Here is a 57,080-nt window from a genome sequence, read left to right on the forward strand (position 1 = left end):
GTCAGGCGCTCTTCGGGTTGAAGCTGTTGATACTGAGTTCTTTCGTGCATCGCAACACCTTATACGAAACAGGTGTTGCACTTCAGATTTGATAGCGCCGGGGTATCACGCACGTTGCGACTGCTGCAGCACTTCGGGATTCAGCGTATTGGGCGGGCGGTGCGCATCCGCTCCATAGCCGAGCGCCGCGATCAGGTTGTCGACCGCGAGATTCGCGAGCGCGCGTCGCGCGGCTGTCGTCGCGCTGCCGATGTGCGGAGTCATCACGAGATTGGGCGCCTGCAGCAAGGCCGGGGCGATGGCCGGCTCGTTCTCGAAGACATCGAGCCCGCACGCGGCAATGCGTCCTTCGACGAGCGCCGCGGCCAGCGCGACATCATCGACGATGCCGCCGCGCGCCACGTTCACGAGCGTCGCACTGCGCTTCATCAGGCGCAGCTCGCGCTCGCCGATCAGGTGATGCGCGCCCGGCGAATACGGTACGGTCAGCATGACGTGATCGGCACGCGCGAGCAAATCGTCGCGGGATACGTGTTCCGCGCGACATTCCTGCTCGAGCTCCGCGCCGAGCCGCGACCGGTTGTGATAGATCACCTTCATGCGAAAGCCCGCGGCACGGCGTGCGATCGCCTGCCCGATGCGACCCATGCCGACGATGCCGAGCGTGCTGTGATGCAGGTCGACGCCGAGAAAGAGATCGTAGGCGAAGCCGCGCCACGTTCCCGAGCGCACGTGCGCATCGCTCTCGAGCATGCGACGCGCCGCGCAGATCATGAGGCCCCAGGCCAGATCCGCCACGCTTTCGTTCGAAATGTCAGGCGTATTCGTCGCGACGATGCCCGCTCGCGTGATCGCCGGAAGATCGAAATTGTTGTGTCCCGCCGCGCAGTTCGATACCGCGCGCAGCGAAGGCGCGGCTTCGATCAGCGGCGCATCGATGCGCTCGCCGCCCATCAGCATCGCGCCGGCCTTGTCGCTGATGCGGCGGCGCAGTTCGTCGGGCTTGAAGGGAACGTCATCGGGATTGCGCTCGACCTCGAAGTGTTCTTCGAGCCGCGCAATGATGTCGGGAAATGTCGCGCGCGCGACGAGGATCTTCTCTTTCACATCGTCTCCTTGCTGGCTGCTTGCGGAACGAGCACCGTGCGACCGATGACCTCGCCCCGGCGCATCGCGTCGAGCACGAGATTGACTTCGGGTAACGGACGACGCGCAACGGGCAATGCGGGCATTCCCCTTGCACGCACGAGTTCGAGCAGTTCGCGCATCTCCGCGAGCGAGCCGACGTACGATCCTTCGAGCGACAGGGCGCGCAGCACGAGCGCGGGAATCGGCACGTCGAGCTCGCCGCCGAACATGCCGACGACGATCAGCTTGCCGCCCTTGCGCACCATCCCGCAGCCGTTCGAGACCGACGACGACGACCCGACGAAATCGATCACCACGGACGCGCCCTCGGCCAGCGCGCCCGTCTCCGACGGATCGAAGGCCGCGCAGGCGCCCAGTTCCAGCGCCGCCCGGCGCTTGCTCTCGCTCGGCTCGATGACGATCGCAGGCGGCATGTCCATCAGCCGCATCAACGCGAGCGCCATCAGGCCGAGTCCACCGGCGCCGACGATGACGAGCGACGTGTCGTCGTCGAGCGCGGGCTTCGCCTTGCACAGCGCGCTATAGGCAGTGAGCCCGGCGCACGCGAGCGGAGCGATGCGCGCCGCGTCCATCGACGCATCGAGCACGAAGAGCGCGTGCGAGTCCGGCACGACGAGATGCGTCGCGAAGCCGCCGTCGCGAAACACGCCGAGAAAGCGCGGCTCGGCGCACAGATGACCATCGCCGCCGGTACATCGCCGGCAATGTCCGCAACCGATCCACGGATACGCGAGCACGCGGTCGCCGATCGCTACGTCGCGCGCATCCGGTCCCATCGCGACGACTTCGCCAACGGTTTCGTGCCCCTGCGTGTGCGGCATACGGATGCCGCGCTCGGCCATGTTCAGCCGCTTGCCGCGGCCGAGATCGAAGAAACCGTCGAGCAGGTGCAGGTCGGTGTGACAGACGCCCGCCGCCAGCACCCGCAGAACGACTTCGCTGCCGCGCGCACGGGGAATCTCGAACGGCGAGCGTTCGAGCGGCGCGGCGCTCTCCACCGTCTGCATGCGGAAACTCGTCATTGTGGTGACCTCATGTCTTCCATATGGATGGCTAATTATCGTTATCGGAAACGATTCGCCGTTTCCGCTCCGCGCTCAGGCGGCGATGGCCGCGTCTTCGTCCGTGCCGTTCTTGTCAGCCGCGTGGCTGATCGGCTTCGTCACGAAGACCAGATAGATCACGGCCGCGGCCGCGGCGATCGCCGCACTGATCAGCAGCGCCTGCACGAACGAGTGTGTCCTGTCGACGACGATGCCGGTCACGAGCGGCGCCAGCGATCCGCCGAAATAGCCGCCGAAGTTCTGGATGCTGGAGAGCGATGCCACCTGATGCCGCGACGCCACCACGGTCACGAGCGCCCATGCCGAACCGCTCGCCATCTGCACGAAGAACATCGCGGCGCAGATGTAGACGACCGCCAGCGTGACACTGGGCGTGAACGCGGCCGGCACCGTGAACGCCGCGCCGCCGATCAGGCCGACGCACAGCGGCCACTTGCGGCTCGCGAGCGCGCTCATGCCGCGACGCAGCAGCCGGTCCGCGATCACGCCGCTCAACAGCACACCCATGGTGCCGAACACATACGGCAGCGACACGATCCAGCCGGTCTTTGCGATCGACAGATGCCGCTCGTGCTCGAAGTAAGCCGGCAGCCACGCCAGATACAGCCACACCATGTAGATCACGCCGATGTTGCCGAACACCATGCCCCAGGTCGTGCGCTGCGTGAACAGGCCGCGCCATTCGGGCCACGTGAGCCGCTGGCTGACGGCATCGCGCCCGGCGTCCTGACGCAGATAGGCGAGATCGTCGGCGGAGAGACGCCCGTCGTTGCGATTGCGATAGATCACGTACCAGCCGATCGACACCGCGATACCCAGCACGCCCATCAGGATGAACATGCCGCGCCAGCCGAGCGTCAGCATCGCGATGGTCAGAATGGGCGGCGCCAGGCCCGGCCCGATGGTCGTGGCGGCTGCGAAGATGCCGGTCGGCGCGCCGCGATCGCGCACCGCGAACCATTCGCTGACCACCTTCGCCGATGCCGGGAACTGCGGCGACTCGCCGACGCCGAGCAGCACGCGCGCCACCAGAAACTGCTGCAATGTATGCACGAAGCCGCCTGCAAGCTGTGCGACCGACCATACGAACATGCCGAGTCCCATCATCACGCGCGCGCCGAACCGGTCGATGAGAATACCGACCGGCAATTGCGACAGCGCATAAGGAAGCGCGAACGCGGACAACAACAAGCCCATCTGCGAGGCCGACAGACCGAGCTCGACCGAGATCGAATGATTCGCGATCGACAGCGTGCTGCGATCCATGTAATTGACGATTCCGGCGACGGTCAGGAAGCTCATCGCAATCCACTGGATGCGACGAACCCTGGAAGTCTTGCGTTCCATATCGTGTGTCTCCCTGCTTCGTTTTAAGTTTTGTGTTCGGTGCTCAGTTCACCGGGCCGGACATCGTGCGCTTCCTGCGCGCCTGGGCCGGCGTTTCGCACACGTGCTTGTCGGACATGCCGTTGAAGATCGTGCCGAGGAGGCCGCGGTCGAGATCCGACGTCCTGAACAGCCAGTCGGCGAGCGGCAGCGTGAAGTTCATGTTGTGCGTCATCATCAGCGACTGATCGTGATGCGCGATGTGATGCCGCCGCATCGTGTTCACGAGCGGAAAATGCCGCACGAAGGCGTTGTCCGGCATGTGTGCGCACAGATGCATCGCCTCGAACAGCAGATACATGCCGACGGTACTCGCCATCAGCAGCCATCCCGCGTTCGCGGACCACGCGAAACCGAGGATCAGCGCGGGCACGGCCGTCATGACGACGATGCCGGGCAGCGCGAAGGTCGGAAAGAACACGATGTTCAGGTCCCGCGTGCCAGTCAGGCGCGGTTCCTCGTGCGTGAAGAACTGGTGATGCGTGAGCGTATGACGCTGATACAGCGCACGCGTCACCGCGTTCTTCCCCGGCTTGTGCAGGAAATGCACGTGCACGTACCACTCCATCAGATTCCAGCCGACCACCACCACCGGCACGATCAGCCATTCGAGCCACGTGACCGGCGCCTGAATGCGCCAGATGCACAAGGCGAGCACGACCACGCCGATGCCGAGGATCGTCGCGGCATGCTTGAGGCCGCTGTAGTCCGCCGGAATGGTGTTGCGGTAGTCCGCCTGGAACGCCGCCTGTTTCGGCGATGCGTGTGAAGCCATGATTCGTCTCCTGTTTCGCCTGTCTCTGCTTTTTTAGACCGATGCCTGTCCCGGCGGCATCAATACCTTGTCGGGATTGAACAGCATGTGCGGGTCGAGCGCCGCCTTGATTCGCCGCATCACGTCGAGTTCGACAGCTGATTTATACCGCGCCAGCGCCTGTTTCTTGGTGCGGCCGATACCGTGTTCCGCGCTGATCGAACCCTTCATGCCCGCGACGAGATCGAAGACGATTTCGTCGAAGGTGGCGGCGGTCGCCGCGAATGCGCCATCGTCGCCCACGGGCGCCGTCAGGTTGAAATGCACGTTGCCGTCGCCGACGTGACCGAACGCGAGCGGACGCACCTCTGGCGAGATGCGGCGGCATGCGTCGATGGCGGCGGTAACGAAGAGCGGAATCGACGTGACCGGTACCGAGACATCGTACTTGAGCGAGGCGCCCTCGCCCTTCTGCGCCTCGACCACGCCTTCGCGAATCTTCCAGAACGCCTGACGCTGCTGCTCGGTGGTCGCGATGACGCCGTCGCTCACGCTGCCCGCCTCCATGGCGGCGGAGAAGAGTGCTTCCATCACGCTGTCGAGCCCGGTGCCGTGCGCGGAGGTCGACATCTCCAGCAACACGTACCAGGGCGACGGGCTCGCGAGCGGATCGCGCACGCCCTCCACGTGCCGCGCCGCGATCTCCACGCCGAAGCGCGGCATGAATTCGAACGCGGTCAACAGGTCGGCGGTCATCGTGCGTGCGCGCGAGAGCAGGTCGATGACCGCGTCGAGCGTCGGCAGCGCGAAGATCGCCGTGGAATGGCCGACCGGCTTCGGATAGAGCTTCAGCGTCGCGGCCGTGATGATGCCGAGCGTGCCTTCCGCGCCAATGAACAGATGCTTCAGGTCGTAACCCGTGTTGTCCTTGCGCAGCAGGCGCAGGCTGTCGAGCACGCGGCCGTCCGACAGCACCACCTCCACGCCGAGCGTCAGCTCGCGCGCGTTGCCGTAGCGCAGCACCTGCACGCCGCCCGCGTTGGTCGACAGATTGCCGCCGATCTGGCAGCTTCCCTGCGCGCCCAGGCTCAGCGGAAACAGCCGGTCGTGCCGCTCGGCGATCTCCTGGATGTCGGCGAGCACGCAGCCCGCATCGACGGTCAGCGTGAAGTTGTCCGGGTCGATGTTGCGCACGCGCTTCATGCGGCCCATCGACAACACGATGTTGGGCGTCGCTTCGGGCGGCACGCCCGCGCCGCACAGCCCGGTATTGCCGCCTTGCGGAATCACCTTGATGCCGGCGTCCGCGCAGATCGACACGACCTGCGCGACTTCTTCGGTGGACGCGGGACGCACCACGAGCCGCGTGTCGCCGCGATACAGCCCGCGCGATTCGATCAGATACGGCTCGATATCCTGCGCCGCGTCGAGCCATCCCGCCTCGCCGACGACCTCGCGAATCCGCGCGAGCGCCTGCTCGATGGCACCCGCCGCGATGAGCGGTTCGATCGCATTCATGTGGATTCCCTGCCCTGCGCCGCCGGATATTTCTGTGCACCGCCCACCGCGAAATTCTCCGGCGGAATGTCGCGAATGATGATGCGCACGTCCTCGCGACGCACGCCCGCGGCTTCGATCGTCGCGTCCGTCAGCGCCGTGATGATCCTGCGCTTGACTTCGAGCGAGCGTCCCTCGATCAGATTGACTTCGATGATCGGCATGACCGATGTCCCCTTTTCAGTTCGTGAAGCGAATGTACGAGTCTCAATCCGATATGTAAACAATCTCTTTTTTGTTCTAATATAGGAACACGCCAATCCGGCGTGTTCCGAAACCCGACCACCATGAAACGCGCCGCCGAAAACCGCATCGAACCCGCAGTCCTCGTCGCCGACGACACCCACGAAGGCATCGGGCCGCCGCGCGCACCGGTGCGCAGCCTGAACATCCTGCAGCGGCTCGTCAGATCGTCGGACGGGCTCACGCTGTCGCAGTTGGCCACCGCGCTCGAGATTCCGAAGACATCAGTGCTGTCGCTGCTGAAGGCGCTCGTCCAGGCCGGCTATGTGCATACCGACGGCGCACGCTACACGCTCGGGCCCGAATCCCTGCAACTGGGCACGCTGATCGCCGCGCGCGCCACCGCCCCCGATGCGAGCCAACTGCCCGCCATCGCGCAGCCCTTCCTCGAATCGCTCGCGGAACATTCCGGCGAAACGGTGTTCGTGCTGACGCTCACGGAGGATCGCCAGTCGGTGATGTACGTGGCGCGTGCCGAGAGCGCGCACCCGATCCGCTTCATGGCGTCCATCGGCGAGAAGCGGCCGCTGTACTCGTCGTCCGGCGGGCGCACCCTGCTCGCCTTCTTCACCGAGGAAGAGCAGGAAGACTATCTGCGCGGATTGAAGCCGATCGCGTTCAGGAGCCGCACGGTCACGGACAAGAATCGCATCCGCAAGATGCTGCGCGAAATTCACCGGACCGGCATCGCCAGCACGGTCGACGACACGCACGTGGGCGTGTCCGCGTACGGCATGCCGATTCATTCGAGCGGCGGCGGCGTGATCGCGGCGCTCGTGCTGGCGGCGCCGACTGAACGCGCCGGCCCGCAAAGCGCGCGGCTCGTGGCATTGCTGCGCGAATCGGCCATCGCGCTTTCGCGCGCAATGGGCTATCTCACGCCGGAGCCGGATCGAGGCGGGACCGCAGGCGCGCGCTAGCCCGCCTGCACGCGTCGTTCGTAGGTCGGAACGTCGTCGGGCACGTGATGAAAGTCCTGCCGGTCGCACGTGAAGATGACGAGGTCCGGTCCACCGAACACCGCGGGGTCATCGAGCGTGCCGACCTTGACGAGCACGAGCCCTTGCATGCGCGGCGAACGCGTCAGCAGATGCGTGCCGCATTCCGCGCAGAACTCGCGCGTGACGGGCGCGGGCAGGTCGCCGCGCGTGAACTGCTTCGGCGTGCCTTGCTCGTAGATGAACGTGTCGGCATCGAGCGTGACGATCACATTCGGATTGCCGCCCGAGATGAACTGACATTCGCGACAGCAGCATTGAATGCGCGCCTTGATCTCGCTTTGCGCGCGGTAGCGAATCGCGCCGCAATAGCAGCGTCCGGTGAGTGTCATGCGGGTTCCTTGCTTCGTGAAACGTGGCCTGCGGCTGCCATCGCCGCCGCGTGCATGCCGAGCGCCGCGCCGCGCAACAGACTCTGGTCCGAGCCCACGACGAACGCCGTTACGCCCAGCTCCGCGTGATGCGCGACCTCGCGCTCGCTGCCGACGAACATCGCGACCGGCTTGTGCGCGCGCATCGCGGCGTGGCAAATGGCTTCGACGTGGCGCGCGAGCAATGGCTCGTCGAGCGTGGTCATGCCGCACGACAGCGCGAGATCGGCACGACCGATGAACAGTGCGTCGACCTCCGACGCCGCGATTTCATCGATGCACCCGAGCGCCGCTTCGTCCTCGATCATCGCGACGCTGACGCTCTGCGCGTCGCCCGCATCGATCATCGCGGTCATGCTAGACAAGCCGTATCGTCCTGCTCGCGGCGAAGTCGAGAAGCCGCGTGTGCCGCCCCGAAAACGGCACGCGCCCGCGAGTGCGCTCGCGTCGCCGCCATCGCGCACGTGGGGCCCAATCACGCCCGTCGCGCCCAGGTCGAGCGCATTGCCGATGTGCTCGCCGTTGGCGGCGGGCACGCGCACGAGCGCGGGCAAGGAGGCTGCGCGCGCCGCGAGTAGCGCGATATCGAGCGCATCGCGTGAAAAAGGCGCGTGTTCCGCATCGAGCACGATGAAGTCGAGCGCAGCGCCGCCGAGAATCTCGATCGTCTGGTGCGAGGTTGTCTTGACAAAGGTGCCGACGAGCGGCTCTCGCGCGAGCAGGCGCGCGCGAAAGCTGCCGGGTTCAGGCGTCGGCATGATCGTCGGCTTGCGTGGTGTTCTGATAGTCGACGAGATGCAGATAGTCCTCGCGGACCGGTGCGAAGATATCGAGGTTCAGCGCGACTTCATCGCCGAGCGGTTCTGCATAGTGCATCACGTGCGGCGGAATGCGGATGATGCTGCCCGGACCCGCTTCGTACGATTCCTCGCCGACGTGAAAGCGCACGCGTCCGCTCACGATCATCACCACCTGCTCGAACGTGTGCTTGTGCGGCGACACGTCCATGCCGGGCGATAGCCAGTTCATCACGGCCATGAAGTTGTCGCCGCGAAAGGCAGCGCGCTCGACGCCCGGTCGCACGGTCTCGCGCGGCAGGTTTTCGAAGTTATAGAGTTGCGTGATCATGGCGCTCTCCTTCAGGCCTCGCTGACGAACTTGGTGTTGAGGAACGCTTCGAGCCCTTCCTGTCCCGCTTCCGAGCCGTAGCCGCTTTCCTTGATGCCGCCGAACGGCGCTTCGGCGGTGGACACCGTCAGATTGTTGATGCCGACGACGCCCGCTTCCAGCGCGCTCGCGACGTCGATCGACCGGCGGCTCGACTGCGTGAACGCGTAGGCGGCGAGTCCGTATGGCAGGCGATTCGCCTGCGCGACGGCGTCTTCGATAGTGCGGAACGGATTGGCGATGGCGATCGGTCCGAACGGTTCTTCATTCATCACGTGCGCCGTGTCGGGCACCTCGGCAAGCAGCGTCGGCTGCCAGAAGAAGCCGCTGTCCGACGCACGCGCGCCGCCAGCGAGCACCTTGCCGCCCGCGCGGTGAGCGTCGTCGACCAGACGGGCCATGGCGTCGATCCGACGGCCGTTCGCCATGGCGCCCATGTGGTTCTGCGCGTCGAGGCCGTCGCCGACCTTGACGCTTGCGAGCGCCTTGGCGAAGGCATCGGAGAATCGGCCGAAAATGCCTTCCTGCACGTAGAAGCGCGTTGGCGCGATACACACCTGGCCCGCGTTACGGATCTTGCCGGGCAAAAGCACCTGAACCACGTGATCGATATCGACGTCATCGAACACGATGACCGGCGAATGCCCGCCGAGCTCGAAGGTCGCCTTCTTCATGCTGTCGGCGGCCATGCGCGCGAGATGCTTGCCGATCGCGGTCGAGCCGGTGAAGGTCAGCTTCTTGATGATGGGCGAGCGGATGAGATGCGTCGAGATCGTATCCGGCACGCCGAGCACGACGTTCAGCACGCCGTTCGGCAGACCGGCATCCTGCAGCGCCCGGGCGAACGCCAGCGCCGCCGACGGCGTTTCTTCGGCGGGCTTCAGGATGCAGGAGCAGCCTGCCGCGAGCGACGCCGCGATCTTGCGCGCCGAGAGCATCGCCGGGAAGTTCCACGGCGAGAATGCGGCCACCGGGCCGACCGGTTCCTTCATCACCAGCCAGCGATGCCCATATTCACGCGGCGGCACGATGCGCCCGTAAGCGCGACGCCCCTCTTCTGCATACCAGTCGAAGGTGTCGGCGGCGCCGAGCACTTCTCCTTTGGCTTCACCGAGGGTCTTGCCCTTTTCCGTTGTGATCTGCCGTGCGATAGCATCGCTGCGTTCGCGGATCAGGTCAGCGGCACGGCGCAGAATCTTCGAGCGATCGTAGGGCTGCACGCGGCGCCACTGCGCGAAGCCGCGCGCGGCGGCGTCCAGCGCCGCATCGAGCTGCGCCGCGGAGGCGTGCGGCACGCTGCCAATGCGTTGCTCCGTCGCCGGGTTGATCAACGCCTGTTCGCCCGCGCCGGTGGCGATCCATTCGCCGTCGATGAAAAGGTGCGGTTTTGGAATCACGGCTTCCACGGTGGTCTCCTGTCGTGCCAAAGCTAGATCAAAAGGTAATGACGAAAGCTTACACAGCACGTTCTTATAAAGAAACTATTTTAGAAATGTTCCGATATAGGAATTCAAGTAAGTGAGACGGTGTTTAGAGTCGACGGTAGCGCCACTGGAGAGGTCAATGAGAGGAAGGAGCCATCGCATTCGTCATGGTGCATGCAAAAGGCAAAAGACAACCTACTTGGAAGGCGTCGTGGAACGACGCGCGCCAGGGTTGACGAATTAGTTTCTCAACGTGCAAAAGATGTCTGGCGATCATCATCCCGCGGAGTTCGATCCGGTTGCTCCCGCCGCACTACCAGTCGCGCGTCATGCGAATATAGCTTCGTGGTCGCGTTGCAGGAACCTGTCGATCGGCTCTCTCGATTAGATCAACGCGTCGCGAATCCAACCGGCGCTTGCGCATAGTTCCACGTCGCGATCATGGAAACCTGCAAGTTGAATCCCCAGCGGCAAATCATCGACCGCAAGCAACGGCAAAGATAGCGCTGGACCGCCCACGACAGACCAGGGATTCGCGAAGCTGCGCGAGCCAGTGAAGGCGTGGTCCTGAATGGCCGGCCCGCTCGAAGACAACGAGATGAAGCCATCGGCGCGTCCGTTGAAGGCAGCCACCATGCCGCGCAAATGCGCGCGACGCGCGACCGCGTGCTCGTAGTCGGCCACGGTCATGTCCGCGGCACGCCTCATCAACCGATGGATGCGCTCGCCGATCTGTTCATTGCCATGTGCGCGGTATGCGTTGAACGGCCACCGCGTCTCCCACGCGAGGATGTCGTGGCTGTAGTCGTAAAGCTCGGACACTTCGCGATCGAGCGCCGCCACCGCCGAGTCACTTTCGTGGTCAAGGATCGTCACGCCCGCATCGCGCAGACGTGCGATGGCCGTTTCGAAGACCTCTTGCGACGGCACGGGCGTTTCGTCCCAGCCCTGCATGGCAAGTCGCACGAGCGTGGCGGGACGACGTGCCTGCGGTGCCTGCGAGTCGCCGCGCAGACCGACATGTGGCGGCGTGCCACCCGCTCGGCTCGACACCGCAAAAGCGCCCGCCCAGGCGTCCTCGAGGCTGGCGCCAAAGACCGTCAGGTGATCAAGGGTCGGCGCAAGCGGCGTGACGCCGCCAGTATGAAGCGCGCCGTGCGTCGCCTTCAGCGCGTAGACGCCGCAAAAGCTTGCCGGACGGATCGTCGATGCAATGGTTTGCGTACCGAGGCCGAGCGCGCACATGCCCGCGCCCACCGCCGCCGCCGACCCGCTCGATGATCCGCCCGGCGTGCGGCTGCTGTCGTACGGATTGCGCGTCGGTCCGGAATTGGAACAGGCGAATTCGGTGGTGACGGTCTTGCCGAGAATAACGGCGCCGGCCTGACGCAGCGCCGCCACGCCGGCCGCATCGCGCCGCGACGACCAGCCCTTGAAGATCGGATTGTTCATCTCGGTCGGGAAGTCGACCGTCTCGATCATGTCCTTGACTACCACCGGCATGCCGTCCACCGGCGACAGCGGCTGGCCATTTCTCCAGCGCTCGGTCGCGGCGTCGGCGGCCTTGCGCGCACGCTCGGCCGACGAGGTGACGAACGCATGCACGGCAGGCTCGTGAGCCGCCATCGCATCGAGGCAGCGTTCGAGATAAGCGCGTGGCGAATCCGCGCCGCTCGCGAACGACGGCGTCAGCGGCACATAGGGACGCACGAGCGAGGTGTCCGGTGTATAGGTGAGGCGGCGCTCCTCCAGATCGGCGGGCAGCGGCTTGACGGCGAGAAAATTCATGATGTTCCTTGAATAAGGTGGGAAGGCAACGACTCGTTCGTCAGCAAGCGGTATCAGCCCGGCGTGGAGACCACCGCGCTCGCGGGCTCTTCGCCGGTGCGGATGAAGAGCGCGAAGACGGAGCCGAGCGCCAGCACGCCGATCGCCGCGAAAAACGGCAGCGACCAATTGCCCGTTCGGTCGATCAGCATGCCCGCCACAATGGGCGACACGATGCCTGCGATGGTCGCGCCCGCGCTCATCATGCCGGTGCCCGTGCTGGCATAGCGTGGAAGAATGTCGGTCGGCAGCGCCCAGATCGGTCCGACGATCAGTTCGCAAAAGAACAGCGCGCCCGACAGGCACAAGGCGATCACGGTCGTGTCGGTCGCCGTGAGCATCGGCACCATGCACAGCAGTGCGCACAGCAAGGCGCCGGAAATCACGTAGCGCCGCGCAATCGCGAGGCTGCCGGTTCGCTTGTAGAGCGCGTCGCTGAGCGTGCCGCCCGCGAGGTCGCCCGCCACGCCGGCGAAGAACACGCCCGATGAAAATATCGCTGAATGACCGATGTCGAGCCCCTGGCTATGGACGAAGTACTGCGGAATCCAGCCGAGGAAAAGATAGAACACCCAGCCGTAGCAGAAATAGACCAGCGACATCGGTCCGATCCGGCGCACGAGCAAGGACCACGGCACCGGGCCGCTCGGCGCGGCCGCCGCCCGGCGCGCCGCTTCGCGTTCGCCTTCTCCCGGCGCAGGATCGCGATACGCGACGAACCACCCCACTGCCCACAGCGCGCTCACGGCGGCGATCACCCAGAACGACATGCGCCAGGAGCCCGCCACGATCAATGCGCCGATGATGCCCGGCGTCACCGCGTTCGCGAGACGTCCGAAGGCATGCGTCAGGCCCTGAGCGCGGGCGAACATCTCGCGAGGCAAGGACTGGGCGATGGCGCGCGAGGCGACGGGGAACATTGCACCTTCGCCGACGCCGAGCACCAGCCGCGCAAGGACGATGCCGGTGAGCCCGGTGGCGAAGCCGATATAGGCCGTCGCCGCCGCGACGATGAGGCCGCAAATGGCGAGCGTTCGGCGTGCGCCCAGCCGGTCGCCAATCAGACTGCCGAAAATCTGCGAAAACACGTACGACCATCCAAACGCGGAAGCCGCGGTGCCGATCTGGGTTTTGGTCAAACCGAATTCGGGGCCGAACGCGGTCGACGCCATGCCGATATTCACGCGATCGATGAACGCGATGAAATAGGCCGAACACAGCAGGATCATCAACAAGACGACTCGATTGAGACGCATCTCGGAGCCTTTCTGAAAACGTGAGGCAAAGCGCGGCCCTCCGAAGGGTCCGGAAGCGGTTGCTTTGACTCGGTGACGGGAATGGCAAGGCTTGTGGCGCGGAGCAGGCGAGGCGGTGCACGCTGCTCGCCGTAAGATCGGATGGTGTTTTCTTAAATAGTCATCCTTATTTTAAAAATGACACGTATGTATTTTCTAAATGGACCGGCCTCGTTGAAGCCGGTCCTCTCGCGTAGGCGTGATGTTTTAAGCGCGGACCGTATTCAGCCGCCGCCGCATCGCGCCACGGCAGGCGAAGAACAGTTGCGCGGCGATGACGATGCCCGCCAGCGCGATGAACGACGCGCTGATCGGCCGGCCGACGAATATCGACATGTCGCCTTGCGACAGCAGTAGCGAACGCCGGAAGTTTTCCTCGACCATCGGGCCGAGCACGAAGCCCAGCAAAATCGGCGCGACCGGAAAGTCGAGCGCGAGAAAGAGCGCGCCGGCAAGACCGAACACCACGACCTCGCCCACTTCGAAGAGACTGTTGTTCGTGCTGTACACACCAATCGCAATGAAGAAAAGCGCCGCCGGATAAAGAAAGCGATACGGCACCTGAAGCAGCTTCACCCATACGCCGATCAGCGGTACGTTCAGCAGCACGAGCAGCACGTTGCCGATCCAGAAACTTGCAATCAGCCCCCAGAAGATGTCGGCATGCTCGGTGATCAGCTGCGGTCCGGGCTGGATGCCCTGGATCAGCAAGGCGCCCAGTATCAGCGCCATCGTCGCGTCGCCGGGAATCCCCAGGCTCATGGTCGGAATGAAGTCCACTTGCGTTTTAGAATGCGAGGCCGCTTCCGGACTGGCCACGCCTTCGATCGCGCCCTGCCCGAAGCGCTCCGGACGCCGCGCGATCTTCTGCTCGACCGCGTAAGCGATGAATGTCGTGATGGTCGGACCCGTTCCCGGCAACGCCCCGAACAAGGTGCCGATGAGCGTACCGCGCAGGGCCGGCATGAGCGACTGCTTCACATCGGTGCGGCTCGGGCGCATGTCGCGCAGGCGCAGGTTCAGGCTGCCCGCGCTCACGACGTCCATCCGGTTCACGCTGCGCAGAAATTCGCTCAGGCCGAAGAGCCCGAGCGCGAGCGCCACCAGTTCGACCTTGTCCGACAGTTCGATGAAGCCGAAGGTGAAGCGCGTCGTGCCGCTGTTGGTGTCCGTGCCGACCACGCCCACCAGCAAGCCGACGATGGTCATTGCGATGCCCTTGAGCGCCGAACCGCGCGACATGGTGCCGCCGCAGACCAGTCCGAGCAGCATGATCGCGAAGATTTCCGGCGGACCGAAGCGAAACGCCATCGAGACCAGCAGAGGCGAGGCGAAGATCATCACGACGATGCCGAAGGAAGCCGCGAAAAACGATGCCATCATCGTGATGCCGAGCGCGGTGCCGCCCTTGCCTTGCCGCGTGAGCGGATAGCCGTCCAGACAGGTGATGGCGTGCGGCGGATGGCACGGCAGGTTCAGCAGAATCGCGCCAATCGCGCCGCCATACTGCGAACCGTAGAAGATGCCCGCCAGCATCAGAATGGCCGGCACCGGGCTCATCGTGTAGGTAAGCGGCAGCAGCATGGAGATGGCCGACAGCGCGCCCATGCCCGGCAACACGCCGATCAGGTTGCCGATCAGCACACCCACGAACGACCACATCAGATTGGCCGGCATCAACGCCACGCCGAAGCCTTGCCAAAGATCCGCCAGAGATTGCGCGACCATTACTGCCCCCATTGAAAGAGCGGGAGCTGAATCTTCAGCGCCCACCAGAACACGACCACGCACACGACGCTGATCGCGAGCGCGAGGCACGCGGCGCTGCGCACGGTGTTGTCGCGGTCGCCCAGCGCGGAGATGAACACCACGCCGAACGTCGCCGGCAACAAGCCGCCGTAGTGGCCGAGCACGATGAACGAGACGATGCCGGCCGTGATGCATGCCCAGCCGCGCCATTCAGGCTTGCGCGCGGGTTCTTGCGCGGCGTGTGTCTCGCGCGCGTCAGCGGATGAAGCGTCCGCCGGCCGGCTCAACGCGATCGCCACCCCGATCAGCGCGAGCAGGACACCCAGCGCCGACGGAAAAAATCCTGGCCCCATGTGTGCCAGCGTGCCAAGCGGATAGGTCGACGCCTGCGCCATCACCGCGAGTCCGATCGCGAACATCAGCGCACCGGCCATCGCGTCCTTGCGCAACCATCGTTCTGGAAGATTGAAAGGCGCTCGCATGCTCAATTCCTTTCAATGTGACGTTCGACGCGAAGCGTGCTGTCGTGGCTCATGCGAACACCTGCATGATCGACTTCGCCGCCGCCAACAGCGTGCGGTCCTCGCCCCGTGCGGCGACGTACTGCACGCCCACCGGCAAGCCGTGCGGTCCCTTGCACAAGGGCAGGCTCAAGGCGGGCACGTGCACCGCCGACCAGGTGGTGCAAAACGCCGCATTGCCCGTGGAGGACAGCCCGACCGGCGCTTCGCCCGCTGCGGCCGGAATCTGGAACACGTCGTAGCCGGCGAACGTTGCGTCGAGTTGGAGACGGCAACGTTCGACCAGACGGCGCGCTTGCTGATAGGTCTCGATGCTGCATGTGAGTCCGTCGTGAATGCGGTTTTCGCGCAGCGTTTCGCTGATGGCGTTCCAGTGATGGTCGATTTCCCACGCCCGGTTGCGCGCGAATTCGAAGCTGGAGATCCAGCGATGCGCGTCGTCGAGCAGTTCGAACTCGGGCGGCAGATCGACTTCGCTCACGTGCGCGCCCGACTTCGAGAGCGCTCGCGCGCAGTCGTCGAGCGATTGCTGCGTGGACGCGTCGCACTGGTCGAGAATGCTCTGACCAGGCAAACCCACGCGCAAGCCGCGCAGGTCGCGCGCGGCGAGCGCTTGCGGCGCGAGACCGAGCAGCACATCGCGCAGCAAGGCGATGTCGTCGACCGAGCGCGCCATCAAACCCAGCGTATCGAGCGACGCCGATGCCTCCATGACGCCTTGCACGCGCATCTCGCCGTGCGTCGGCCTGAAGCCGACCCCACCGCAAAACGACGCGGGACGGATCGTCGACGAGGTGGTTTGCGTGCCCACCGCGAGCGGCACCATGCACGCGCCCACCGCGGCCGCCGAGCCGCTGGACGACCCGCCGGGCGTGCGGCTCGCATCGAACGGATTGGTCGTCTTGCCGGGAAAGCGATTGGCGAATTCCGTGGTCACGGTCTTGCCGAACACGTTGGCGCCGGCGCGTCTTGCGAGCGCGACGCAGGCTGCGTCGATGCGCGGCCGATGACCCCGATGAATCGGCGTGCCGTATTCGGTCGGCATGTCGGCGGTGTCGATGATGTCCTTGAAACCGATCGGAATGCCGTGCAGCGGCCCGTGGTTTTCGCCGGCGTCGAGCCGGCGCGCGCGCGCCATGACCTGGTCGCGGTCGAGATAGTGCCAGGCCTGCACGCGTGCTTCGCAGGCATCGATTTGCGCGAGGCATGACTCGGCCACCTGCTGCGCGCTGACGCGCCGGGAGGACAGCGCCTCCAGCAACGCGGTGGCCGTTTGTTGGTGAAGTTCTTTCATGGGGAAACGATCAAGGATGGGGTCGGTCGGGTCGTGTCAAGCGTGCCTTCAGTCCATGTGGACGCCGGCGTCGGCCACGACCTTGCCCCACTTCGCGTCCTCCGACTTGATGTAGCTCGCGAACTCCGACGGCGAATCGGTCGTCACTTCGATACCCTGTTGCAGCAGCGTGGCCTGCACGTCGGACTGTGCGAGCACCTTGCGGATTTCGCCGTTCAGACGGTCGATTACCGGCGCGGGCGTGCCCGCGGGCGCCGCGATGCCGTACCAGTTGTTGACCACGAAGCCCGCCACGCCCGATTGCTTGACGGTCGGCACCTGGGGCAGCAGCTTGAAGCGGGTGTCGCCCGTCATCGCGACAGGGCGAATCTTGCCCGCCTGGATCGGACCGATCGCCGTGGAGACCGTCGCGAAGATGAACTGCACCTGACCGCTCATCAGATCGACCATCGCGGGCGCGCCGCCGGCATACGGCACATGCGTCACCTTGATGCCCGTCATCGACTTGAAGAGCTCGCCGGAGAGCTGGTCGGTCTGACCATAGCCGGATGAACCGAAGGCGAGCTTGTTGGGATTCGCTTGAGCGTAGGCGACGAGTTCCGGCACGGTGTGCACCGGCAAGGAAGGATTGACCACCAGCACGTTCAAGGCGTTGGCCACCAGCGTGACAGGCGTGAAGTCCTTTTGGGGATCGTACGGCAGCTTCTTGTAGAGATGCGGGCTGACCGAAAACGGACCGACGGTGGCAAGCACCAGCGTATAGCCGTCGTTCTTTGCGCGCGCCGCGAGTCCGGTGCCGACGATACCGCCCGCCCCTGCGCGATTCTCGACCACGACCGACTGCCCGAGCGCCGCCCCGAGCTTCTGAGCGATGATGCGCGCGCAAATGTCCGCACCGCCACCCGGCGCGAACGGCACGACCAGGCGCAACGGCCGCGCGGGCCAGTCTTCCGCATGGGCCGCCAGGCTCATCGACATGGCCATGAGGGCCACGCTCAACCACTGTACTGCTTTCATCCGGTCACTCCTCGCGTGTTTGACAGTTCAGGCAAGGGCCGACCCTATGCGGGTTGACCCCAAGCCTCTGACGCGAAATGTGACAGTCGAAAAAATAATCGTCAACTATTAATCATTATTAGCCGACTTGGAGAGAGGGACGATAGGCCCGCCCGGCCGCATCCGGTGAGGCTGGGCAAGATTTTGACGCAGCGATCACGAATCGCCGAAAAGACGGGCTTTGACGTTGAGTACGACCTGTTCCATGAGCGAAGCAGCGCCCGCTGCATCGCGGCTGGCAAGCAATTCGACGATCTGCCGATGCTCTTCGTTGGACTCCGCCATGCGGCCGGGTTTCATCAGCGCCTTGCGGAGAAACAACTGCAATTCGCGCGCATAGCTCTGATACTGCTCGGTCAGGCGTGCATTGCCCGCGTACTCCAGCAGACTGTCGTGAAAGAGCCGGTTCTCACGATAGTAACCCTCCGTATCTCCGGTTCCGGCCAGCTTGTCCATCTTGCTGACCATCTTCGTCAACGCGGTGATTTGCGTCTTCGTGATCTTGCCCGCAAGCGTGCGGCCCGCAAGTGCGAAAAGCGCGGCGCGCAGGTCGTACAGTTCGGCAGCTTCCTTCGCATCGACTTCGCGCACGAACGCGCCGCGATTGACGATGACGTGCACGAGCCCGGTTTCCTGAAGACTGCGACAGCCTTCGCGGACGGTGCCCCGGCTCACGTTCAATTGCGATGCGATCAGGGCTTCGTTGATCCAGTCGCCGGACACCAGTTCGCCTGCTTCGATCATCCGTTCTATCTCACGGCGCACCTGAGTCGCCAGCGAATGCTGGCGCTGCAGGTTGACGGCCGTCGGCGCGCTGCGCGTCGCCTCGAGCTTTTCCATGTTGCGTGTCTCCCCAGATTAGGCAATTCATTCCCGCGCGAGTGTACACCGGCACGCTGCGCCGCACTTGAATCGCTGACGGAAAATCGCCTATGGTCGACCATTTCAGATTAATCGTTGACGATTATTTTGAGAAGTGTGACTATCCGCTGCCAGTAAGCCCACGGCCAGCCGCCGATGCGCTTATCGGGGAGGCCAACCCGCGATGTCCGACAACCCTTTCAAAGGAAAACAATTACTGTGAAGCGAAGAGTCATCATTCCCATCGCAGGTTTGCTGGGCAGCCTGTTCGTGACCGGACAGGCACACGCGCAGGGCAGCGTCACGCTTTACGGCATCCTCGATGCCGACGTGCAATACCTCAATCACGCGCGTGCCGCGAACGGCAGCGGCGCCTCGCAGATCACCGCCGGCAGCGGCGGCGAATACGGCTCCCGCTTCGGCATGCGCGGCCGGGAAAATCTCGGCGGCGGCCTTTCGGCGCTGTTCGTCCTGGAGCAGGGCTACACGATCAACAACGGCGCGGCGACGGACAGCACCCGGCAATTCGGCCGGCTCTCCTATGTCGGCATCGATTCCAGTTATGGCGCGCTGACGCTCGGCCGGCAGTACTCGGCCTTGTTCGACATCATTGCGCCGTACTTGCCGCAGATCCGTTCGACGACCTTCGAGCCTTACGCGCAGGCCATCAACAACTACATCGACAACTCGATCAAGTACACGGCTCACGCGGGCGGCCTGACCTTCGTCGGACTGGCGGCGTTGGGCGGCGTAGCCGGCAATTTCCGTGCGGGCGCTTCGTATTCCGCAGGGATCAACTACGCGCAGGGGCCGTGGTCGATCGCCGTTGCGGCCGACCAGTCGAACACGGCGGCGAGCACCACCGCGCCGGTCGGCAGTGTCGGCAAGGTATGGCGCGTCGATGCAGGCGGCTCGTACGTGATCGGCAAGGCGACGATCAACCTTGGCTACAAGTGGGGACGCACCGAGAACGCGCTATCGGCCGTCACTCAGCGCGACGCGATGTATTGGGGCGGCGTGCGTTACCGCTTCACACCTTCGTTCGATGCGCTGATCGCCTACTACTATCAGGACCTGCGGCTCGCCAATGGCCGAGACCCCGCCAATCCGGAGCAGGTCACGGTGCAGACCAACTATCTGCTGAGCAAGGCGACCGCCGTGTACGCGGCAGTCAGCCATACCTGGCACTCGGCGATGAACTTCGGGGCGGTCTCGACGCTCGGCAACGGCTATACCGATCAGACCGGTGTCGCGATCGGCATGCGTCACTTCTTCTAGCCGTCCCGCATGCGTCCGCCGATGTCGGGCGGACGCCGGCAAGTCCTGTCACACGACCTCTCTTTTCAACGCAATGCATAGTTCCAATCTTGAGGCGACAGCGCCCGATGGTCTCTCGGGCTCGAAACTGGCGATGGCCTCGGTTTCCATCACGATCGGCATGGTATGCGCCAATCTCGACATGGCGATCGTGCAAAATGCCCTGCCGGCGATCTCAACGCAGATGCACATCGGATCGTCGGCATCGGTGTGGATCATCACGTCGTACATGCTCGTCACGCTGACGCTGCTGCTCCCATTCGCGCCTCTGTCGGACCGCATCGGATACCGTCGTTTCTATCTGGGCGGATTCGTGGTGTTCATCGCGGCCTCCGCGATCTGCGGTCTGGCCGGAACCTTCACCTCGCTGCTCGTCGGACGGCTGTTGCAAGGCATCGGAAGCGCGGCGATGATGTGCAGCACGACATCGCTCATCCGCATCGTGTATCCGCATGCGCGCATGGCGCGGGCGATCGGCACGAATTCCACGGTCGTCGCCTTCTCGATTGCGGCGGCGCCCAGCCTGTCCGCCGCGATCCTGCTGCATCTGAACTGGCACTGGCTGTTTCTCATCAACGTGCCGCTGGGTGTGCTGGCGCTGGCACTCGGCGCGCGCAGCCTGCCTGCCGCTGATGCGAACCTGCGCTTCGATTTTCGCACCTGGCGCGAGATCACCGGTTCTGTAGACTGGTTGTCGGTCGTGATCAATATTGCGTTTTTTACGCTGCTATTGCTCGGCACCGAAGCGATCGGCACCGGCCCGGCGAGCGGTTGTGCCATGCTGCTGGCGGCTGGCGTGCTCGGCTACGCCTTCGTGCGGCGGCAGATTCGTCATGAGCATCCAATGCTGCCGTTCGATCTCCTGGCCGAAAGAAACTATCGCTTCACCATCGCCACGTCATTTGCTTCGTTTGCCGCACAGGGCGCGGCCTTTGTGTCGCTGCCGTTCTTCATGCAGCGCACGGCGGGACTGAGCACCGCGCAGACGGCGGCCGTGCTCACGGCGTGGCCCGTCGCGCTGGCGGCATCGGCTCAGGTGGCGGGACGGCTGTCGAACTTCGTTTCCACGGCACGGCTGTGCGCGACGGGACAAGCAATGATGGCGGTCGGACTTGGCCTCATCGCGACCGGCTGGCTGCCCGGAACGATGCCGGCATTCGCTGCGGCCCTCGCGCTCTGCGGTGCAGGTTTCGGCATGTTTCAGGCGCCGAACAACTACGTTATCGTCTCGTCCGCGCCACCGGGTCGGAGCGGCGCCGTCGGCGCACTGCGCGCCGCCACCCGCACGTCCGGACAGTTGATGGGCTCGGCGCTGGTCGGTCTCGCGTTCCTAGTGGCGCGGTGGTTCGCCGGCGGCGATGGTCCGACACTCGGCATTGTCGTCGCGGCGTTCATGGCGGCGTGGGCGAGCGTTTTCAGCTTGAAGCGAGACTGAGGCCGTCAGGAGGAAGCGCGCTTACACAGTAGCAAGAACTGCAAATCTTGGGCTTAGTCGCGGTGCCTCAACTCAATCTCGTCGGAGGGGTATCGTGTTAAAGCGAGCGTTCATTTTTCGACTTGACGAGACGGCAAAACAGCAAGTACCCGAACTCATACCGCCGTCCAACCCCAACAGCTATCTTAGGAAACTCGGCTCTTGACGATAGAGACTCACCCGGCTGATGTTCTCGCCGGGGTGGGCTTGGTCGAGCTGGCTGCAGTTCGCGAAGATCCCGGCCGCGACGTCGGCTTTCATTAGAACAAGACACTGACGTCATTGTCGCGATCCAGCAAGAACTTGAGATGCCCGTCCGGGCTCATGACCTCCAGCCGCGCAACATCATGACTGCGGCCGTTGCATGACCCAAGCCTCCGCTGCGCGCTGCCTGGCGAGAAGTGTCTTTGTGACCATCCATGCCTGGCCGTCGCCGTTTCCGTCTATCGCTTGTCTTCGAGCTTGCGGGATGTCGCCGACCGACGTCGCTGCTCGGAATGACGGCAAGCGCGTCCGCCAGTTTGAGTATCCGAACTCGTCACGGAATTTCAAAGACCATCAGATCGTCGCCAGCGGCAACGTTCCAAGGCGCTCCAGGACGATCTCTTTCATGCCCTGAGGCGTCGGAAGATCATTGAGCAACTTGGGCCAGGCGTCCTGCGCCGCCGTCACGGCTGCTTTCACCGCCGCGGTCGCCACGCGCTGAGCGATTCCCGCGGCCTTGGCCATGTCCTTGTACGTGTCGAGCGTCTGCGCGCGCTGCAGCTTGTCGATCGCGACGTTGGTGCCATACGTCGAGAAACCCGGCAGTGCGGATACGCAGACGATATCGTAGGCCGGCGTCAATTCGGGCCGGACCTTGTCCGCGTAGAGCACCGAGAAATTCTTGAGGTGTGCATCGCTGTTGCCAATGAGCGTATTGACGGCCTGCCGCATGAAGAACTCACGCACATCGCGGACCCCACGCGGGCTCAGTTCGTCAAGCAGGCGAACCAGCATCTGATACTGCTCCTCTTTCCCGTACTTGGCGGCGGGCATACGGCCGAGCATCTGACAAGCATCCTCTACATGGATCCGCTCGTTGCCCCGGCGGTCGTACCGATCGACCGCGAGGAAAGACGCGGCAGTACCGGTGATAGCCTGAAGGCCCTCGATGTCGATCGCCGATATAGCCATCGGCTCGCACGCCGCGACGTTCACACCGGCGGCCTTGGCGAGTTGCATCGCGACGTACTCGTTGAAGACCTGCGAATCGTCGTTTTTCGCGGGAAGCTTCGCGATGACATCGGACAGCCTTCCGTGGCCCGGCATCGTGTACCGCTTGCCTTTGTTGACGGTCGAGAGCGCCAGCTTGTTCTGCACACCGGAGATGGACGCCGCGCCCTCTGTGGCGCCCTCTGTGGCGCTCATTTCGAGATTGTCGGCCCCGCCGGTGGCGCCGAAGGTTCGTGCATATTTCGGGATGCTGTGCGCGTGAGCAGGTGGCTGAACGACAACCGCGCCGGGCAAATCCTCACCGGCGGCGGCCAGCACCCCGAAGTCATCGCGGTCGTCCGGATTGTGGCGGGTTGCCTCGAGCCGCTTGCGCAGCTCGCTCTCAGGGAGCAATCCGGCAAAGAACGGTGGAAGCTCGCCGCGCGTGTTGAAGAGTGCTGGGTGAAAAGCGTTCGCGAAGATCTCGGCCGCAATCGTCGGGTCCCCGGGAATTGCCATAGACAGTGTGAGGGTCGGCTCGCCATTGGCAGCCTTGAACGCCTCCGACGGCACGAAGCGGCAGGCGCCACCGAGTTCGCATAGGTAGCCGCAGATCTCGCCGTAGAGCCGCACCTCGAGATAGCGCGGACGGACGTCGGTCATGGCCGCCCCTTATCGATACGCCTCATGAGGAACATGTCTGCGGCACTCGGCGCCTCGCGGTCGGGCCCCGTGCCCTTGCCAGCCAGGACTTGGCGAACCACTGCGAGGTGCTCCTTCGGCACGAGCACCCACTGTGCATCCAGGCCTGCGGCAAGCGCATCCAGCGTAGTGCTCCGGGCGTCGTGCTTGCCCGCCAGCGTCGCGGACAAATTGGGGCGTGCGATGCCCGTCAGTTCGCCCAGCTCGGTGACGGACGTCCCACGGCGAGAGAGAAGCGCTCGTACTTGATCGATGAATGACATTTCATACGCCTTGGTCACGAAGTATGAATAATTATACGTTAAATTAACTGCTGACGACCAAGCGTAGGTATGAAATATTATTCCAATTCTATCTTTTTTATGACAAACAATACGAGGACGACAGTCCGGTGGGGCACTAATCACGCGTGAACGCTTACAGCAACGTCGCGAGCTTGGCCGGCCGGGATCGCGCCGACGGCGTCAAAAATAAAGTCCGCCCTCTCGCCAGGTGGCAGTCCATCAGAATGCCTTCCAGACGCCCGTTCGCCAGCGTTTCTCCCGCTATGAACTTTGGCAACTCTGCTATGGCCAGTCCTTCGAGCCGTGTAGGCAACATCGCGTCGGCGTCTGTCACCCTCGGTGGATCGACAGACATATCCGTCATCGAGCCTTCATGGTGTATCGCCGGTTACGCGAGGTGCGCGCGTGTGCTCCTTTCTGTGGATTCAGAGCATGATCCGCAACGATCAGAAGCGCACGATGCCGTTCGAACTGGATCAGACCATCCAGACGCTGCGCAGCCGGCATGGCGAGAGTGAAGAAACGTTGTCGCTGTCCAATCACTATCACAATCTCTTGCGCGAGTGGTCGGAGATCTGATCTTGCGGAACGCGGAGCCAGCGAAAACGCCGTGTCTGCGTCGCGGCCGCTTTACCTAAGGTCGTTCGTCGCTCGCCGGGCTGCCCATTGATCGAGGAGCTGCGTAGGCCTGTGCTCGAGTTCGACTCGCCGTGCGTGCAGAAACTTAAACTCTTGCTGGGTTCGCTCGAGTTGCACGCCGTGTTCGCGCGCGGCAAGCAAGCGCTCGTGACATCGATCGGACAACCGCCAGCACTCCGCGATCTGTCGCTCGATGAGGGTGATTTTTTCCTGTTCGGCTGAGCCTGACATCGTGACGCCTGCAAAAAGAACCCGCTGATGAATACTTCGATGCAGCGCGCTGTTCCTCGGAAGGCCCTGTGGGCTTTCTACCGAGCCAGCGTCGGCCGATTGAAGAACTCGCGGAGCATCGGTCACCATTTCCGGCTGCGAGCCCGACCCACACCGGCTGCTCCGCTAACTTCTGAATGGCTTTCCTGGCCAAGTAGCAAGCTGCGTTGCACCGCGATTTATTTCGGTGCTGGAACTTGGAGCTGCGTGCGACCTGCGGTCGCCCCGAAAATGCCACGGAAATCGAGATTCCCGTCGCTAAAGCAGCGCGTATTCGTTTCAAAAACCATCCCTTCAGGACCTTTAGCGCCTGCCGTTAAACATCAGCAACTACTTAACAAATTTGGGCGCTCGTTGCGTTCCTTTCTTGACGGATCAATCGTCTGCGCTGCAGAGAGAACCGAAAATGAAATCAACAATGGCCTGCGCCCTCGATTCCCGGCAGCCCGATCCCGTGCTGCACGGCATCGCCCGCACGGGTGATCTCGTGATGTTCATCACGACGTTTGCATCGTGCTCGGCCGCGCTCGCCATCGGCGACTTCTATGGATCACTGAGTCTCGCGATGTCGGTTGCCTCAGTGGCGCTGGCCTGCGCAGCCATCGTGTTCGTCGCGGCACGAGGCACCTTTGTCTCGCGCGTCGTACTGACCGTTTGCAACGTTTGCCTGGTCGCTCTGCACATCCAGCTCGGCCACGGCACGGTGGAGTTTCACTTCGGCGTGTTCGTCCTGCTTGGCCTGCTCCTGGTGTACCGCGATTACCGCGTGCTGATACTGTGCGCGGGCCTGTTCGTCGTTCACCATTTCGCCTTCGACCGCCTGCAGGCGCTCAGCTACAACGTTTTCTGCACGACCAGACCGAGCCTCTGGATGATGGTCTTGCACGCGGGATACGTCGCGGCCCAGACGGGCACCGAGATCTACATGGCGTGGCGGCTGCGACAAGCCGCCGTCGAAGCGTCGGACCTGCTGCTGATCGTGCGGAACATGGACCGCAACGGCGTGATCTGCCTCGACGTCGACAGGCTCTCCGTCACCGCGCCGACGGCTCAGGCGCTCAAGCAGTCCGTTGCGAAGATGGCCTCGGCGATGAACGAGGTGCACGAGGTCGCCACGTCGATCGCGAGCGCCTCGCAGGAAATCGCGCTCGGCAACAGCTATCTCAGCCAACGCACCGAGCAGCAGGCGGCAAATCTGCAACAGACTGCGGCATCCATCGCCCAGATCACTGGCTCGGTCACGGAGACGTCGCGAAGCGCCGATCAGGCCACGCAGATGGCGCAGATGGCCTCGGCGGTCGCATTGGACGGCGGCGACGCGGTGGGACGGGTGGTCGAGACGATCAAGGAGATTTCGCTCGCCTCGGAGCGGATCGCGGTGATCAGTTCAGTCGTCGACAGCATCGCGTTCCAGACGAAGATCCTGGCGCTGAACGCGGCCGTAGAGGCCGCTCGCGCGGGACAACAAGGCCGCGGCTTCGCGGTGGTGGCAACTGAAGTGCGCCTGCTCGCCCAGCGCTCTGCCAATGCGGCGCAGGAGATCGAGCAATTGATTGCCGACAGCACCGGCAAAGTGGACGTAGGCGTGAACCTGGTGGTGGAAGCGAAAAGCAGCATCGAGGCTGTCGTCAGCCATGCGCAGCAACTGCGCGAAGTGATCGACGCGATCTCGAACGCCAGCGGTCAGCAGACGAACGGCATCTCGGGTGTCTGCAACGCCGTGCAGCAGCTTGATGAAGTCACCCAGCAAAACGCCGCTCTCGTGGAGGAAAGCGCCGCTGCCACGGAGAGCCTCAAGGATCAGACGATGCGTCTGAAGAGCGTGGTCGACCAGTTCGTTCTGGCGGCTGCATGACGTTCCGCCGTCCCGTCCAGGCCAACTCTGTCACCCGTCTTGCAGAAAAAAAACGGGAAGCAAACGTTTTGCGCTCTTTGTCCACGATTCGTAGATCTCGATATTTGGCTGGACCCGCCGTAAGTGAACAAGGAAGTCTTTTAAGCGTTCTTTAAATAAGAGGCCGTCCGTTGGGTCGCGGCGAGCAGCGTCTGACTGACGATCCGTTAGCGCAGCGCGGAACGGAGATATGGAAAAACCAGCCCGTCGCGCAGGCAACTCTCTCACCTACTCCATGTTTTTTCTGTCGCGCAAATGGCGAAGCTTGACCTGACCATAAAAGATTGCACCAAGGAAGGGGACCTCGACGTCTCGCCGGACGTGCAGGTATCCGAACCCGACGTCCTGCTGGCCCGTCAGCCGATCATGAATCAGCACGGCGTCCGGGTCGGTCACGAACTTCTGTTCCGTCCCGCGCCGATCGTCGGCTTCCCGGTGGCCGAGAAGGGTTTTCTCTGGACGGCGTCGGTCATTCAGCGAGCGCTCGGCACGGTCGGGCTCGAAGAGGTGCTGGACGGCGTCGACGGTTACTTCAACTGCACCGAAGCGTTCCTGGAGAGCGATCTCACCGAAGTGCTGCCAGCGGAGCGGACGGTGCTCGAATTGTCCGCGGCCATTGCGCCGTCCGGGGAGCTCGGCCGCCGATGCGACACCCTGCGCACCAAGGGCTTTCGGATCGCGCTCAGCGACCTGCATCTGCGAAAGCAGGACTGGTCGGGCGTGCTGCGCCACGTCGATATCGTCAAGCTCGACTGGCGCGCGCTCGGTTCCGACGAACGGCGCAGGCTCGTGGACGAATTCCAGCGCGCCGGCAAGATCGTGATCGCCGAGAAGGTGGAAACGCGGTTGAGCCTGGATGAAGCGCGAGCAGCGGGCTGCGACCACTTCCAGGGATACTATTTCATGCATCCCGAACCGGTGCGCGGACGCCAGCTCGCCATGCCGACGGCCGTGCTGATCAGGCTGCTGCAACTCGCGATGCGAGACTGCCGCATCGACGAGATCGAGAAGGAACTTCGTGCGTCCCCTGCCCTGACCGTCCAGCTTCTGAGGCTGGCCAATGCCGCGCAGCAGCCCCGGGTTCAGCGCGAGAACATCACCTCGATCAAGCATGCGATGTCGCTGGTCGGCCTGCGTCAACTGACGCGCTGGTGCTGCCTGCTGCTGTACGGCGGCGCGACGCCCGCCGCCATGGCCCACGACCCGCTGATCCAGATGGTACTGTCCCGGGCGCGCTTCGCCGAGCGGCTCGCGTTCGACGCCGATCCCGCCGACGGCCAGTTCCTCCAGCACGCCTATCTGACCGCCCTGCTGTCGCTCGTGCACGTCCCGCATGGCGTCCCGGCCACCGACTTCGTCGGCCGACTGCCGATCAGCGCGTCCATGCGCGCCGCGATCCTGCACGGCGAGGGCCGCCTGGGCGCGCTGCTGTGCATTGCGCAGAGCGTCGAATCTGCGGAGAGCACGCCTGCCGAACGGCTCGCCGAGATCGGCTATCTGCCAGACAGGCGGCCGGACTGGCACACCCTGAAATCCATGTTCTATCGCACCAGCGCCTGATTCGACACCCGTCTTGAAACCATGAAACGAAACCTCGGCCAAGGGCCTGCAAGCCCGGTTCGCGGAACGAGGCAGGCCGCCACGGCGGTCAAAGGCTAAAACACATGATCTCCGTGCTTGGATGCATCGCATTCGAACATAACCCCTGGCTGGTCCTGCTGGCAGTGCTTATCTGCGTCGCGGGATCGTGGATCACCATACGGCTGTTCGTCCGGGCAAAGGCCGAACATCTGCTGCTCCAGCGCCTGGGCTGGCAGTTCCTGACTGCCGTGTGTGCGAGCGCCGCCATCTGGTGCACGCACTTCGTCGCGATGCTGGGTTTTCGTCCGCGCGTGCCGGTGGATTTTGACCCGGTCATGACCATTGCCTCGCTGCTGACCGCGATGATCGGCAGCCTGACCGCTTTCCATCTCGCCGGACTCAAGCGTTACCGCCACGCGACGGTGCTGGGCGGCGTGGTGCTCGGTATCACCATCGCGGTGATGCACTACGCGGGCATGGCTGCCTACGAAGTGAGCGGTATCCCGTTCTGGAAAGCGTCCTACGTCATGGCTTCGGTCGTATGCGCGGTGGGCTTCTCGGTCGCGGCGCTCTGCGTTTCGACCCTGAGCGGACTGCGCGCGAGTCTCGGCGGCACAGCGCTGTTGTGCCTCGCCATTGCATCACTGCACTTCATCGGTATGACTGCGTTCCAGGTCGAGCCGCTCCAGACCGCAGCCGTCGCCGTCGCCGTCGACGCATCGCATGCCAGCGCGCTGGCGCTGGCGGTCAGCTGTATGGCATTCGTTATCGTCGGGACCGGTTTCGTCAGCTACATGATCGAAGATCGCACGCGCAACGAGTCCATCGAGCGCCTGCGGCAGATGGCATTGAGCGACGTGCTCACGGGGCTGCCGAACCGCGCGAGGCTGATCGAATATCTCCAGTCCGAGGTCGCCCGGCTGCGCACCGGCCGGGAGCGGCTCGCGCTCGTCGCCATCGACCTCAACCGCTTCAAGGAAATCAACGACTCGAAGGGACATCAGGCCGGCGACGAAGTGCTCCGGATCATCGCCGCGCGCATGACCAAGGCGCTGCGCGAAGGAGAGTTCGTGGCGCGGGTGGGCGGCGACGAGTTCGTCGCCGTGCGGCGCTATGGCGGCGCGGAGGACCTGGGCGACTTCCTCGCGCGCGTCGAGGACGCGACCAACCGGCCCGTGCAGTACGACGACTGGGAAGTCACGCCCGGCGCGAGCATCGGCGTGGCGGTCTATCCGGACAATGCGGCCAACATGGACGCGCTGCAGAACAACGCGGACCTCGCGATGTACCGCTCGAAGGCCGATCCGCAACATGCGGTGTGCTTCTACGAACCGGCGATGGACGAGCTGGTGCGCACGCGGCGCGCGCTGGTCGCGGCGCTGCGCGATGCCCTCGCACGTTCCCAGTTGCAGGTCTACTACCAGGTGCAGACCTCGCTCGTGACAGGCGAGACAGTCGGGTACGAGGCGTTGGCGCGATGGGAGCATCCGGAACGCGGCTTCATCCCGCCGTCTGAATTCATTCCGCTCGCGGAGGAGAACGGCCTCATCAATGCGATTGGCGAATGGGTTCTGCACGAGGCGTGCAGGGACGCGGCGACCTGGGATCCGCCCTATCGCGTCGCGGTCAACCTGTCGGCTGCGCAACTGTCGAGCGGAGATCTGCCGCGCATCGTCGCGGACGCGCTCGCGCAAAGCGGCTTGAGCCCGGAGCGTCTGGAACTCGAACTGACGGAATCCATCATCTTCGCTGATCGGGAACGTGCGCTGAACGCGCTCGGGCAAGTCAAGGCGCTCGGCGTCAGCATTGCACTGGACGACTTTGGCACGGGTTATTCGTCGCTGGGCACTCTGCAGTCCTTTTCCTTCGACCGCATCAAGCTCGACCGCAGCTTCGTCTGCGAACTGGCGCGCAGCAAGCAGGCGAAGGCCATCATCCGGGCGGTGCTGGCGCTCGGCAAGAGCCTCGACGTGCCGGTGCTGGCCGAAGGTATTGAAACGCACGAGCAACTCCTGCCGCTGATGGAGGAGTGTTGCGACGAAGTACAGGGATTCTTGTTCGGCAAGCCGATTCCACTTGCTCAGATCGTCGCTAGTGGCCAGCTCAGTCTGGTTGCGCCGATGGGGGTTGAGGCGGAGCGCGAAGCCTGACGCGAGAAACGGCGCGTAATGCGTCCAAGGATCGCTCATTCGGCAATTGATCCAACGCTTCGAGATGTCTCAGGTGAGTCTGCCTTCGTGAAATCTCGACGGCCGTGCAGTGAGCGGGTTGCTGTTCGATGGGTTGACGTTCCGATAGCATCGATCAGACTGTCGTGAAAGTGATATCGACGGAGATTTTCGCGTCGTTGATGAAGGTTGATTCTTCGCTTGTGAGAAAGCCGGTAGGTCGCTTCGGCGATGCGATTGTTGATAGACGATCGAGGGCGGCTGGTTTGCACGGTGCGGGAGGCCGGCGCCGCGTTACGTTAAGGTCGGTCGGGTACGACGCGAGTCAAGTGTCGCGCTGGGGGCTTTTCGGCCCTTTCCCGACATTCGCCATTCTGTCACCGCACGTCTGCTCCACTTCGCTTTGCTGTCGTTCGCGGCGTGGCGCAGTTGAATGTCCGGATCTCGGGAACCGCGAATGAGTCTTCGCGACCCGGAACGGCCGTTCGTCCCGCACGAAATGAATGACACTTTCGAAGCCGGCTACGGCCGTTCGATGTTCCCTTGACTGACGAAACAATAGACCACTACCTTGTGAATCTGACAGAAGCGATCAATAAGTCAGGCCCAGACTGACTGTCCAGCCGGTGACATGAGGACCAAACAAATAAGCCGCGCCTAACTGGAGCCGCCTCGACTGCGCGCTGTCCCGCGAAAGGGGAATTTCGAATCCGCCCCCCACGTTCGCTATCGTCGAGAATCCGAGAGCACTGTGATTGGGCCCAAAAAATCCGCCATATCCCGCGTTCAAAACATAATTCAACGGGCGCGCAAAAACCCTGGCACCCGTCGGACCGGTGTAAGCCGACTGGATCGACCATGAACCAGCTGTTTCCCTGAATCGCAGCAGAGGATCCGACTCGTCAAAGCTGGAGATCCACGACCATGCAATATGCCCACGAATAGTGAGAGTCCGCGTGGAAGAGATGCCCGTCATCCATTCAAGCGATGCATTCGGCGTGATCATCCACGCGTTTTCGTGCCAATTGAAGAGCGGTCCGTCCGTGACAGGCCTCAAACTGGAGGCCGCACCCTTATAGGAAGCGTCGTTGAGCAGCCTGGCTAAGCCAACATCCACGCCTGGCTCGAAGATCAGCCCATAACCGAGTTTGCTTTTCAGGAACAGACCGCCCGTCGCGGTGAAGGCCGACCATTTGCTTGCGATGCTGCCTGCCGCGCCGTTCGCGCCTCCGATCGGAAACGCGTCCTTTTCTCGAAAGTAGCCGCCGGAAACTCGCCAGCCGATACTGTTCCATTCCGAAAGCGCTAGCAGACTGCCTTCATAGGGGATTCGTGTAACGGTGAGCGACTGCGGAACCGGCCCATCCGAGATGTCGAGGTGCGCGGAGCTGATGTCAGGCGTCGCGGTCAAGTTCAGAATTTGGGAATAGCCTGAACCGAGGCGCGCGGCGCCGATGACGTCCCGGAAGGTTTGCGCAACAGCGGATGGCGCGTCTGTGACAACGAAAAGAACGAAGAAAATCTGGGCCACACGGACCTGCATAACCCTACGGTGACTTCGTGCCGAAGATCGCATGCGGAGTTCTCTCCGTTTTGGCGAGCTGGTACGCGCCAGACGGCCAATGTAACGCATTCAAGCCAGTTTGGTGCCGCGTGACTTACCCTGTCGTGCTGTAGGAGTGGTCTACTCGGCTCGACAGCGGTGCGCCGGCCTTGGTAAGTCGCCGCTTCCGATATGGATGCGACATTCGAACGTCCTCTCAGGGCCCGAGTCAGCGGCAGAAACTGGCCGACACGCGCACGCCCGCTGGCCGCGGCACTTAGACTTCCGTTTGCTCGGCCATCTCGAGCGCGTCGTCTACCTCAATCCCGAGGTATCGCACCGTACTCTCAATCTTTGTATGGCCCAGCAGCAACTGGACCGCGCGCAGGTTCTTGGTGCGGCGATAGATCGACGATGCCTTCGTTCGTCGCATTGTGTGCGTACCTTACGCGGTGTCATCGAGTCCGATCGACGCGACCCAACGATGAACGATGTGCGCATACTGGCGCGATGAAACGTGCGCTGAAGCGTGTAGCCGGCTTGGAAACAAAACGTCGGCCGGCTTCAATCCTCGGACCGAAATCCAAGCCGAAACAGTTTGGCGAGTCTGCTCCGTGATTTCGAATTGCACCGGTCGATACGTTTTCTGCTGCATGAAAGTCGCGCGAGCTACAACATGGCCTCCGATGCATATGTCCTTGACCTGCCGTTGCGTCAGGTCGCGCGCTCGGAGCTTACTGTCGATTGCCAAGTTGAACATCGCCAGCTCGCGAGCGTTGGATGACATCTGGAGTCTCGTTCGAATCGCCCAAATCTCACGAAGCTTCAACGGAAGCTTCTGACCAGTCAGCCTTCCCTTATTCCACGGCACCCGGCGAGTGCGCGAACAATCAAGCGATTCCATGGCAACCTCCTCTTCAATGAAGGGAGATCAATTCTGCGCTTGGTCGAGCCGTCGCTGTTCGACCCGAAGCGGTCGGCTAGGGATTTCTTGCAAACGGCCGGACGACCTCACATAGCGGTCCATTCATCGCATGTCCGCCAAGACGGCCTCAGCCGGACCCGCCGCGTCTTGGCTCAAGCGCGGATGACAGAGCACATCGCGTCTCATCCAATGGCTCCGCGCAGGGTTACTCGAGACAGGATATATCTGGGTATCGCGTAGGCAGAAGTTCGCATACGTTAACTCCCCCCAATCAAGCGATCAAAACTCAATACGAATAAATCCATATTGGCGCGTCTTGCAATCGTCCGTCGAAACGATTATTGGTCTTGGAGCAAATCCTTGGCTCACCCTCGGACGCCGCCGATTGTGCGTCGGGCAGTCGTTGCCAGCCTTCGAGGATGTCAAGCAGCTGATTTCGTTCTGGATTGTTGCCCCATCGAGGGGTCCAGCCCCCAACGGAGGATTCGGATGGTACGTTCAAGGCTGATGCTGTCCGCGCTGCTGTGTGCGGTATCCCCTTTTTCTTTTGCCCAGACCGCCACTGGCTATTCCTTCGAGCGGAGCTATCCGACCGCTCAGACAACGCAGGCAGTGCGGAACGACGCGGACTTTCAGCGTGCCATGACGGCTTACCGATTCTGGTATCCGACCGTCTCCGTGGAAGGCGTCTTCAACGGCAATCGCGAACTCGGCATCGTCGATGGGGAGTCCTGGGGCATGGCCGCTGCCGGGCCGCGGCAGGTTGGCTTTACGCTCAACTCAGACACACCGTACGGCTCGGCGGTGATTGATCTGAGCCAGGGCCCGGTCGTGATCGAACTCCCGCCTGGCTCCTATATCGGGCTGGTGGATGACCACAACCAGGGCTGGGTGCAGGACCTCGGGCTTCCCGGGCCGGATGCCGGCAAGGGTGGCAAGTATCTGGTCGTGCCGCCTGACTACAAGGGCGAGATTCCCAAAGGGTACTACGCCGCTACGTCTCCGTCTCTCAAGAACCTGTTTGCTGTGCGAGCGCTCCCTGTTGGGGGTAATGTGCCGCGCGCACTCGATGCACTGCGTGCCATCAAGATCTATCCGCTCTCGTCGGCCGCGCATCCCAAATTGCTCAAGCTCGTCGATACCAGCGACAAACCGATGGATAGCTCCTCGCTGCGATGGGAGAGCAATCTCCAGTTCTGGGAGGTGTTGCACAGGATCATCGAGCAGGAAAAAATCGTCCCGCAATTCCTGCCCATGTACGGCTTGCTTGCCGAACTCGGTATCGAGAAAGGCAAGCCATTCAATCCTGATGCGCGGATGAGCGAGATCCTGGAACGGGCGGCCAAGTCTGGGCGCGATCAGATGCTGGTGTCCGCATTTGACAGCGCACGTCCCGACCGCTTGAACTGGCCGGACCGCAAGTGGGAATGGGTTGGCCTCACGCCCGGGAGTGCCCAGTTCGAAACGCCGGCCGGCATGGACCTGGAGTCGCGCGACCGCTGGTTTGCCCAGGCCATCGTGACCTCGCCGGCCATGTTCCGACGCAGCGCCGGAGCGGGTTCGCTGTACTGGATGGCGGTACGCGATGGCGGGGGCGCCTTTCTCGATGGGGGCAAGAACTACAAGCTGACAATCCCGCAACCGGTGCCGGGCAAGCTGTTCTGGTCGGTCACGCTCTACGACGCTGAAACGCGCTCACAGGTGCAGACCGACCAGGACAAGGCAGCGCTGCGTTCGCTGTTCGAGCTCAGGGACGTGCCGACCGATGCCCCAGTGGACCTTTATGCTGGGCCAACCGCGCCGGCTGGCGCGCAAGGCCGCTGGATCAAGACAACGCCGGGCAAAGGGTGGTTCGCTTATATCCGCATCTACGGTCCGGAGTCGGCCGCTTTCGACAAGAGCTGGAAGCCGGGCGACTTCGAGCAAGTGAAATAACCGGAGAACTCGATGCAAAAGCATCTAGTCATGGCACTGGGTACATTTTGGCTGGTCAGTTCAGGGGCGCCGGGGGCAGAACCGGCGCAACGTGTGATCGAACGCCGTGCCATCGAAGCGGTTATCTGGGGGATGCCAGCAGTCAATACTGAACTGATGTTGCAGGCCATGCTGCGCAGCACGGCGGCCAGGCAGAATGAGATGGTCTACTGGTCCAGACCGGTGAACTGGAAAAACCAGACACTGACGCCGAATCCGGATTCGATCTACTTCATGTCTTTCTTTGATCTCCGGCAATCCGGCCCGCTGGTGATCGAGGTGCCACCTGCCGATAACGGCTCGCTGGCCGCCAACATCGTCACGACTTGGCAGATGCCGCTCGAGGATGCCGGCCCGGAGGGTGCCGACAAGGGCAAAGGCGGCAAGTACCTGATCCTGCCACCCGGTTACACCGACACTCCACTCGTGGGCTACGTCGTGCTGCACTCGGACACCTTCGGCGGTTTTGCGCTGCTGCGTTCCAATCTTGCCAGCCATAGCGACGCCGATATTGCGAAGTCCGTCGAATATGGCAAACGCATCAGGATCTATCCGCTCGCGCAAGCCGCTGCGCCGCCGCCCACCCGATTCACCGACGCTAATGACGTCTTGTTCGATTCCACCATTCATTATGACGCCAGCTTCTTCCAGGCCTTGAACGACGTGGTGCAGAAAGAGCCGTGGATCGACCGCGATCGCGTGTTGATCGATCAGCTCAAGTCGCTTGGAATCGAGAAAGGCAAGCCTTACCGGCCAAGCCCGGTGATGCAGCAGACGCTGGACTCGGCCGCGCGCGAAGCGCACGCCGAATTGTCCGCCCGCTACGACGCGGGTTTCTATCGCATGGTGCCGGAATACCGCTGGTTTCCTGCTGCGATGCCGGAAGTGATCCAAGCCGTTTCCACGGGCTATGCCAATCCCGATGCATATCCCGTCGACGCACGCGGGGTGACCTATACGCTGGGGTTTACCGGCATCAAGCGGATCGGCACCGCGCAGTTCTACTTGATGGCGAACAAGGCGAGCGATGGCAAGAACTTCGACGGTACCAGGCGCTATCGACTGGTGGTTCCGGCCGACGTCCCCGTCAGGCAATACTGGTCGGTGACGGCTTACGACCGAGAGACCCACGCGCTGATCCGGAACATGCCGCGCGCGAGCGTTGCCTCCACGACCACCGGCGTAGAAAAGAATGCCGATGGCACGGTCGATATCTATTTCGGCCCGAACGCGCCACAAGGAAAAGAGGCAAATTGGGTGCCGACAGATCCGAAGCGCAAATTTGAACTGCTGTTTCGGCTCTATGGTCCGGAGAAGGCTTTCTTCGAAAAGACGTGGAAGCTACCCGACGTAGAGAACCTGCCGTAGCTAGTTGCCATAGACGCCATGCTCCTTTGGCGTTTACCCGATGCAGAACGGCCGTCAGGAGACGAATGTCGACGGACCGAAACTGGCCGGCTGCTGTCTGATGGCGCTCAAGGCTGGATGGCGTTGCCGCCGAGGATCTGCATCAAGGTCTTCGCGTTTCGCTGTCCTTGGTCTTCGCAATTATTGGTCTATATACCCTTGGTCGTTACCGTGCCCTGAAGGGCAAACCCAATGCAGCCACCTGTGCGCGCCTCGATTGCGCGATTGGCCGCCGCGGTGGCCTAAAAACCAGCCGAAATTCGACACTTGCCGAGGCCTTGCCCGAGTCTGCGCTTCGCCCGGGGGCGAATGTGATGCATGCTTCAAAAGCGTTGATAAGATCGCTGCGCTAATTAGACCGTAGCCTCAGCCCTACCGGCCGGGTGCCGATTCACAACCAGTGTCGACAATGCAAGGAGAAGACGATCAGTGAAGTTAGCTATCTTGAGTGGAATCACCGACTACGGGCATATGACGCGGTTAGCTGCTTGCGCGAACGACTCGCGAGCTATCCAAAGCTCGCTCACTGCCACAGGAGATTGCCCGGACATCTGCTTCATTGAAGCAAGCGCCATGGCTGCAACGGCGAAGGCCAAAATCGTAGGGGTCATCAGCGCCCATCAAGCGGAGAAGGTCGAATAGCTATTCTTCTACTTATCCGGTCACGGAGATAGATCAGAGGAGGACTTCTTCTATGCCTTCTCTGACTATCAAACGGACCGTCGTGGAACGACCGGGCTGCGGAACTCTGAGCTAGACGAACTCATTCGGAATCGGCCCCGAACCTGACCGTAAAGATTGCTGACGCCGGTTTTTCGGACTCGACATACATCAAAGCGGCGGAAGACGATTTACGCTGCTGGACGCGTTTTGCCCGGAGATTCCAGGGTTCTATCTCTACTTTCCTGGGGGCAATAAGGTGTCGACAAAGCTGCGTGCGTTAATCGAGTGCCTGCGTATCGGTGACGATATCTGAAGCTGCACCCAATGCACTCACCCGTAGTCAACCCGCACCGAGCGCCGTCAGATACTCCGGAAAGTCCGGCTGCTTCATGCGCCGGATGATCTCGAAACGCAGCACCCAGCGAGTGTTCGCTTCGCGGATATGATCCGTCAGTGCCTGCGCTGCGCGCTCAGGCTTGCCGGCCAGTATGTCGTCCACGATCTGCAAATGCTCGGTGAACGCATCGCTGATGAGTTGATACGGAATCTCGAGGTAGGGGTCGCTCAGATAGCGTGTCGGCACGAACAGGACGTGCGTGCGCGAGAGGGCAAGCACGATCTCCTTGTTCGGGCAGTGGGACAGGAGATCGATATGCAGATCGGTTTCGGCGGTGTCCATCTCGGCCCCTCCGCGATGCCCCGACTCGATGACGCCGACAAGGCGCGCGCGCACCGCTTCGAGGAACTCGCGCGGCACATGATGCGCCGCGTGCAGCAGCGCAGTGGGTTCGAGCAGGCGGCGTATCTCGAACAGGTGCTCGATGCGCTGACGCGTCACCTGCTCCGCGATCCAGTGTCCGTTGCGGTCCTGCGACAGCTGCCCGACGCTGTGCATGCGCGCCATCGCGCCGCGTGCGACGGTGCGGCTCACCGCGAAATGTTCAGCGAGCCCTTCTTCCGTGATGCGCACCGAACCGAACAGCACGCGAGTGCATAGCTCGCGCTCCAGTTCCGCGTACATGCGCTGCCATTGCGGCGCGCTCGTAATTTCCAGTTTGTCGAGCACGGCCGGCTTGCCGGCACGATCGCCCGAAACCGCACCGGCAACGCGATAACCGCGCCCCTCGCTTTCGGCGATGATCCCGTCCGCGCACAGCGCTGCCAATGCAATGCGCGCAGGCGAGCGGCTGATACCAAACGATTTCGCGACCTGCGCTTCGAGCAGCCGTTCACCCGGCGTGATGCGTCCGTCCTCGATCATCTCGCGCAACACCCGATACGTGCGATGCTGGATGGAACCGCCCGCCTCGGACGTGGAATGCGGATTCGTCGGTGCGATGTCCGCCACCTGAGGATTCATGACACGCGCCTCTGCTAATACTCCATGAACGAAGCGATCTCCGCATTCAGCCGCGCGGCGGAAGTGGGATCGGCCTCGGAGGCCATCATATGGCCGCTCGTCGAAGGCACCCGCAGCAGTCTGGCGTGGCCGATCTGCCGGGCCGCTCGTGCGCCCTCTTCCACTGGATTGTAGAGGTCCAGCGCCGGCACGCCAATCAGCGTGTGTGCCTCGATGCTCGCGAGCGCACGCGCCGTATCCCCGTCGAAACCAGGCGTCGTGCCGATGTCGTGGGCATCGTAAGCATGCGACTGCCAGATCCAGTCGAGTGGATCGAGCCTCTGCGTGCGAAACCACGCGGCACGCTTCTCGAACCACGCCTGAGTGCCGCCTGCCTGTGTCGCGTCTTCCTCGAAACGCTCCGGCGTGCGCATCGCCAATACATGCATGATCCCGAGCCACGCACTCCAGTCGCCGCCCGATGTCTCAAGCGCGCGCCGGCCCGCCTGATTGACCGCCTGCGACCAGGACGTGGTCTTCGCCATCGGCACGAGCGCGACCAGCTTCTTCATGAAGCGCGGATACGACACGCCCCATTGCAGCGCCTGCATGCCGCCCATCGATGCACCCACGACTGCGTCGAGCGTATCGATGTTCAGGCGATCGAGCAGCGCTTTCTGGCTATGTACCATGTCGCGAATCGTGAAGCGCGGAAAGGCCACGCCGCCCTGCGTCGCTGAATTCGACGGCGAACTGGAAAGACCGTTGCCCAGCGCATCGGCGACGATCACGGTGACGCGCGCAGGATCGAACGCGCGTCCCGCGCCGATCAGGAAGTCGAGCCGGTGATGCGTGCTGCCGATGGCGCACACGCCCAGCACGACAGGCCGCGTACGATCATCGAGGTCGCCGTGCACGACGTGGGACATCAACAGATCGTCGATATGGTCGCCCGATTCCAGCCTGAAGCGCCCGAGCGATGTGCGGTAATGTGGCGCATCGATCCAGCCGGGTTGCATGTCGGGATGACTCATGATCAGAACTCGATCACGGCGCGAAGCTCGGCGCCTGCCGCAAGACGTTGCATCCCTTCATTGATTCCATCGAGGGTGATGCGTGAGGTCACGTATTCGTCGAGCCGCAACGTACCGTCGAGATAGGCATTGGCGAGCATCGGGAAATCCCGTGCGGGATTCGCGCCGCCATAGCTCGAGCGCACGATGCGCTTCTCGCCCATCAGCGCGCCCCAGCGGAACGACGCTTCGTCGTCGGCGGGAAGTTTGCCGAGCCACACCACCTGACCGCCCGGACGCACGATTTCAACGCTCGTCCTGAGCGCGTGACGATTGCCCGCGGATTCGATCACGCAGTCCGCGCCGCGCCCGCTCGTCAGGTCCGCGACCGCCGCCACCAGCGATTCGTCGGCGCACAGCGCGTGGCTCGCGCCCAGTGCACGCGCCGTCTCGAGCCTGTCCGGCGCGCGATCGATCGCGACGATCCGCGCTGCGCCCGCGTGCCGTGCGCCCTGTATCGCGGACAGACCCACCGCCCCGCAGCCGATCACCGCAACCGTGCTGCCAGGCTCGACCTTCGCGACGTTGGTCGCTGCGCCAAAACCGGTCATCACGCCGCAGCCGATCAGACAGGCGCGATCGAACGGCATCGCTGCGGGGACGGGCACCGCGCACTCCTGCGACACGACGCAGCATTCCGCGAAACTGCCCATGTAGGCCAGTTGATGCACGGGCGCGCCATTGTCGAGAAAGAGACGCGGCTTTCCGTCGAAATGAAATGACTGCGCCATGTGACTGCGATACGGCTGGCACAGGATCGACAGTTGCCGTGTGCAATAGAAGCACTGCCCGCAGTGCGGATTCCACGACATGACCACGTGATCGCCCTTCGCGACTCGCGTGACCGATGCGCCGGTCCACTCGACGATACCGGCCGCCTCGTGTCCGGGCACGAACGGCAGCGGCGTGCCCAGGTCGCCGCGCATCGCTTCGAGATCCGTGTGACACAGGCTCGCCGCCTTCACCCGAACGACTACGTCGGTCCCGGCGAGATCGCGCAGCGACACCCGCGCGATGCGCAGCGGCTCGCCGGTGCGCTCCATGATTGCTGCATCGAAGGTCAACGAATTCATGTGCGGTTCAGCGCTGGGCCGTCGCATTCTGCGCGGCGCCCTTGTAAAGAATATTCAGATTGCGCTCGCCGATCTGCTGATGCAACGCGACGAACGCCGGATCCAGATCCTGGGTCGGACGCGGCTCGTGCTCGAAGGTGTTGAACGTATCGACTCCGCGTACCAGCGTGGCGCTGTCCGCGCCTTCGAGCTGACGCACATAGGTCGGGATGTAACGGATCGCATACCCGATGCGCCGGTTCGGCGATGCGTTCGGCGGCGAGCCGTGCACGATCCGCACGTGATGCAAAGACATTTCGCCCGGCTCGAGCTCGATTGCCACCGCCTGGGATTCGTCGACGTCCACCGCGACTTCCTGCCCGCGCGTCAGCAGATTGCTTTCATTGAAGGTGTCACGATGCGGAATCTGATCGAGCAGATGCGTGCCAGGGACCACCTGCATTGCGCCGTTTGCCCGGTTGCTCTCCGACAAGGCGACCCAGGCCGTCACCACATCGGGTTTCGAGAGTCCCCAGTACGTCGAGTCCTGATGCCACGACACATACGCCGGATCATTGCCGTTCTTGATGAAAAAGCTGCTCGCCCAGACCAGCAGATCCGGTCCGTACAGATCCTCGATCGCATCGACCACCTTGTCGTTGCGCACGAGTTCGTTCAGCCACGAGAACAGCAAGTGGCTCTTCACGTTCAGCGCTTTCTTCCTGAGCGGATTGCTCGATTGCTCGAAATCCTCAAGACGTTTGCGCAACTCAAGTGCGGTCCGCTCCGACATGACGCGGATCGGCGCGACATAGCCGTACTGTCTGAAATGTTCGAGCTGTTGGGGCGTCAACGACTTCAACATGATGCGAATCTCCCTGTATGAGGCCGCTAGGCGACCTGGATGCGAACCGGCGCCGTATTGTCGTTCGCTGGTTGTCCCTCGCGGACGAAACCGCCCGAGCGGAGCACGGCGCCGTCCACGTGGCGAACGTCCGTGACGCCTGCCAGCGCCATCGTCGTGTCCAGTTCGTCGTGGATGATTTCAAGGCAGCGCGTTACACCGGCCTCGCCTTCCGCACCGAGCCCGTAGAGAAAGGCGCGCCCCACGTAGACCGCCTGAGCGCCGCATGCCAGCGCCTTCAGCACGTCCTGTCCCGAGCGGATGCCGCCGTCCATGTGCAGCTCGATCTCGCCGTCCAGCACGTCGGCAATGCGCGGCATCATCGAAATGGTGGACGGCGCGCCGTCGAGCTGACGCCCGCCGTGATTCGACACGATCACCGCATCGGCGCCGACATCGCGCGCGATATGCGCATCTTCCTCGTCGAGGATGCCTTTCAACACCAGCTTGCCGCCCCAGCGCTCCCGCACCCAGTCGATGTCCTTCCACGTGAGCGTCGGATCGAACTGCTTCGCGGCCCAGTCCGCCATCGATGCGATGCCGGTCACGCCCGGCGCATGTCCGACGATGTTGCCGAAGCTCCTTCGCGACGTCCCGAGCATGCCCGCGCACCAGCGCGGATGGCGCGACAGATGAGCGAGATTGCGCAACGTGAGCTTCGGCGGCGTCGAGAGGCCGTTGCGTTTGTCCTTGTGACGTTGTCCCTGAATCTGAAGATCGAGGGTCAGCACGAGCGCGGAACACTGCGCGCTCTTCGCACGCGCGATCAGATCGGCAATGAAGCCGCGGTCCTTCATCATGTAGAGCTGGAACCAGAACGGCTTTTGCGTGAACGCCGCCACGTCTTCGATCGAACACACGCTCACGGTGGACAGCGTGAACGGCACGCCGAAACGTTCGGCCGCGCGCGCCGCCAGCATCTCGCCGTCGGCGTGCTGCATGCCCGCGATGCCCGTCGGCGCGAGCGCGACCGGCATCGATACGGACTCGCCGAGCATGGTCGTCGCGAGATTGCGCCGGCTGAAGTCCACTGCGACGCGCTGACGGAACTGCAAGCGAGCGAGGTCGTCGCTGTTGGCGCGATAGGTCGATTCGGTCCATGAGCCCGCATCGACATATTCATAGAACATGCGCGGCACGCGTCGTCTGGCGGCAACGCGCAGTTCCTCGATGGTTGCGTAATGACGCATGTCGATCAGGCCAGCTCGGGTTGAAGTTGCAGTTCGGCGGCCGGGGCGCGCACGAAGATCGCGACGAACAGCGCGCCCGAAGCCGCGATGATGCCCGTCAGCACGAACGCACTCTTGAAGCTGCCGGACGATTGCACGAGAAAGCCCGTCAGCGCCGGAGCCACGATGCCGGCAAGGTTGGCGATGAAATGCACGAAGCCGCCGACCGCGCCCACGCGGCGTTTTTCCACCGTGTCGAGCACGATCGCGAAGTAGGTGTTGAACGACGCGTACATGAAGAACACGGCCACGGCCATCAGCGCGACGGCGCTCTTCAGCTCGCTCACCGCGCCCGTCAAGCCGATGCACAGCGCACCCGCGCCCAGGCTTGTGATCAGCACGATCTTGCGCGAGAAGATCGCGCGTCCCGTCTTGCGCACGAGCCAGTCGCACGCATAGCCGCCCGCCACCAGCCCCGTCACGCCCACCGCCCACGGAATCACGCTGACGATCGACATTTTCTGGATGCTCAGGTGATGCGCCATCGTGAGATAGGACGGAAACCACGACAGGAAGAAATAGAGAATGTAGGCGTAGCCAAAGAACGCGAAGGCGGTGGCGAGAATGGCGGGACGCAGCAGATAGGTCGAGAGCGGCGCGGGCGCGGCGCCGTCATCGGTTACGTCAGGAAGCTGCGCGTTCGACTGCTCCTGCCCGGCAATCGGCGTGGAAGGCTTGTCCTTCGCGAGCCAGAGCCACGCAACGACCCACAGAACGCCCACTGCGCCGATGATGACGAAGGACGTACGCCAGCTCGTCGCCAGTGCGAGAAAGCCGACGACGGGGCCTGCGATCGCCGCGCCGATGGATTGCCCCGAGTTCGCGAGGCCGAGCGCGCTGGCCTGTTGATCGCGCGGGTACCAGTTCGACACCAGCTTGTTGATGTTCGCGCAGAAAGGTCCCTCGCCCATGCCGAAGATCACGCGCACCAGCAACAGACTCACGATGCCGACCGTCGCCGCCGTCAATCCGCAGAAGAGCGACCACACGAGCATCGACACGCTGAGTACGACCTTGGGTCCCCAACGGTCCGCCGAGTAGCCTCCGACGAAACAGAACAGCGCATAGCCCACGAAGAAGCTCGAGAACACGATGCCGAGCTGCGCGGGGTCGAGGTTGAGCTCCTTCGAGATCAGCGGCGCGGTGATCGACAACGCCGCCCGATCCAGGTAACTGATCATGCCTCCAGCAAACAGCAAACTGACGAGCGTCCAACGAGCACGTGTCTCCATCACTCTCTCCGGTGGTCTGCTTCAGGCCTCAATCTCGGCACATCCTTCAGCGGCAACCAGAACGTTCAATGGATCCACTGTACATAAAGCGTAGTGGATGCTTACGACCGATGTCAACGCGCGTCTTGCCGGTGTTAACCCTCGACCGATCGCGTGGTTCCAGGCTGCGACAAAGAAAGCACCGAGGACAAGGGCGACGGCCCAAATCGTCTTTCTCGAAAGCCAGCCCAAAATCCTTGGAAGCCGCAAGACCCATCCGCCTGCGAGCCTGATACGGTCGGCCGTCGTCCTTGCGCGGATCGGCAAGCTGTCCGGTCTGTCCATGCTCGCCAGCGTCGTACCTGCCGGCACGGATGAGCCGAAGCTCGTGCCGAAGCTCGCCGGCGTCACACTGCTGACGCGCACGATGGCACCTTTCTTCGCCGATGAGCGGATTGCCAACGTCATCGCGCGCACCAAGCGCGGAAGTCGCAGCCCTTCTGGCCTGCTCCGGCGCGGCGGAGCGTGGATCTGTAGTGCGCGTTCCCGTCGAATCGAATCCATCGGCGCGAGTATCGCCTCGACTGTCACACGCGATGCGTTCACGACAATGAACCTGACCGGCCCAAAAGGCATCGAGCAGCTAACAATCCTTCCAACCCACCATGATCCAAGTCGCGCTTCGCCGGCTATGCGCCAAGACGCCGGAACCTGTCTATCCCGGAGGCTCCCGATCAGATCCTTGGTGTTGCCTGTGACTGAACAGAAGATCAGAATCGCCTGATCGGTCCAGCGCTATGAGCAATCGAGACGAGGGAATCATGCTCGAAACCGACCCGTGGACATGTCCGACGTGTGCAATCAGAGTCGTCACGCCCTTCTGCCCAATGTGCGGCGAGAGCCCGCTCAGGCCACCCGACCTGACGCTGCGTGGCATCGGAGCAAGGGTTCTGCACGCGGCGACGAGCATCGACGGGCGGTTCTTCCGCACGCTCAACGTCTTGATCCGGCATCCCGGCGAATTGACAGTCGCCTATCTGAACGGAAGGCGAATGCCGTATGTCGCGCCCTTCCAGCTGTTCTTGATCTCAAATGCGATCTTTTTCGCGATGCAGTCTCTGACCGACACGCAAATCTTTGGCTCCACGCTGCAGTCCCATCTTCATCATCAGGACTGGAGCTCGCTCGCCCAGTTGTTGGTCGCCGAGCGCGTGGCGGCACTCGGCACCAACCTGCCGCAATACACCTTGCTCTTCGACCGCGTAACCGTGCTCAATGCGAAATCGCTCATCATTCTTATGGTGATCCCATTCTCGCTGTTGCTACGAATGGTCCTTCTCCGCGTGCATAAACCATTTCTCACGTTTATAGGGTTCTCGTTCCATCTCTACGCATTTTTGCTGTTGTTGTTTTCGGTCGCGCTTGCGGTTGCGGCCATCGAGGTTCGCCTGGGTGGTCTCGGACTTGATTCACCGGCAGTCGATCGAACCCTCTCTGTCATTAACCTGGGTGTCTGCGGGACCTATCTGTTTCTCGCTTCGAAGCCTGTCTTCGGCACGTATGGACCTGCGCGGCTCATGATCTCCATCGTTATGACGCTGGCCGCCGGCTTCATCGTTATGGCCTATCGCTTTGCGATTTTCTTGATCACGCTATACACCGCGTAGGCGCGGAACATCTCGTGGCGAACATTTATCTGAGCACGGTGTTGCCGCAAAGCGGGGTCGGCAAAGCGCTTTTCGGTGGCGCCAGCCATCTCGCAACTACCGTCGTGCCAGCATGCTGGGATCACAGCATCGATTGATCTGTTTTAAGAAGCGACTTCGGAAACGTAATAAAAATTAAAATTACTGAAGATCAAAAATCCCAGCGAATATTCTTACCTCCGCCGTTCAAGTTTTGCCTAGCCCCGCGCGCTGATGAGCGCTCGTTTCTCGTGCGTCCCGAAATCAAGGTCACAGCGACAGCCAAGGCTGCACCGGCCCTCTGTATGAATCACCACCGAAGCCGCGCCCAAGCGGCCGGCCGTATTGGAACCTGAGAGAGACAAAAATGATCATCTATCACCGCGGCGCCGCCTTTCAACCCGCCTGTAGACGCGTTGGCCGCACCTTCGTCGCGACGGCCTCGATTCTCGAAGAGGACGGTCACGCAACGTCTTTGGGCACACTCGGCGTCTTCTCCAACCGGGATGGCGCGCTCGGCTTTGCAGTGCGCTGCGCGACTGCGTTCATCGATGGCGACGACCTTCCCTTGCCGCCCTTCCAATTCGCTTTGCCCGCGCCCACGTCATGCTGAGCGTGTCCTCGCACGACGCTTTCCCGGACAGCGTGACTCTGCTCGGACGAGACGGGGCCATTCGTCAGGTCGAAAGGTCGTTGCACTGCGCGACGAACCATCCCCGCACGCTGCCCGCTCGAGCCTGGATAAACGGCTAGCGCCCAGTGCTTGACTCCTGCTGTCGCCGCACTCGCGCGTCTTCCTCAAGCCGTATCAGTTCGATTTCCTCCAGCACGCCGTCGAGGTCCACGGGCCGCGTGTCGGTTTCGATCCGGCCAGTCAGTTCAACATCGACGTGCAGTCGCCCCGCTTCGAAGAGGGCCCAGATTTCCGCGCCGTAGTTCGTAGCGAGTATTTGCGGTGCAAATCGACCGAAGTACGCGGCCAGGTTGTCGACGTCTCGCTTGAGCATCGAGGCGGCGTCGTTATTGCCGGCCGCGTCGACGGCTTGTGGCAGATCGATGATCACTGGTCCGTCCGCTGCCAGCAGAATGTTGTACTCCGACAGGTCACCGTGAATGACCCCTGCACAGAGCATCCGAACCACTTGATTCAGCAGCAGCGCATGCAGTTCAAGGGCGCGGAGCTCGGTCAGATCGACGTCATTAAGCCGTGGCGCGACGTCACCCTCCTCGTCCATCACCAGTTCCATCAGCAACACGCCGTCGGTGCAAATAAAGGGTTGCGGCACGCGCACCCCTGCATTGGCGAGTCGGAACAACGCGTCGACTTCGGCGCTCTGCCACGACGCTTCCTGCATCTGACGGCCGTAACGCGTGCCTTTTTCCATCGCCCGGGCCTGGCGGCTGTTCTTGACCTTGCGACCGTCCCGATACGACGCTGCTTGCCGAAAACTGCGCTGATTCGCGTCCTTGTAGATCTTCGCGCAACGCCTCGTGTCACCACTGCGCACGACATAGACCGTGGCTTCCTTTCCGCTCATCAACTGGCCAAGGACTTCGTCGATGAGTCCTTCTTCAAGCAGCGGGGCGAGTCGTTTAGGGATTTTCATACGCCCGCCGGCCGCGGTTCACGAAGCATGAATTCCTTGCGCGAGGAGATTGAATGGCGCGCAAAGGCGCGCACGGCCGACCCTTGGATGAATCGCACGGTCGGTGTTGGGGGGGGTGAGCTTGCGGCGTGGCCGGCAGATAGGGTCATGCCGAATTATAAAGGGTGGCCGGGAATGCGCCGACGCGAGTCCTTTCAGCCATTTCGTTGATGCATAGTGGCTCGGCACTTCAAACGCGACACGCCCATGTAGGTCGGGTTCGACTGGAGGGTCATTCGCTCAGCTCGACAGCCGCTGGCCTGCTCTGAGCCCTGCCTTGAGTACGTCAACTTCCGTGACGACGGGTCGTTCACTCAACGCCCCAGGCGCATGGGGCTTGTGATGGATGCGCCCTCCAAAGTTGCGGTCGCCGCTGCGGTCTACACGCCAGGTCGCAGGTGTCGGGTCAAATCAACCGTTATCTCGCTTATTACTGAGCGAAAACTGACTGACGAATCGAACAATCTCCGCGGTTGCATCAGGCCCACGATGGTCCGTGTAACTGCCATCAGAATGACCGCCTGACCAAGCATGACCAAGCCCGTGCACGACCCATCGCTCTGCAAGCGAGGATCCGCCTTGATCGCGCCAGATGTACCGAGTGTAGGCGTGGCGTCCCAATGCACCTTCAACCCGTGTCGTTGCACACTCCCGCAGGTCAGTCGCTGGACTGTTCAACAACTGGCCCATCTCTATAATCTGCTCGCTGTTGCGTGGATGCACGGTGTCGTCAGCGTCACCATGGAAAACGATCAACGGTACGGTACGCGCGCAAGCCACGTCCTCCTCGCGTTTTGGCAAGCAGATCGCGCCTCGGCCGTCGTTCATCGCGCACAACGCCGAGAACTGCTCGTTCGCCACCCCGAAGGCCAGGCCTGAATGGATAGCGGCAGCCGCATACAGGTCGGAATATTTGACGGCCAGGTTGATCGCCATGGCACCTCCCGCAGACAATCCGGCCACATAGACCCGGGCACGATCGACGTTGAACCGGGCAATGAGGTCGTTTGTCAGGGCGGCAAGCGCCGCAGCCTCACCCGTATCGCGCACCTGATTCGACGGTATAAACCAGTTCCAGCAACGCAGCAGATTGGTACTTTCCGGTTGCTCCGGATAGGCAACAATGAATCCGGCGTCTTCGGCGGCGCCATTCATTTGCGTTCCCGCAGCGAAGTCATCGGGGTGCTGTTGCGCGCCGTGGAGCATCACCATCATCGGTAGCGGCCGACCGTCGTAGCGACTTGGAACATAGACCTTCGCGCGGTAAGCGAGCCCGCCGTGCTCGACCGTATGGCTCAACCACTGCGATCCCCCGAACGCCGATTGCGATGGTTCCGCTGGTAAGGAAGCAGGAGCAGTCGCGTTCGTTTGTGCGCGCACCGCCAAAGTCAAATGCTCACTGTCCTGCACGCTGGGTTCATTTTCCTGTTCAGGCGTGCCGTTCGACGCGCCCGTGGGCGAATCTTGCGCGGTGCAATGAAGGGCTGCATTGTCGCGACTGGAAAGAAACTCTCCCGATACGAAAGCGCCCGGCATGGCATACGACCAGAACGCGTTGTGCGCCAGGAAAAGAGGAGTCAGGAAGCTCATTGGCGTCTCTCCGCTGCGGTCGAATGTGCATCCAGCTTGATGTGCAGATTGAAGACGAAGCAGACCGCCTCGGTTGAGCCAGGAAGGACAAGCGATTCTGCCGTTCCAGGTCGGTCTGCCGCCCAAGATCCGAGCGCTTCACTGCCGCTTTGACGCTTCTTTTTTCTCCTTTTTCGCGGCTTTCTTTTCCTTCGGCGTCTTCGTCGCCGCCTTCTTTTGTGTCTTCTTTGCGTCCTGCGCTTTACTCATCTCATCCTCCTCATTGGCTTTAGCCTTTAGCAACAGCAAAAAGGGCCGAGCAACACCTACGCAAGCGGCAGGCCCGTCCCGTGGCGCTTTTCAATGGAATCAGCGACCCGGCCACCGACTGCGTCGCGGCATGCCTCAAGAAACGTCGCGGGCATATAATACGTTGCTGAGCATCCTCGCGGGCAGTTCGATGAATATGGAAGCAAAACAAACGTTGCACCCTGGGCTCCGAGGCTTCGCGCATTTGATTGAAGAAATGCGAACGCATCTACCGAGGCGAAACGCGCCCGAAGCGGGCGGACGCTTGGGTGCTCCGACGGTCCCGGAGGCGGCGGCAGGCGGAGCAATGAAGACAAGTACGCTACCGCCGAGCGTCCAGACCACGATCAGTTCAGCGACGGCGACGTTTTTGAGGAACCCCGCCTTGAGCGAGACGTCAAGTCCCGGCCAGCGGTAGAGACTGGCAGGATCGAGCGCCATCGTTATGTCGCTCGAAGGACACTGGACAGGCCGTTCAAACTGAGGGTGTGCCTCCGTCCTTCGGCATAGCCGCCAACATGAACCCATCGGGTTGTCGGAGGCATCGTCGGGCGACAACGCGTGCACCGAGTCGCATCCATCTGCCTCTAAACTCCAATCGCAATCCCTGATGACACTCGCCGCGATGCTCGTCGACATAAGTGTTAACTTCCACAGCAAGCAATTGACCGGGCTTGCCACCGAGATCATCGAGCGAGCGAAGAACGCGAACGTCGGAGCCGTTCTGGCGACGGGCACTTCGCTTGAGTCTAGTCGGTCGGCGCTCGTACTCGCGCATCAGCACCCTGATTACCTGTTTTCAACCGCAGGCGTGCACCCCCACTCGGCCGACGACTGGAATGATTCCATTCGCGAGGAGTTGCTCGCCATTCTGGCTGACCCCGCTTGTGTCGCGGTTGGCGAGACCGGGCTCGACTACCACCGCAACTTCTCGACGCCCGCGAATCAGCGTCGCGCGTTCGCTGATCAACTCGGGATGGCCGCCGATATCCGGAAGCCGCTGTTCCTGCATTGCCGGGATGCGTTCGACGACTTCTACGCGATGTTGAAAGATAGTGTCGCCGGCGGGGTGCACGGAGTCGCACATTGCTTTACAGGCGGTCCAGATGAAGCGATGGCTTTCGTTGAATTGGGACTCGACATTGGCGTCACTGGCTGGGTGACTGACCTGTCGCGCGGGCAGGCACTGCGGGAAGCGGTGAAGTTCATTCCAATGGACCGGCTGCATCTTGAAACCGATGCGCCGTATCTCGGCCCAAAGAACGCGAAGAAGCGGCGCCCATACAACGAGCCTGCCAACCTTGCGTGGATAGCACGCGCCGTCGCCGAGCTGCGGGACATAGATGAGGTCGCGGTGATGCAGGCATGTACGAGCAACAGCATCCGGCTCTTCAAGCTCTCTTCTTCATCGTGAGCTGCACCGATGGGTCAATCAACGTCAGACTCGCACCTCGGAAGACGTATCGGCCTGAGCGCTCAAGACTTGAAGCGTCGAGCCCGACCGGGCGGATGCAGCGAACTTGCTACTATTGCGTTACCACGAGGCACTGTAATCAGCAAAGGTGAACACTACGGATGGACATTTTCTTTCACTCGCCCAGTTTCGAGCAAAACGTTCGAGCGGATCAAGTCGGCCAGTTTGGCTTCAATAGCCCCAAGATTGTCGAACTCGCGCAGCGGCTTCCAAAGAGAGTCTGGGTTTTCAAAACGCCGAGAGGCATGAAAGGCTCGATTCAGCTAGTGGCGTCGGTGCTCGTCACGGATGAGCCGACCGTCGCCGTGAACAATGAGCACAAGCATGTTCTCTTCTACGATGTCTTCTCGCCCGGTTCCGTGATTTACACGGATTCGGCGACGCCCGAGCGCATTGAAGAAGTCTCCGCTTACTTCCAGTATCGCTGGCATGCTGCCTTCAGTTCGGCGTTCAAGGGTGACGCGGCGTTACAACCGCTGGAGGCGAACGTCTTGCGCGGGTTGGAGGCCATGGTCGCAGGCTGGGAGACCGTGCAGTTGCTCGAACGAGCAAGCGACAAAGATGCCGTGCGGCCCATCAACCCATTCGCCCGGTCACGATAAGTGTCCTGGCTAAGTGTCTTGGCGCCCGCTCGCACTAAAGAAGGCCCGTCGCTCGCGCGAAAACTCGATGCCTGTATGGGGGAAGTTCCTGTTCGTGCGCTTGTCTGTCACGTCAGATTAGCGGAGGGTTTCCTGGTCAGAAGGGAGTCGAGCGAATCACGTGCCGCTCGGAGTTCGCCGATAGCCGCCGTCAAACGAGCGAGAGGCAGCGTCCGCTCACATGCAGCCGCCCCCACGTTGAATTGCGCTTCGAGTGCCTGTGACGCAGCCTGCACTTCTCGAGCCGCGTTCACCACGCGTTCGATTGCAGCGGCTTCTCCGCTCTGCATTCATGAGTCGACGGGTCGGCCATCCGGGTTTCTGTTTTGTTTGGCTACGAGATGCTCTATTGCACGGATGCCGGCAAGCATCTTGTCACGAGCAGACGGATTGGCGGAATGCACCTCGATTCGCGGCGGCGTGAAGCCACGAAGCGCAACTGCTTCTTCTATCCATAGCACCACATCGTACCCCGTACCGCGCGCGCCATCACCCAGGTCATGGTCGAGACTGATGTCGTCGACTGCGCCGCTCTCGAGCAGTCTTATCGCTTCGTTCGGCCAGTAGACTCGGGTCCAACCGTCGGGCGTGGCACGCTCATCATCCAGAAAGACCTTCATGCTCCAACGCCCAGCTCAGCCTCATCGAACACGTGGACAGCAGGCCGCGGCTCTGCGCAGCTACGGCAGTACACAGCCAGTTCACGTTCAGCGACCACTCGGGCCGAGACGAGCCACGGCTCGGAGGCGTCTTCGAAATCGGTCATGCTGACAGAAACGTGGGGCTTCGACCGGTCCACGGGCCCGAGGCAGAGCGAACAAGGGACTGTCGCGCTCGCGGCGGGATACGGCAAGGTCAACGTCGAACTGATCGCAGCCTCGGCATAGCGCGCGCAGTCCTCGCTGCAGAAGTCTGTCAGCAGTTCGTCGTCGGCCACTGGAGCGACCGGGCCAGATAGCGTAGGGCTGAAAGTCTGAGTGCGCCTCGACAAGCAGAAGTAGCCGTGCGAGAGTTCGTGCTCGCAGATTCCACAGTGACGGTTCAGATATGAATTGCGCATGCTTGGTCTCCTTCGTCGTGAGCGGATAGTGCCCGCTCGGCTGAGTGAAGGACAGTCTAGTCATCGACCAAGACATATCGTGTCCTGCATTTGCGCGAATTACCGACGAGCCCTCCCCCATGCTTGTGCATGTGGTGCCCGCACATTCGGCTCTTACGTGCATCCGGAGAAGCGGGATTCCCGTATCGAAGATTTCAGCCTGCTCGTGCAAGCCCTTGATCTGGATCCGCATATGACTGTTGCCCGGGCCCGCGCCCGTCGTTTTGCCTCTGGCGTAGCTTGCTTATCTATGTTAGCAATATTTGCCGCGTGTAGTCCCGTCACGCTCGTCAACGCACTGACTCCGCGAAACGATTACGTCGTCCACTCAGACCTGCCTTACGAGAGAGGTGAGCGTCATTCACTCGACGTCTACGTGCCCAAGGCAACATCCGTGTCGAATCCCGCCAAGCCGCTCGTGGTGTTCTTCTACGGCGGAAGCTGGCAGACGGGCCAGCGTCGTGACTATCGGTTCGTAGGCGAGGCGCTCGCCTCGAGAGGCTATGTCACGGTCATTCCTGACTACCGGCTTTATCCGCAAACGACGTTCCCCGGATTTATGGACGATGCCGCCGCTGCTGTCTCCTGGGCGCGCACCCATGCTGTTGAATTTGGTGCGGACCCTGACCGACTATTTCTCATGGGCCATTCGGCCGGCGCGCAGATCGTGATGCTCCTCATGACCGACCGGCACTACCTGACGGAACGCGGTGTTCAAGTGCCGTCATTGGCAGGCGCGATCGGTCTCGCTGGACCGTACGACTTCCTGCCCTTGAACGATGCCACGCTCGAAGCGATTTTTCCTGCGCCGCTACGTGAGGCCAGTCAGCCGATCAATCATGTTGACGGGCATGAGCCGCCGATCTTTCTGGGCGTCGGCACAGGAGATCACACAGTTGACCCAGGTAACACCACTCGCTTCGCCGCCCGGCTCCAGGCGACGCACGATCGCGTAGTGCTCAAACGCTATGCCGATTTGAATCACGCAATGATCGTCGGGAGTCTGGCGCAGCCGGTGCGAGCTCTCTCGGCATTCGTGAGGGTGGCACCTGTTTTGGACGACGTTTGCGCGTTTATCGACGACCAGCCTTCGCCATGACCGGTTGGCCCTCAGAAGAATGTCCTGCTCAAACTTCAGCAGAGGATACAAAAGTGACCGGGTCGCTCATCGTCGCTGCTCAGTCGATTTTCGACTCGTCGCCGTCGAATTCAACCACGCAGCCGAAGCCGCCATGGAACAGCGCTTCGGTTTCGTCTTCGATGGCACGCGTTGCCGCGATCTTTGCAGCATGGTTTTCCGCGTTGTCTTGCGGCGCAAACCCAAGCGTTCGGCGCATGAGCGGAAACAACGCTTGCCCGATGCTTCCCGGCGTGATCAGCCCGATTTCTCCGCCCTATTCTGCAGGACCGGACACGCGCGCATCGAGCCGCCGGCGCGCCTGTTTCATCGCTTCGCAATAGTCGAGTAGCGCATGCCCCGCAGGCGTCAGTTCGATGGCACCCGGTCGGCGTATCACCTGCAGGCCGAGCGCATCTTCCAGATGACGCAAATGTTGCAAGACCGCTGCCTGCGTCAGATCGAGTTGTTCCGCCGCGCGCGTGAAGTTACCGAGTTCGGCCAGCGCCGCGAACGTGCGCAGCCATTGCGGATTGAGCATCATGATTGGTAACGAGTTCGTCGGTCAGGGCATCGTTTAACGGCCGATCACCGCGGTGTCGGCCTCTGATCCCCCTGAGTGGTCAATCATTGGCACTGACATTGGGCCGCCGGCAGCCGAAGCAAAAGGCGGTCGCACATGCGACGTGCAGCCGCGTCAGACTTTCCTCCCCCTTGATTCGGTCAATGCGCGCGCCCCTCGACGAACACCGCTCCGCAGATTGCATCCCTAAGCCGATGCTTCGCGATTGCCTGGACTTCTCCGATCACGACGCTATCGCGTGCCTGTCTCTCAAGTCGTGGATACGGTCCGAACGCCGCAGGAATATCGACAGGATGGCCGACGAAGGTCGTTAAGACACGTGTCCGACAGGCGTCAAGCTCGCGGTGATCCAGGGTGATTTCAAGCGTGAATAACGATGTATGGGACCATGCCGGCGCTTCTGAGTGAAGTTCTGCCGGACGGCCCGCTTAAGCTATTGCAAATCCGATATCGCGGCGCCGCACGCGTGTCAGCGACATGCCTGGCGGCTCGGGTCAGGCAATCCATCCACCGTCGACTGTCAGGCTCTCGCCGGTCGTATAGCCGGCCTCGGGACTGGCAAGATAAGCTACGGCCGCCGCGATTTCTGCCGGTTTGCCGAAACGGCCCACGCTTGCGAGCTTTGTCATGGTGGCGTGGTCCTCCGTGCCTGGCTGTGGCGCGAGTTCAGTATCGATCGGACCGGGCTGGACCGCATTGACGGTCACGCCGTATTTGCCAAGTTCCCGAGACAGCCCGCGAGTGAAGCCCCTGAGCGCGAACTTCGATGCGATGTAGAGCGTCACGCCAGGCAGAGGCGCGGCCTCGCCAAAAGCGGAGCCCACGTTGACAATGCGTCCCCAGCCCGCCGCGACCATTCGCGCTGCCGCGTCTTTTGCCAGTTCGATCGGCGCACGAACATTCAAGTTGAAGTGCGTGTCGTATGACGTTTCGGAAGAGTCGAGAAAGGGTCCATACTCGACCGTGCCAGCGTTGTTCACGAGGATATCGAGTCGACCCTCGAAGCGGCCGCCGAACGCCCTGTTGATTGACTCGATAAGGCTCTTGACGCCTTCGGGCTTCGACAGGTTAGCGCCGACAGCCTCAGCCTCGCCACCGGCATCACGGATTTCCTTGACGACTGCATCGGCCCGCGCCGTGCTCGATCCATAGTGAACGATGACGGATGCGCCGTCGCGCGCAAGACGTGCGGCGATAGCTGCACCGATTCCTCGCGAAGCACCCGTAACGAGGGCGAGTTTGCCTTTAAGAACTTGGGTCATGGTTTTCCTGAACAGGGAGGTTGCAAAGCGGTTCTTTGGCCTGTATGGCCGACATGGACCGCTGGATCGGAGCCAACGCGTTCATGCACCGGCTGATGCGTATCCTCCGCTCGGGTAGCACCGCTCGGTAGTGGCGAGTGAGGAATAGTGCTTATTCCTGCTGCGAGGGGACAGACGGAAGCGCTCGGCACCCAAGTGCAAAGCAGCTAGGTTGTGAGGCTTTCGCCGGATCGGCGATCATTGAGAAGGTGCTCAACGAACGCGACGAAAGCACGCGTCTTCGCCGTTGCCATGCGGCCGGACGGAAAGACTGCCCACAGGTCGATCGACGGCAACGTCCAGTCAGTCAGGACGGCCTGAACGGTGCCGTTTGCGAGCTCGGGGGCGAACATCCATTCCGAAGCGACAGCAAGGCCGATGTGAGCGAGCACCGCCGCGCGCATGCCTTCGGCTGCATTCACGCTTATTCGGCCAGACAAGGTGACGGTTGAGTCGGAGCCGTCGCTGCGGCTGAACAACCACGATTCGCCGCCACCTCGCACGGAATAAACCACCGCCTGATGTCGGCCAAGGTCGGCAGGGGTTTGCGGAAGTCCGGTTTCCGCGAAATATGACGGCGTGCCGATGACAAGCCGCCGTCCCGTGGACATGCGACGCGCGGTCATGGTCGAATCGTCCAGAGCGCCCATACGCAATGCGACATCGACGCCCTCTCCGAGCAAATCTACGGACCGGTCATCAAGCACGATATCGATGCTCAGGTTCGGGTGTTGATCCAGGAAAGACTTCAATGCTGGCAGGATGTGGAGCCGGGAAAATGTGACGGCTGCGCCTATTCGCAGTCGTCCGGACAGGCCATCCGACGACTCACGCGCCGCCTGTTCGGCATGCTCTGCCTCATCGATGGCCCGGCGAGCGTGGTCGTAGAACCGCTGACCGGCATCCGTCGGCGCAAGGCCGCGTGTCGACCGCAATAGCAGACGGACTCCCAGACGTTCCTCCAACTGTGCGACGGCCTTCGAGACGGCTGGCTGGCCCACCTTCAACCGGCGAGCGGCGGCGGAGAACGAGCCCGCATCGACAACTGTGACGAAGGTCTCCATCGCAACCATGCGGTCCATGTGCATCCTCCTGGCAGGTTATCGGCCGAAGTGCGCAGTGTAGCGAAACGACGACCTGCCCGGACAGAGCACGCGTTAGCCGGCGCCGACCTCACTTAGGTGATCATCATCAGAGCGCCCAGGTGCTTCGTAACGGCTGCACCCTCCGGGAACCTCACGCGGGCCGCCGAAGTCTTGTGCTTCACCCTCGCCGCGACCGGCCGTCAAGCAAACATTGCTCTGGCCTGTCATTCAGTAACGGCGCAGACGACACGCTCGCTTTCTACCGCAGGATCCATCCACCCCTCCAGCGATTCTCTTGCGCTTGCACGTGGATCGGTTCAACACAGCGCACTGCTCGAGATGTGCCGTACGCATCCTGCCGATGCTGACGCTCTACGCCGAACCCAACGACCAGGCGGTCGAGTAACACGCTTACCCTCGAGGCTCATTCGCCGAAGGGCAGACCGGTTTGCCCTTCGGCCCGCATCTCGAACGTGTTGAGCGTCATCGCGACGAGCGCGTAATAACCCAGCAAGCCGACCAGATTCACCACCACCGCATGCCCGAAGCGCGCGACCGCTGCGTCATAGGTCGCATCGCTCACGCGCTTCGTTTCATAAAGCTCGGTCGCGAAGTCGAAGACCAGCTTGTCGTCGGCATCGGCGAAAGTCGGGGTCTGGTTCGTGCGCAGCGCTTCGGCGAGATCCGCGGGCAAGCCTGCATCGAGCGCGATCGGAAGGTGGATGTGCCATTCCGCTTGCGAGCGCCAGCGTGCCGCCGTTACCAGAATGGCAAGCTCGGATTGGCGCAGCGGCAGGCCCGTCTGGTAGCGGCAGAACGCGCCGAGCGCTTGCGCGTTCTGCGCAAGCTCCGGACTGAAGATCCAAGCGAGGAATGGACCGTTGAGATTGCCGCGCGGACCGCTCAGGATGTTCTGCAAAACGGTTTTCTGCTCGCTTGATGCGGTGGCGATGTCGAAGTCGGGAAGTCTCTTGCTCATGATCCGCTAGCCGTTACTGAAAAGTGGCTGAAG

The 57,080-nt window shown here is 62.4% G+C and carries 52 protein-coding genes and 3 pseudogenes (1 of these 55 running past the window's edge); 17 read left to right on the forward strand and 38 right to left on the reverse strand.

Translation table 11 applies throughout. The features are described 5' to 3' along the window. Positions 1–105: 105 nt before the first annotated feature. The 6 genes from QCE63_RS17745 to QCE63_RS17770 all read right to left on the reverse strand — a co-directional run bounded on the left by QCE63_RS17745 (position 106) and on the right by QCE63_RS17770 (position 6,074). A complete protein-coding gene (locus QCE63_RS17745) occupies positions 106–1,107 on the reverse strand; it encodes a D-glycerate dehydrogenase (protein ID WP_309834776.1) in 1,002 nt (333 codons plus the stop codon). Next, positions 1,104–2,171, reverse strand: a complete 1,068-nt coding sequence (locus QCE63_RS17750; RefSeq protein WP_309834779.1) for an alcohol dehydrogenase — start codon at positions 2,169–2,171, stop codon at positions 1,104–1,106. Before QCE63_RS17750 ends, QCE63_RS17745 begins: the two co-directional genes overlap by 4 nt. Before the next feature lie 75 nt (positions 2,172–2,246). Further along, positions 2,247–3,560 (reverse strand): MFS transporter, encoded by a 1,314-nt coding sequence (locus QCE63_RS17755; protein ID WP_309834780.1) that lies wholly within the window; start codon positions 3,558–3,560, stop codon positions 2,247–2,249. 43 nt (positions 3,561–3,603) lie between these two features. Further along, complete coding sequence (locus QCE63_RS17760) at positions 3,604–4,374, reverse strand: fatty acid hydroxylase family protein (protein WP_309834781.1); 771 nt, start codon at positions 4,372–4,374, stop codon at positions 3,604–3,606. A gap of 33 nt (positions 4,375–4,407) precedes the next feature. Next, positions 4,408–5,871 carry an FAD-binding oxidoreductase gene (locus QCE63_RS17765; RefSeq protein ID WP_309834782.1) on the reverse strand — a complete coding sequence of 488 codons (1,464 nt, stop codon included), beginning with the start codon at positions 5,869–5,871 and terminating at the stop codon, positions 4,408–4,410. Beyond that, positions 5,868–6,074, reverse strand: coding sequence for a tautomerase family protein (locus tag QCE63_RS17770; RefSeq protein WP_309834783.1), 207 nt, complete (start codon positions 6,072–6,074; stop codon positions 5,868–5,870). The genes QCE63_RS17765 and QCE63_RS17770 overlap by 4 nt, the downstream gene beginning before the upstream one ends. Before the next feature lie 123 nt (positions 6,075–6,197). Here QCE63_RS17770 and QCE63_RS17775 point away from each other — a divergent pair, with 123 nt between their 5' ends. Beyond that, positions 6,198–7,073, forward strand: coding sequence for an IclR family transcriptional regulator (locus QCE63_RS17775; RefSeq protein ID WP_309834784.1), 876 nt, complete (start codon positions 6,198–6,200; stop codon positions 7,071–7,073). On the opposite strand, the gene QCE63_RS17780 is transcribed toward QCE63_RS17775, so the two are convergent. From QCE63_RS17780 to QCE63_RS17830, 11 genes are all read right to left on the reverse strand, one after another. Continuing rightward, the gene (locus QCE63_RS17780) at positions 7,070–7,483 is read right to left on the reverse strand and encodes a GFA family protein (RefSeq protein WP_309834786.1); all 414 of its coding nucleotides are present in this window, start codon (positions 7,481–7,483) and stop codon (positions 7,070–7,072) included. The genes QCE63_RS17775 and QCE63_RS17780 overlap by 4 nt on opposite strands. Then, positions 7,480–8,280, reverse strand: coding sequence for an aldolase/citrate lyase family protein (locus tag QCE63_RS17785; RefSeq protein ID WP_309834788.1), 801 nt, complete (start codon positions 8,278–8,280; stop codon positions 7,480–7,482). The genes QCE63_RS17780 and QCE63_RS17785 overlap by 4 nt, the downstream gene beginning before the upstream one ends. Continuing rightward, positions 8,267–8,650: a cupin domain-containing protein gene (locus QCE63_RS17790; RefSeq protein ID WP_309834790.1), complete on the reverse strand. Its 384-nt coding sequence runs from the start codon at positions 8,648–8,650 to the stop codon at positions 8,267–8,269. The genes QCE63_RS17785 and QCE63_RS17790 overlap by 14 nt, the downstream gene beginning before the upstream one ends. A gap of 11 nt (positions 8,651–8,661) precedes the next feature. Further along, on the reverse strand, positions 8,662–10,095 hold the full coding sequence (locus QCE63_RS17795) for an NAD-dependent succinate-semialdehyde dehydrogenase (RefSeq protein WP_309834792.1): 1,434 nt from the start codon (positions 10,093–10,095) through the stop codon (positions 8,662–8,664). A 402-nt stretch (positions 10,096–10,497) separates the two neighbouring features. Further along, on the reverse strand, positions 10,498–11,901 hold the full coding sequence (locus QCE63_RS17800) for an amidase (protein ID WP_309834794.1): 1,404 nt from the start codon (positions 11,899–11,901) through the stop codon (positions 10,498–10,500). Between the two features lie 53 nt (positions 11,902–11,954). Then, positions 11,955–13,196 carry an MFS transporter gene (locus tag QCE63_RS17805; protein WP_309834795.1) on the reverse strand — a complete coding sequence of 414 codons (1,242 nt, stop codon included), beginning with the start codon at positions 13,194–13,196 and terminating at the stop codon, positions 11,955–11,957. A gap of 246 nt (positions 13,197–13,442) precedes the next feature. After that, positions 13,443–14,963 (reverse strand): tripartite tricarboxylate transporter permease, encoded by a 1,521-nt coding sequence (locus QCE63_RS17810; protein WP_309834797.1) that lies wholly within the window; start codon positions 14,961–14,963, stop codon positions 13,443–13,445. Beyond that, positions 14,963–15,466 (reverse strand): tripartite tricarboxylate transporter TctB family protein, encoded by a 504-nt coding sequence (locus QCE63_RS17815; protein WP_309834799.1) that lies wholly within the window; start codon positions 15,464–15,466, stop codon positions 14,963–14,965. The genes QCE63_RS17810 and QCE63_RS17815 overlap by 1 nt, the downstream gene beginning before the upstream one ends. 49 nt (positions 15,467–15,515) lie before the next feature. After that, positions 15,516–16,799: an amidase gene (locus QCE63_RS17820; RefSeq protein WP_309834800.1), complete on the reverse strand. Its 1,284-nt coding sequence runs from the start codon at positions 16,797–16,799 to the stop codon at positions 15,516–15,518. A gap of 48 nt (positions 16,800–16,847) precedes the next feature. Continuing rightward, entirely contained in the window at positions 16,848–17,816 is a 969-nt protein-coding gene (locus tag QCE63_RS17825) for a tripartite tricarboxylate transporter substrate binding protein (protein ID WP_309834802.1), read from the reverse strand. Between the two features lie 195 nt (positions 17,817–18,011). Further along, positions 18,012–18,695: a GntR family transcriptional regulator gene (locus QCE63_RS17830; protein WP_309834803.1), complete on the reverse strand. Its 684-nt coding sequence runs from the start codon at positions 18,693–18,695 to the stop codon at positions 18,012–18,014. Between the two features lie 240 nt (positions 18,696–18,935). Between QCE63_RS17830 and QCE63_RS17835 the strand changes: the two genes are divergently transcribed. After that, the gene (locus QCE63_RS17835; protein ID WP_309834805.1) at positions 18,936–19,994 is read left to right on the forward strand and encodes a porin; all 1,059 of its coding nucleotides are present in this window, start codon (positions 18,936–18,938) and stop codon (positions 19,992–19,994) included. Positions 19,995–20,127: 133 nt separating this feature from the next. Next, positions 20,128–21,468 carry an MFS transporter gene (locus QCE63_RS17840; protein ID WP_309834807.1) on the forward strand — a complete coding sequence of 447 codons (1,341 nt, stop codon included), beginning with the start codon at positions 20,128–20,130 and terminating at the stop codon, positions 21,466–21,468. Positions 21,469–22,065: 597 nt separating this feature from the next. Here the strand turns inward: QCE63_RS17840 and QCE63_RS17845 are convergent. The 3 genes and pseudogenes from QCE63_RS17845 to QCE63_RS17855 all read right to left on the reverse strand — a co-directional run. Further along, the gene (locus QCE63_RS17845; protein ID WP_309834808.1) at positions 22,066–23,364 is read right to left on the reverse strand and encodes a HipA domain-containing protein; all 1,299 of its coding nucleotides are present in this window, start codon (positions 23,362–23,364) and stop codon (positions 22,066–22,068) included. Next, positions 23,361–23,666, reverse strand: coding sequence for a helix-turn-helix domain-containing protein (locus tag QCE63_RS17850; protein WP_309834809.1), 306 nt, complete (start codon positions 23,664–23,666; stop codon positions 23,361–23,363). Before QCE63_RS17850 ends, QCE63_RS17845 begins: the two co-directional genes overlap by 4 nt. 154 nt (positions 23,667–23,820) lie before the next feature. Further along, positions 23,821–24,042, reverse strand: a pseudogene (locus QCE63_RS17855) (LysR family transcriptional regulator); the annotation flags it as partial. Here QCE63_RS17855 and QCE63_RS17860 point away from each other — a divergent pair. The 5 genes and pseudogenes from QCE63_RS17860 to QCE63_RS17880 all read left to right on the forward strand — a co-directional run. Beyond that, positions 24,036–24,266: pseudogene (locus QCE63_RS17860) on the forward strand (PKHD-type hydroxylase); the annotation flags it as partial. The pseudogenes QCE63_RS17855 and QCE63_RS17860 overlap by 7 nt on opposite strands. An 87-nt stretch (positions 24,267–24,353) precedes the next feature. Then, positions 24,354–24,548 carry a hypothetical protein gene (locus QCE63_RS17865; protein ID WP_309834810.1) on the forward strand — a complete coding sequence of 65 codons (195 nt, stop codon included), beginning with the start codon at positions 24,354–24,356 and terminating at the stop codon, positions 24,546–24,548. 502 nt (positions 24,549–25,050) lie between these two features. Next, positions 25,051–26,451 (forward strand): methyl-accepting chemotaxis protein, encoded by a 1,401-nt coding sequence (locus QCE63_RS17870; RefSeq protein WP_309834812.1) that lies wholly within the window; start codon positions 25,051–25,053, stop codon positions 26,449–26,451. Between the two features lie 294 nt (positions 26,452–26,745). Beyond that, positions 26,746–28,050: an EAL domain-containing protein gene (locus tag QCE63_RS17875; protein ID WP_309834813.1), complete on the forward strand. Its 1,305-nt coding sequence runs from the start codon at positions 26,746–26,748 to the stop codon at positions 28,048–28,050. A gap of 104 nt (positions 28,051–28,154) precedes the next feature. Next, entirely contained in the window at positions 28,155–30,221 is a 2,067-nt protein-coding gene (locus QCE63_RS17880) for an EAL domain-containing protein (RefSeq protein ID WP_309834814.1), read from the forward strand. Between the two features lie 610 nt (positions 30,222–30,831). Here the strand turns inward: QCE63_RS17880 and QCE63_RS17885 are convergent. Continuing rightward, entirely contained in the window at positions 30,832–31,770 is a 939-nt protein-coding gene (locus tag QCE63_RS17885; RefSeq protein WP_309834815.1) for a hypothetical protein, read from the reverse strand. 289 nt (positions 31,771–32,059) lie between these two features. Continuing rightward, positions 32,060–32,686: pseudogene (locus QCE63_RS17890) on the reverse strand (tyrosine-type recombinase/integrase). A 510-nt stretch (positions 32,687–33,196) separates the two neighbouring features. Between QCE63_RS17890 and QCE63_RS17895 the strand changes: the two are divergent. Next, positions 33,197–34,642 (forward strand): DUF1254 domain-containing protein, encoded by a 1,446-nt coding sequence (locus QCE63_RS17895; protein ID WP_309834816.1) that lies wholly within the window; start codon positions 33,197–33,199, stop codon positions 34,640–34,642. A gap of 12 nt (positions 34,643–34,654) precedes the next feature. Next, the gene (locus QCE63_RS17900) at positions 34,655–36,049 is read left to right on the forward strand and encodes a DUF1254 domain-containing protein (protein WP_309834817.1); all 1,395 of its coding nucleotides are present in this window, start codon (positions 34,655–34,657) and stop codon (positions 36,047–36,049) included. Between the two features lie 1,042 nt (positions 36,050–37,091). Here QCE63_RS17900 and QCE63_RS17905 read toward each other — a convergent pair. From QCE63_RS17905 to QCE63_RS17930, 6 genes are read right to left on the reverse strand one after another with little or no spacing between them, the layout of a single operon-like run. After that, positions 37,092–38,111 (reverse strand): GntR family transcriptional regulator, encoded by a 1,020-nt coding sequence (locus QCE63_RS17905; protein WP_309834818.1) that lies wholly within the window; start codon positions 38,109–38,111, stop codon positions 37,092–37,094. A 14-nt stretch (positions 38,112–38,125) separates the two neighbouring features. Then, positions 38,126–39,124, reverse strand: coding sequence for an alpha/beta fold hydrolase (locus QCE63_RS17910; protein WP_309834819.1), 999 nt, complete (start codon positions 39,122–39,124; stop codon positions 38,126–38,128). Between the two features lie 2 nt (positions 39,125–39,126). Beyond that, positions 39,127–40,236 (reverse strand): Zn-dependent alcohol dehydrogenase, encoded by a 1,110-nt coding sequence (locus QCE63_RS17915; protein WP_309834821.1) that lies wholly within the window; start codon positions 40,234–40,236, stop codon positions 39,127–39,129. A 7-nt stretch (positions 40,237–40,243) separates the two neighbouring features. Continuing rightward, positions 40,244–41,080, reverse strand: coding sequence for a phytanoyl-CoA dioxygenase family protein (locus QCE63_RS17920; protein WP_309834822.1), 837 nt, complete (start codon positions 41,078–41,080; stop codon positions 40,244–40,246). Between the two features lie 26 nt (positions 41,081–41,106). After that, the gene (locus tag QCE63_RS17925) at positions 41,107–42,309 is read right to left on the reverse strand and encodes an alpha-hydroxy acid oxidase (RefSeq protein WP_309834823.1); all 1,203 of its coding nucleotides are present in this window, start codon (positions 42,307–42,309) and stop codon (positions 41,107–41,109) included. Between the two features lie 5 nt (positions 42,310–42,314). Continuing rightward, positions 42,315–43,580, reverse strand: a complete 1,266-nt coding sequence (locus QCE63_RS17930; RefSeq protein ID WP_309834824.1) for an MFS transporter — start codon at positions 43,578–43,580, stop codon at positions 42,315–42,317. A 97-nt stretch (positions 43,581–43,677) separates the two neighbouring features. Here QCE63_RS17930 and QCE63_RS17935 point away from each other — a divergent pair, with 97 nt between their 5' ends. From QCE63_RS17935 to QCE63_RS17945, 3 genes are all read left to right on the forward strand, one after another. Beyond that, positions 43,678–44,343, forward strand: coding sequence for a hypothetical protein (locus tag QCE63_RS17935; RefSeq protein ID WP_309834826.1), 666 nt, complete (start codon positions 43,678–43,680; stop codon positions 44,341–44,343). Positions 44,344–44,380: 37 nt separating this feature from the next. Then, a complete protein-coding gene (locus QCE63_RS17940) occupies positions 44,381–45,226 on the forward strand; it encodes a DUF3667 domain-containing protein (RefSeq protein ID WP_309834828.1) in 846 nt (281 codons plus the stop codon). Between the two features lie 385 nt (positions 45,227–45,611). Further along, positions 45,612–45,857 (forward strand): hypothetical protein, encoded by a 246-nt coding sequence (locus QCE63_RS17945; protein WP_309834829.1) that lies wholly within the window; start codon positions 45,612–45,614, stop codon positions 45,855–45,857. A gap of 136 nt (positions 45,858–45,993) precedes the next feature. On the opposite strand, the gene QCE63_RS17950 is transcribed toward QCE63_RS17945, so the two are convergent. The 3 genes from QCE63_RS17950 to QCE63_RS17960 form a co-directional block, all read right to left on the reverse strand. Further along, entirely contained in the window at positions 45,994–46,851 is an 858-nt protein-coding gene (locus tag QCE63_RS17950) for a PA4780 family RIO1-like protein kinase (RefSeq protein ID WP_309834830.1), read from the reverse strand. Positions 46,852–47,301: 450 nt separating this feature from the next. Further along, positions 47,302–48,480 carry a PHB depolymerase family esterase gene (locus QCE63_RS17955; protein WP_309834831.1) on the reverse strand — a complete coding sequence of 393 codons (1,179 nt, stop codon included), beginning with the start codon at positions 48,478–48,480 and terminating at the stop codon, positions 47,302–47,304. 384 nt (positions 48,481–48,864) lie between these two features. Continuing rightward, positions 48,865–49,209: a hypothetical protein gene (locus QCE63_RS17960; protein WP_309834832.1), complete on the reverse strand. Its 345-nt coding sequence runs from the start codon at positions 49,207–49,209 to the stop codon at positions 48,865–48,867. Between the two features lie 169 nt (positions 49,210–49,378). On the opposite strand from QCE63_RS17960, the gene QCE63_RS17965 reads away from it, so the two are divergent. Next, a complete protein-coding gene (locus tag QCE63_RS17965; protein ID WP_309834833.1) occupies positions 49,379–50,182 on the forward strand; it encodes a TatD family hydrolase in 804 nt (267 codons plus the stop codon). 161 nt (positions 50,183–50,343) lie between these two features. After that, the gene (locus QCE63_RS17970) at positions 50,344–50,844 is read left to right on the forward strand and encodes a hypothetical protein (protein WP_309834834.1); all 501 of its coding nucleotides are present in this window, start codon (positions 50,344–50,346) and stop codon (positions 50,842–50,844) included. A gap of 329 nt (positions 50,845–51,173) precedes the next feature. Here QCE63_RS17970 and QCE63_RS17975 read toward each other — a convergent pair whose 3' ends face one another. Continuing rightward, a complete protein-coding gene (locus QCE63_RS17975; RefSeq protein WP_309834835.1) occupies positions 51,174–51,503 on the reverse strand; it encodes a cyclic-phosphate processing receiver domain-containing protein in 330 nt (109 codons plus the stop codon). Between the two features lie 144 nt (positions 51,504–51,647). On the opposite strand from QCE63_RS17975, the gene QCE63_RS17980 reads away from it, so the two are divergent. Further along, the gene (locus QCE63_RS17980; RefSeq protein ID WP_309834836.1) at positions 51,648–51,770 is read left to right on the forward strand and encodes a hypothetical protein; all 123 of its coding nucleotides are present in this window, start codon (positions 51,648–51,650) and stop codon (positions 51,768–51,770) included. A gap of 330 nt (positions 51,771–52,100) precedes the next feature. Further along, a complete protein-coding gene (locus QCE63_RS17985; RefSeq protein ID WP_309834837.1) occupies positions 52,101–53,081 on the forward strand; it encodes an alpha/beta hydrolase in 981 nt (326 codons plus the stop codon). Positions 53,082–53,160: 79 nt separating this feature from the next. Here QCE63_RS17985 and QCE63_RS17990 read toward each other — a convergent pair whose 3' ends face one another. The 6 genes from QCE63_RS17990 to QCE63_RS18015 all read right to left on the reverse strand — a co-directional run. After that, positions 53,161–53,319: a hypothetical protein gene (locus QCE63_RS17990; RefSeq protein ID WP_309834839.1), complete on the reverse strand. Its 159-nt coding sequence runs from the start codon at positions 53,317–53,319 to the stop codon at positions 53,161–53,163. A gap of 57 nt (positions 53,320–53,376) precedes the next feature. Then, complete coding sequence (locus QCE63_RS17995) at positions 53,377–53,643, reverse strand: LysR family transcriptional regulator (protein WP_309834840.1); 267 nt, start codon at positions 53,641–53,643, stop codon at positions 53,377–53,379. 533 nt (positions 53,644–54,176) lie between these two features. After that, positions 54,177–54,944: a 3-oxoacyl-ACP reductase family protein gene (locus QCE63_RS18000; RefSeq protein WP_309834841.1), complete on the reverse strand. Its 768-nt coding sequence runs from the start codon at positions 54,942–54,944 to the stop codon at positions 54,177–54,179. Positions 54,945–55,150: 206 nt separating this feature from the next. Beyond that, positions 55,151–56,065, reverse strand: coding sequence for a LysR family transcriptional regulator (locus QCE63_RS18005; protein WP_309834843.1), 915 nt, complete (start codon positions 56,063–56,065; stop codon positions 55,151–55,153). Positions 56,066–56,492: 427 nt separating this feature from the next. Continuing rightward, positions 56,493–57,047, reverse strand: coding sequence for a carboxymuconolactone decarboxylase family protein (locus QCE63_RS18010; protein WP_309834844.1), 555 nt, complete (start codon positions 57,045–57,047; stop codon positions 56,493–56,495). Beyond that, positions 57,044–57,080, reverse strand: the final stretch of a protein-coding gene (locus tag QCE63_RS18015; protein ID WP_309834846.1) for an AtzE family amidohydrolase. Its footprint extends 1,301 nt past the window's final position; the window shows 37 of its 1,338 coding nt (coding positions 1,302–1,338); its start codon lies off the right edge, out of view — the gene reads right to left on this strand; the stop codon is at positions 57,044–57,046. The genes QCE63_RS18010 and QCE63_RS18015 overlap by 4 nt, the downstream gene beginning before the upstream one ends.

The organism is Caballeronia sp. LZ065, assembly GCF_031450975.1.
In the GTDB taxonomy this organism is placed as follows: Bacteria; Pseudomonadota; Gammaproteobacteria; order Burkholderiales; family Burkholderiaceae; genus Caballeronia.

Excerpts from the sequence above, each read along its gene's own strand:
- QCE63_RS17750 (WP_309834779.1), bottom strand. The coding sequence starts at position 2,171 with ATGACGAGTTTCCGCATGCAGACGGTGGAGAGCGCCGCGCCGCTCGAA.
- QCE63_RS17755 (WP_309834780.1), bottom strand. The coding sequence starts at position 3,560 with ATGGAACGCAAGACTTCCAGGGTTCGTCGCATCCAGTGGATTGCGATG.
- QCE63_RS17760 (WP_309834781.1), bottom strand. The coding sequence starts at position 4,374 with ATGGCTTCACACGCATCGCCGAAACAGGCGGCGTTCCAGGCGGACTAC.
- QCE63_RS17765 (WP_309834782.1), bottom strand. The coding sequence starts at position 5,871 with ATGAATGCGATCGAACCGCTCATCGCGGCGGGTGCCATCGAGCAGGCG.
- QCE63_RS17770 (WP_309834783.1), bottom strand. The coding sequence starts at position 6,074 with ATGCCGATCATCGAAGTCAATCTGATCGAGGGACGCTCGCTCGAAGTC.
- QCE63_RS17775 (WP_309834784.1), top strand. The coding sequence starts at position 6,198 with ATGAAACGCGCCGCCGAAAACCGCATCGAACCCGCAGTCCTCGTCGCC.
- QCE63_RS17780 (WP_309834786.1), bottom strand. The coding sequence starts at position 7,483 with ATGACACTCACCGGACGCTGCTATTGCGGCGCGATTCGCTACCGCGCG.
- QCE63_RS17785 (WP_309834788.1), bottom strand. The coding sequence starts at position 8,280 with ATGCCGACGCCTGAACCCGGCAGCTTTCGCGCGCGCCTGCTCGCGCGA.
- QCE63_RS17790 (WP_309834790.1), bottom strand. The coding sequence starts at position 8,650 with ATGATCACGCAACTCTATAACTTCGAAAACCTGCCGCGCGAGACCGTG.
- QCE63_RS17800 (WP_309834794.1), bottom strand. The coding sequence starts at position 11,901 with ATGAATTTTCTCGCCGTCAAGCCGCTGCCCGCCGATCTGGAGGAGCGC.
- QCE63_RS17805 (WP_309834795.1), bottom strand. The coding sequence starts at position 13,196 with ATGCGTCTCAATCGAGTCGTCTTGTTGATGATCCTGCTGTGTTCGGCC.
- QCE63_RS17810 (WP_309834797.1), bottom strand. The coding sequence starts at position 14,963 with ATGGTCGCGCAATCTCTGGCGGATCTTTGGCAAGGCTTCGGCGTGGCG.
- QCE63_RS17815 (WP_309834799.1), bottom strand. The coding sequence starts at position 15,466 with ATGCGAGCGCCTTTCAATCTTCCAGAACGATGGTTGCGCAAGGACGCG.
- QCE63_RS17820 (WP_309834800.1), bottom strand. The coding sequence starts at position 16,799 with ATGAAAGAACTTCACCAACAAACGGCCACCGCGTTGCTGGAGGCGCTG.
- QCE63_RS17825 (WP_309834802.1), bottom strand. The coding sequence starts at position 17,816 with ATGAAAGCAGTACAGTGGTTGAGCGTGGCCCTCATGGCCATGTCGATG.
- QCE63_RS17830 (WP_309834803.1), bottom strand. The coding sequence starts at position 18,695 with ATGGAAAAGCTCGAGGCGACGCGCAGCGCGCCGACGGCCGTCAACCTG.
- QCE63_RS17840 (WP_309834807.1), top strand. The coding sequence starts at position 20,128 with ATGGCCTCGGTTTCCATCACGATCGGCATGGTATGCGCCAATCTCGAC.
- QCE63_RS17845 (WP_309834808.1), bottom strand. The coding sequence starts at position 23,364 with ATGACCGACGTCCGTCCGCGCTATCTCGAGGTGCGGCTCTACGGCGAG.
- QCE63_RS17850 (WP_309834809.1), bottom strand. The coding sequence starts at position 23,666 with ATGTCATTCATCGATCAAGTACGAGCGCTTCTCTCTCGCCGTGGGACG.
- QCE63_RS17875 (WP_309834813.1), top strand. The coding sequence starts at position 26,746 with ATGGCGAAGCTTGACCTGACCATAAAAGATTGCACCAAGGAAGGGGAC.
- QCE63_RS17880 (WP_309834814.1), top strand. The coding sequence starts at position 28,155 with ATGATCTCCGTGCTTGGATGCATCGCATTCGAACATAACCCCTGGCTG.
- QCE63_RS17895 (WP_309834816.1), top strand. The coding sequence starts at position 33,197 with ATGGTACGTTCAAGGCTGATGCTGTCCGCGCTGCTGTGTGCGGTATCC.
- QCE63_RS17900 (WP_309834817.1), top strand. The coding sequence starts at position 34,655 with ATGCAAAAGCATCTAGTCATGGCACTGGGTACATTTTGGCTGGTCAGT.
- QCE63_RS17905 (WP_309834818.1), bottom strand. The coding sequence starts at position 38,111 with ATGAATCCTCAGGTGGCGGACATCGCACCGACGAATCCGCATTCCACG.
- QCE63_RS17910 (WP_309834819.1), bottom strand. The coding sequence starts at position 39,124 with ATGAGTCATCCCGACATGCAACCCGGCTGGATCGATGCGCCACATTAC.
- QCE63_RS17915 (WP_309834821.1), bottom strand. The coding sequence starts at position 40,236 with ATGAATTCGTTGACCTTCGATGCAGCAATCATGGAGCGCACCGGCGAG.
- QCE63_RS17920 (WP_309834822.1), bottom strand. The coding sequence starts at position 41,080 with ATGTTGAAGTCGTTGACGCCCCAACAGCTCGAACATTTCAGACAGTAC.
- QCE63_RS17925 (WP_309834823.1), bottom strand. The coding sequence starts at position 42,309 with ATGCGTCATTACGCAACCATCGAGGAACTGCGCGTTGCCGCCAGACGA.
- QCE63_RS17930 (WP_309834824.1), bottom strand. The coding sequence starts at position 43,580 with ATGGAGACACGTGCTCGTTGGACGCTCGTCAGTTTGCTGTTTGCTGGA.
- QCE63_RS17935 (WP_309834826.1), top strand. The coding sequence starts at position 43,678 with ATGCTTACGACCGATGTCAACGCGCGTCTTGCCGGTGTTAACCCTCGA.
- QCE63_RS17940 (WP_309834828.1), top strand. The coding sequence starts at position 44,381 with ATGCTCGAAACCGACCCGTGGACATGTCCGACGTGTGCAATCAGAGTC.
- QCE63_RS17945 (WP_309834829.1), top strand. The coding sequence starts at position 45,612 with ATGATCATCTATCACCGCGGCGCCGCCTTTCAACCCGCCTGTAGACGC.
- QCE63_RS17950 (WP_309834830.1), bottom strand. The coding sequence starts at position 46,851 with ATGAAAATCCCTAAACGACTCGCCCCGCTGCTTGAAGAAGGACTCATC.
- QCE63_RS17955 (WP_309834831.1), bottom strand. The coding sequence starts at position 48,480 with ATGAGCTTCCTGACTCCTCTTTTCCTGGCGCACAACGCGTTCTGGTCG.
- QCE63_RS17960 (WP_309834832.1), bottom strand. The coding sequence starts at position 49,209 with ATGGCGCTCGATCCTGCCAGTCTCTACCGCTGGCCGGGACTTGACGTC.
- QCE63_RS17965 (WP_309834833.1), top strand. The coding sequence starts at position 49,379 with ATGACACTCGCCGCGATGCTCGTCGACATAAGTGTTAACTTCCACAGC.
- QCE63_RS17970 (WP_309834834.1), top strand. The coding sequence starts at position 50,344 with ATGGACATTTTCTTTCACTCGCCCAGTTTCGAGCAAAACGTTCGAGCG.
- QCE63_RS17975 (WP_309834835.1), bottom strand. The coding sequence starts at position 51,503 with ATGAAGGTCTTTCTGGATGATGAGCGTGCCACGCCCGACGGTTGGACC.
- QCE63_RS17980 (WP_309834836.1), top strand. The coding sequence starts at position 51,648 with ATGCTGACAGAAACGTGGGGCTTCGACCGGTCCACGGGCCCGAGGCAG.
- QCE63_RS17990 (WP_309834839.1), bottom strand. The coding sequence starts at position 53,319 with ATGCGCCGAACGCTTGGGTTTGCGCCGCAAGACAACGCGGAAAACCAT.
- QCE63_RS17995 (WP_309834840.1), bottom strand. The coding sequence starts at position 53,643 with ATGATGCTCAATCCGCAATGGCTGCGCACGTTCGCGGCGCTGGCCGAA.
- QCE63_RS18000 (WP_309834841.1), bottom strand. The coding sequence starts at position 54,944 with ATGACCCAAGTTCTTAAAGGCAAACTCGCCCTCGTTACGGGTGCTTCG.
- QCE63_RS18005 (WP_309834843.1), bottom strand. The coding sequence starts at position 56,065 with ATGGACCGCATGGTTGCGATGGAGACCTTCGTCACAGTTGTCGATGCG.
- QCE63_RS18010 (WP_309834844.1), bottom strand. The coding sequence starts at position 57,047 with ATGAGCAAGAGACTTCCCGACTTCGACATCGCCACCGCATCAAGCGAG.